Source organism: Kribbella sp. NBC_01505, assembly GCF_045040285.1.
In the GTDB taxonomy this organism is placed as follows: domain Bacteria; phylum Actinomycetota; class Actinomycetes; order Propionibacteriales; family Kribbellaceae; genus Kribbella.
The window spans coordinates 1,820,571-1,878,241 of record NZ_CP109425.1 but is presented as its reverse complement, the minus strand read 5'-3'; the positions used below and the strand labels follow the sequence as shown (position 1 = coordinate 1,878,241).

General features: G+C 67.6%; 53 protein-coding genes and 1 tRNA gene (2 of these 54 cut by a window edge). 34 read left to right on the top strand and 20 right to left on the bottom strand.

Going from position 1 to position 57,671, the window contains the following annotated elements:
- The 3 genes from OG474_RS08545 to OG474_RS08535 form a co-directional block, all read left to right on the top strand.
- On the top strand, positions 1 to 565 hold the 3' portion of the coding sequence (locus tag OG474_RS08545; protein WP_405061684.1) for a GNAT family N-acetyltransferase. 53 nt of this gene lie to the left of the window's left edge; only the last 565 of its 618 coding nucleotides appear in the window; its start codon lies off the left edge, out of view; it ends in the stop codon at positions 563 to 565.
- A gap of 97 nt (positions 566 to 662) precedes the next feature.
- Positions 663 to 1,463 (top strand): hypothetical protein, encoded by an 801-nt coding sequence (locus OG474_RS08540; protein WP_405061683.1) that lies wholly within the window; start codon positions 663 to 665, stop codon positions 1,461 to 1,463.
- A 74-nt stretch (positions 1,464 to 1,537) separates the two neighbouring features.
- A tRNA-Ala gene (locus OG474_RS08535) sits at positions 1,538 to 1,610 on the top strand.
- Positions 1,611 to 2,124: 514 nt separating this feature from the next.
- Here the strand turns inward: OG474_RS08535 and OG474_RS08530 are convergent.
- The 5 genes from OG474_RS08530 to OG474_RS08510 all read right to left on the bottom strand — a co-directional run bounded on the left by OG474_RS08530 (position 2,125) and on the right by OG474_RS08510 (position 6,616).
- Positions 2,125 to 2,715 (bottom strand): nucleotidyltransferase domain-containing protein, encoded by a 591-nt coding sequence (locus OG474_RS08530; protein ID WP_405061682.1) that lies wholly within the window; start codon positions 2,713 to 2,715, stop codon positions 2,125 to 2,127.
- A gap of 177 nt (positions 2,716 to 2,892) precedes the next feature.
- Positions 2,893 to 3,966: an ABC transporter substrate-binding protein gene (locus OG474_RS08525; protein WP_405061681.1), complete on the bottom strand. Its 1,074-nt coding sequence runs from the start codon at positions 3,964 to 3,966 to the stop codon at positions 2,893 to 2,895.
- Positions 3,967 to 3,998: 32 nt separating this feature from the next.
- Positions 3,999 to 4,436, bottom strand: coding sequence for a DUF6069 family protein (locus OG474_RS08520; RefSeq protein WP_405061680.1), 438 nt, complete (start codon positions 4,434 to 4,436; stop codon positions 3,999 to 4,001).
- Positions 4,437 to 4,493: 57 nt separating this feature from the next.
- Positions 4,494 to 5,930 (bottom strand): sensor histidine kinase, encoded by a 1,437-nt coding sequence (locus OG474_RS08515; protein ID WP_405061679.1) that lies wholly within the window; start codon positions 5,928 to 5,930, stop codon positions 4,494 to 4,496.
- The gene (locus OG474_RS08510) at positions 5,930 to 6,616 is read right to left on the bottom strand and encodes a response regulator transcription factor (protein ID WP_405061678.1); all 687 of its coding nucleotides are present in this window, start codon (positions 6,614 to 6,616) and stop codon (positions 5,930 to 5,932) included. The genes OG474_RS08515 and OG474_RS08510 overlap by 1 nt, the downstream gene beginning before the upstream one ends.
- Before the next feature lie 182 nt (positions 6,617 to 6,798).
- Here OG474_RS08510 and OG474_RS08505 point away from each other — a divergent pair, with 182 nt between their 5' ends.
- The gene (locus OG474_RS08505) at positions 6,799 to 7,227 is read left to right on the top strand and encodes a DUF6069 family protein (RefSeq protein WP_405061677.1); all 429 of its coding nucleotides are present in this window, start codon (positions 6,799 to 6,801) and stop codon (positions 7,225 to 7,227) included.
- Between the two features lie 181 nt (positions 7,228 to 7,408).
- Here the strand turns inward: OG474_RS08505 and OG474_RS08500 are convergent, their stop codons facing one another.
- Positions 7,409 to 7,894, bottom strand: coding sequence for a GNAT family N-acetyltransferase (locus OG474_RS08500; RefSeq protein ID WP_405061676.1), 486 nt, complete (start codon positions 7,892 to 7,894; stop codon positions 7,409 to 7,411).
- A 93-nt stretch (positions 7,895 to 7,987) separates the two neighbouring features.
- Here OG474_RS08500 and OG474_RS08495 point away from each other — a divergent pair, with 93 nt between their 5' ends.
- From OG474_RS08495 to OG474_RS08470, 6 genes are all read left to right on the top strand, one after another.
- Positions 7,988 to 8,395: a Fur family transcriptional regulator gene (locus OG474_RS08495; RefSeq protein WP_405064553.1), complete on the top strand. Its 408-nt coding sequence runs from the start codon at positions 7,988 to 7,990 to the stop codon at positions 8,393 to 8,395.
- A gap of 37 nt (positions 8,396 to 8,432) precedes the next feature.
- Positions 8,433 to 10,673 (top strand): catalase/peroxidase HPI, encoded by a 2,241-nt coding sequence (gene katG / locus OG474_RS08490; protein ID WP_405061675.1) that lies wholly within the window; start codon positions 8,433 to 8,435, stop codon positions 10,671 to 10,673.
- 93 nt (positions 10,674 to 10,766) lie between these two features.
- The gene (locus tag OG474_RS08485) at positions 10,767 to 11,285 is read left to right on the top strand and encodes a helix-turn-helix domain-containing protein (RefSeq protein WP_405061674.1); all 519 of its coding nucleotides are present in this window, start codon (positions 10,767 to 10,769) and stop codon (positions 11,283 to 11,285) included.
- A 560-nt stretch (positions 11,286 to 11,845) separates the two neighbouring features.
- Entirely contained in the window at positions 11,846 to 13,282 is a 1,437-nt protein-coding gene (locus OG474_RS08480; RefSeq protein ID WP_405061673.1) for a GuaB1 family IMP dehydrogenase-related protein, read from the top strand.
- A gap of 451 nt (positions 13,283 to 13,733) precedes the next feature.
- Positions 13,734 to 14,033, top strand: a complete 300-nt coding sequence (locus OG474_RS08475; RefSeq protein WP_405061672.1) for a hypothetical protein — start codon at positions 13,734 to 13,736, stop codon at positions 14,031 to 14,033.
- Positions 14,026 to 15,930, top strand: coding sequence for a hypothetical protein (locus OG474_RS08470; RefSeq protein ID WP_405061671.1), 1,905 nt, complete (start codon positions 14,026 to 14,028; stop codon positions 15,928 to 15,930). The genes OG474_RS08475 and OG474_RS08470 overlap by 8 nt, the downstream gene beginning before the upstream one ends.
- On the opposite strand, the gene OG474_RS08465 is transcribed toward OG474_RS08470, so the two are convergent.
- Entirely contained in the window at positions 15,919 to 17,148 is a 1,230-nt protein-coding gene (locus OG474_RS08465; RefSeq protein ID WP_405061670.1) for a hypothetical protein, read from the bottom strand. The genes OG474_RS08470 and OG474_RS08465 overlap by 12 nt on opposite strands.
- 55 nt (positions 17,149 to 17,203) lie before the next feature.
- Here OG474_RS08465 and OG474_RS08460 point away from each other — a divergent pair, with 55 nt between their 5' ends.
- From OG474_RS08460 to OG474_RS08450, 3 genes are all read left to right on the top strand, one after another.
- Positions 17,204 to 17,980, top strand: coding sequence for a hypothetical protein (locus tag OG474_RS08460; protein ID WP_405061669.1), 777 nt, complete (start codon positions 17,204 to 17,206; stop codon positions 17,978 to 17,980).
- A gap of 31 nt (positions 17,981 to 18,011) precedes the next feature.
- A complete protein-coding gene (locus tag OG474_RS08455; protein ID WP_405061668.1) occupies positions 18,012 to 18,995 on the top strand; it encodes a response regulator transcription factor in 984 nt (327 codons plus the stop codon).
- A 75-nt stretch (positions 18,996 to 19,070) separates the two neighbouring features.
- Positions 19,071 to 22,610, top strand: a complete 3,540-nt coding sequence (locus OG474_RS08450; RefSeq protein ID WP_405061667.1) for a discoidin domain-containing protein — start codon at positions 19,071 to 19,073, stop codon at positions 22,608 to 22,610.
- 1 nt (position 22,611) lies between these two features.
- Here OG474_RS08450 and proS read toward each other — a convergent pair whose 3' ends face one another.
- From proS to OG474_RS08400, 10 genes are all read right to left on the bottom strand, one after another.
- The gene (gene proS, locus OG474_RS08445) at positions 22,612 to 24,024 is read right to left on the bottom strand and encodes a proline--tRNA ligase (RefSeq protein ID WP_405061666.1); all 1,413 of its coding nucleotides are present in this window, start codon (positions 24,022 to 24,024) and stop codon (positions 22,612 to 22,614) included.
- 141 nt (positions 24,025 to 24,165) lie between these two features.
- A complete protein-coding gene (locus OG474_RS08440) occupies positions 24,166 to 25,191 on the bottom strand; it encodes a TAXI family TRAP transporter solute-binding subunit (RefSeq protein ID WP_405061665.1) in 1,026 nt (341 codons plus the stop codon).
- Positions 25,185 to 26,546: a sensor histidine kinase gene (locus OG474_RS08435; RefSeq protein WP_405061664.1), complete on the bottom strand. Its 1,362-nt coding sequence runs from the start codon at positions 26,544 to 26,546 to the stop codon at positions 25,185 to 25,187. The genes OG474_RS08440 and OG474_RS08435 overlap by 7 nt, the downstream gene beginning before the upstream one ends.
- Complete coding sequence (locus OG474_RS08430; protein WP_405061663.1) at positions 26,543 to 27,196, bottom strand: response regulator transcription factor; 654 nt, start codon at positions 27,194 to 27,196, stop codon at positions 26,543 to 26,545. The genes OG474_RS08435 and OG474_RS08430 overlap by 4 nt, the downstream gene beginning before the upstream one ends.
- Positions 27,197 to 27,200: 4 nt before the next feature.
- Entirely contained in the window at positions 27,201 to 28,517 is a 1,317-nt protein-coding gene (locus OG474_RS08425; protein WP_405061662.1) for an MFS transporter, read from the bottom strand.
- Positions 28,518 to 28,622: 105 nt separating this feature from the next.
- Positions 28,623 to 30,839: an NADP-dependent isocitrate dehydrogenase gene (locus OG474_RS08420; protein ID WP_405061661.1), complete on the bottom strand. Its 2,217-nt coding sequence runs from the start codon at positions 30,837 to 30,839 to the stop codon at positions 28,623 to 28,625.
- An 87-nt stretch (positions 30,840 to 30,926) separates the two neighbouring features.
- The gene (locus OG474_RS08415; RefSeq protein WP_405061660.1) at positions 30,927 to 31,610 is read right to left on the bottom strand and encodes a pentapeptide repeat-containing protein; all 684 of its coding nucleotides are present in this window, start codon (positions 31,608 to 31,610) and stop codon (positions 30,927 to 30,929) included.
- A gap of 53 nt (positions 31,611 to 31,663) precedes the next feature.
- On the bottom strand, positions 31,664 to 32,506 hold the full coding sequence (locus OG474_RS08410; protein WP_405061659.1) for an ROK family protein: 843 nt from the start codon (positions 32,504 to 32,506) through the stop codon (positions 31,664 to 31,666).
- Between the two features lie 36 nt (positions 32,507 to 32,542).
- Entirely contained in the window at positions 32,543 to 33,277 is a 735-nt protein-coding gene (locus OG474_RS08405; protein ID WP_405061658.1) for a hypothetical protein, read from the bottom strand.
- Between the two features lies 1 nt (position 33,278).
- Positions 33,279 to 33,806, bottom strand: a complete 528-nt coding sequence (locus OG474_RS08400; RefSeq protein ID WP_405061657.1) for a SigE family RNA polymerase sigma factor — start codon at positions 33,804 to 33,806, stop codon at positions 33,279 to 33,281.
- A gap of 75 nt (positions 33,807 to 33,881) precedes the next feature.
- On the opposite strand from OG474_RS08400, the gene OG474_RS08395 reads away from it, so the two are divergent.
- The 17 genes from OG474_RS08395 to OG474_RS08315 all read left to right on the top strand — a co-directional run bounded on the left by OG474_RS08395 (position 33,882) and on the right by OG474_RS08315 (position 52,101).
- Positions 33,882 to 34,715, top strand: a complete 834-nt coding sequence (locus OG474_RS08395; RefSeq protein WP_405061656.1) for an alpha/beta fold hydrolase — start codon at positions 33,882 to 33,884, stop codon at positions 34,713 to 34,715.
- Between the two features lie 66 nt (positions 34,716 to 34,781).
- The gene (locus OG474_RS08390) at positions 34,782 to 35,318 is read left to right on the top strand and encodes a hypothetical protein (protein WP_405061655.1); all 537 of its coding nucleotides are present in this window, start codon (positions 34,782 to 34,784) and stop codon (positions 35,316 to 35,318) included.
- Between the two features lie 57 nt (positions 35,319 to 35,375).
- The gene (locus OG474_RS08385) at positions 35,376 to 36,074 is read left to right on the top strand and encodes a YcnI family protein (RefSeq protein ID WP_405061654.1); all 699 of its coding nucleotides are present in this window, start codon (positions 35,376 to 35,378) and stop codon (positions 36,072 to 36,074) included.
- Between the two features lie 2 nt (positions 36,075 to 36,076).
- Positions 36,077 to 36,592 (top strand): copper resistance protein CopC, encoded by a 516-nt coding sequence (locus OG474_RS08380; RefSeq protein WP_405061653.1) that lies wholly within the window; start codon positions 36,077 to 36,079, stop codon positions 36,590 to 36,592.
- A 47-nt stretch (positions 36,593 to 36,639) separates the two neighbouring features.
- Positions 36,640 to 37,623, top strand: a complete 984-nt coding sequence (locus tag OG474_RS08375) for a copper resistance D family protein (protein WP_405061652.1) — start codon at positions 36,640 to 36,642, stop codon at positions 37,621 to 37,623.
- 61 nt (positions 37,624 to 37,684) lie between these two features.
- Entirely contained in the window at positions 37,685 to 38,191 is a 507-nt protein-coding gene (locus OG474_RS08370) for a MarR family winged helix-turn-helix transcriptional regulator (RefSeq protein ID WP_405061651.1), read from the top strand.
- Between the two features lie 116 nt (positions 38,192 to 38,307).
- Entirely contained in the window at positions 38,308 to 38,874 is a 567-nt protein-coding gene (locus tag OG474_RS08365; RefSeq protein WP_405061650.1) for an NADPH-dependent FMN reductase, read from the top strand.
- A 178-nt stretch (positions 38,875 to 39,052) separates the two neighbouring features.
- The gene (locus OG474_RS08360) at positions 39,053 to 41,260 is read left to right on the top strand and encodes a discoidin domain-containing protein (protein ID WP_405061649.1); all 2,208 of its coding nucleotides are present in this window, start codon (positions 39,053 to 39,055) and stop codon (positions 41,258 to 41,260) included.
- A 1,267-nt stretch (positions 41,261 to 42,527) separates the two neighbouring features.
- Entirely contained in the window at positions 42,528 to 44,060 is a 1,533-nt protein-coding gene (locus OG474_RS08355; protein WP_405061648.1) for an ABC transporter substrate-binding protein, read from the top strand.
- Positions 44,061 to 44,999, top strand: coding sequence for an ABC transporter permease (locus OG474_RS08350; protein WP_405061647.1), 939 nt, complete (start codon positions 44,061 to 44,063; stop codon positions 44,997 to 44,999).
- Positions 44,996 to 45,814 carry an ABC transporter permease gene (locus OG474_RS08345; protein ID WP_405061646.1) on the top strand — a complete coding sequence of 273 codons (819 nt, stop codon included), beginning with the start codon at positions 44,996 to 44,998 and terminating at the stop codon, positions 45,812 to 45,814. The genes OG474_RS08350 and OG474_RS08345 overlap by 4 nt, the downstream gene beginning before the upstream one ends.
- Positions 45,811 to 47,355 (top strand): ABC transporter ATP-binding protein, encoded by a 1,545-nt coding sequence (locus OG474_RS08340; RefSeq protein WP_405061645.1) that lies wholly within the window; start codon positions 45,811 to 45,813, stop codon positions 47,353 to 47,355. The genes OG474_RS08345 and OG474_RS08340 overlap by 4 nt, the downstream gene beginning before the upstream one ends.
- Before the next feature lie 185 nt (positions 47,356 to 47,540).
- The gene (locus tag OG474_RS08335; protein ID WP_405061644.1) at positions 47,541 to 48,593 is read left to right on the top strand and encodes a pyridoxal-phosphate dependent enzyme; all 1,053 of its coding nucleotides are present in this window, start codon (positions 47,541 to 47,543) and stop codon (positions 48,591 to 48,593) included.
- Between the two features lie 10 nt (positions 48,594 to 48,603).
- The gene (locus tag OG474_RS08330; RefSeq protein ID WP_405061643.1) at positions 48,604 to 49,359 is read left to right on the top strand and encodes a phytanoyl-CoA dioxygenase family protein; all 756 of its coding nucleotides are present in this window, start codon (positions 48,604 to 48,606) and stop codon (positions 49,357 to 49,359) included.
- Positions 49,356 to 50,156: a Rossmann-like domain-containing protein gene (locus tag OG474_RS08325; protein WP_405061642.1), complete on the top strand. Its 801-nt coding sequence runs from the start codon at positions 49,356 to 49,358 to the stop codon at positions 50,154 to 50,156. The genes OG474_RS08330 and OG474_RS08325 overlap by 4 nt, the downstream gene beginning before the upstream one ends.
- Entirely contained in the window at positions 50,153 to 51,400 is a 1,248-nt protein-coding gene (locus OG474_RS08320; RefSeq protein ID WP_405061641.1) for an MFS transporter, read from the top strand. Before OG474_RS08325 ends, OG474_RS08320 begins: the two co-directional genes overlap by 4 nt.
- Positions 51,401 to 51,420: 20 nt before the next feature.
- Positions 51,421 to 52,101: a DUF1707 domain-containing protein gene (locus tag OG474_RS08315; RefSeq protein WP_405061640.1), complete on the top strand. Its 681-nt coding sequence runs from the start codon at positions 51,421 to 51,423 to the stop codon at positions 52,099 to 52,101.
- Positions 52,102 to 52,110: 9 nt separating this feature from the next.
- Here the strand turns inward: OG474_RS08315 and OG474_RS08310 are convergent, their stop codons facing one another.
- The 3 genes from OG474_RS08310 to OG474_RS08300 all read right to left on the bottom strand — a co-directional run bounded on the left by OG474_RS08310 (position 52,111) and on the right by OG474_RS08300 (position 55,383).
- Entirely contained in the window at positions 52,111 to 52,806 is a 696-nt protein-coding gene (locus OG474_RS08310) for a hypothetical protein (protein WP_405061639.1), read from the bottom strand.
- A 60-nt stretch (positions 52,807 to 52,866) separates the two neighbouring features.
- Positions 52,867 to 53,514 (bottom strand): hypothetical protein, encoded by a 648-nt coding sequence (locus OG474_RS08305; protein ID WP_405061638.1) that lies wholly within the window; start codon positions 53,512 to 53,514, stop codon positions 52,867 to 52,869.
- A gap of 189 nt (positions 53,515 to 53,703) precedes the next feature.
- Positions 53,704 to 55,383: a dolichyl-phosphate-mannose--protein mannosyltransferase gene (locus tag OG474_RS08300; RefSeq protein WP_405061637.1), complete on the bottom strand. Its 1,680-nt coding sequence runs from the start codon at positions 55,381 to 55,383 to the stop codon at positions 53,704 to 53,706.
- Positions 55,384 to 55,477: 94 nt separating this feature from the next.
- On the opposite strand from OG474_RS08300, the gene OG474_RS08295 reads away from it, so the two are divergent.
- The 4 genes in view from OG474_RS08295 to metG are tightly spaced (at most 28 nt apart) and all read left to right on the top strand, a layout consistent with a single transcriptional unit that may run on beyond the window.
- The gene (locus OG474_RS08295; protein ID WP_405061636.1) at positions 55,478 to 55,714 is read left to right on the top strand and encodes a hypothetical protein; all 237 of its coding nucleotides are present in this window, start codon (positions 55,478 to 55,480) and stop codon (positions 55,712 to 55,714) included.
- Positions 55,711 to 56,130, top strand: coding sequence for a type II toxin-antitoxin system VapC family toxin (locus OG474_RS08290; protein ID WP_405061635.1), 420 nt, complete (start codon positions 55,711 to 55,713; stop codon positions 56,128 to 56,130). The genes OG474_RS08295 and OG474_RS08290 overlap by 4 nt, the downstream gene beginning before the upstream one ends.
- Positions 56,127 to 56,969: a 16S rRNA (cytidine(1402)-2'-O)-methyltransferase gene (gene rsmI / locus OG474_RS08285; RefSeq protein ID WP_405061634.1), complete on the top strand. Its 843-nt coding sequence runs from the start codon at positions 56,127 to 56,129 to the stop codon at positions 56,967 to 56,969. The genes OG474_RS08290 and rsmI overlap by 4 nt, the downstream gene beginning before the upstream one ends.
- 28 nt (positions 56,970 to 56,997) lie before the next feature.
- Positions 56,998 to 57,671, top strand: the beginning of a protein-coding gene (gene metG, locus OG474_RS08280; RefSeq protein ID WP_405061633.1) for a methionine--tRNA ligase. Its footprint extends 898 nt past the window's final position; 674 of the gene's 1,572 nt are visible here — the first part of the coding sequence; it begins with the start codon at positions 56,998 to 57,000; its stop codon lies beyond the right edge, outside the window.

The following is a 57,671-nucleotide window of genomic DNA, read 5'->3' as shown; positions in this document are numbered from 1 at the left end:
ACCGCTGCGCGCCGGCGACGGCGCCGAGTGGGCCGCGGCTCGGCAGCGCAACATCAGCTGGCTCCGGCCATGGGACGCGACCCAGCCGCCCGGTGCGGACGACGGTGCACGCACCTTCCGAGCCATGGCGCGTGACTGGAACCGGCAAGCGCGGTACGGCCGGATGCTGCCCTTCGTCATCACGTACGGCGGCGCGGCGGGCGCAGGTGCCCGGGCGAAGTGGCCGCTGGTCGGCCAGCTCACGGTCTCCGGCATCACCTACGGCTCGGCCCGCTGGGCGAACCTCGGCTACTGGGTCGACGAGCAGTACGCCGGTCGCGGAATCGTGCCGACCGCGGTCGCACTGGCCGCCGACCACTGCTGGTTCACGCTCGGACTGCACCGCATCGAGGTGGCGATCCGGCCCGAGAACAAGGCCAGCCTGCGGGTCGTGGAGAAGCTCGGTTTCCGCTACGAAGGGGAGCGGCCGCGCTTCCTGCACATCGACGGCGACTGGCGCGACCACCGCATCTTCGCGCTCAACAGCGAGGAAGTCGGACCCGGTCTGGTCTCCCGTTTGCAGTGACTACGCTCCGTACTGTTCACATCAGTCACAGGAGTCTTCTTGCGACACACCGCCCCACGTACCCCATCTGACACGCGCTGGGTCTTAGCGTCATCGCATGGGGACGACAGGACTGATCTATGTGGCGATCGTCGCCGCGTGGGCTGCCTATCTCGTCCCGATGATGCTGAAGCGGAACGACGAGGCCAGGCGCCGCACGTCGGTGCCGTCGACATCCGACGCGCGCGTCCTGTCCCGCGACCCGTCGACCACCCGGTACGCCGTCCGGCCACCGGGCGCGGTAGAGGTTCCTGACGCCGAGGCCGCCGACGACCTGTCGCCACCGAAGCGCTACGTCCCCAACCGAGCCCGCCGGGTGGCCGCTATGCGCCGCCGGCGGGTGCTGTCGATCCTGACCCTTTCACTGCTGTCGGTCACGGCACTGGCCGGCCTCGGCATGCTCCTGTGGTGGACCGTCGCGATCCCCGGCAGCCTCATCGTCGGCTTCGTGATCCTCACCCGCGTCCAGCTCCGCCGCCAGGCCCGCGACCGCGCCCGCCTCGCGGCGGACCGCCGTACCCGCGAACAGTCCCACCACGACCGCGGCCCGGCCGGTAAGCCCGCCCCGTCCCCCGACGACGAGCTCACCATCGAGGTCAAGCTCCCCGCCGAACCCGCCCCGGTCGTCGAGAAGCCCGCCGCGTCCACCGAAGGCCTGTGGGACCCGGTGCCCGTCACCCTGCCCATGTACGTGATGAAGGAGAAGGCACCGGACCGCACCGTCCGCACCATCTCCCTCACCGACGACGAAGTCTTCTCCAGCGCCCGTACGACGGACCCCGCGGAGAAGCCGTTCGTCGCCGAAACCCCGCCCCCCGCGGTCGAGGAACCCGAGGTCAAGCGAGCCGTCGGCGACTGAGAACCGGTTTCAGAGTCCGGGGTCGAACGTGTTAGAGTTTCGCGGTCGCCAGGGAAACCATGGCGGCCCGATTTGGGGCTTTGGCGCAGTTGGTAGCGCGCTTCGTTCGCAACGAAGAGGTCAGGGGTTCGAATCCCCTAAGCTCCACGAAGTCGATGGGCGAGGTGTGCGGCGCTGTTCCAGCGCTCGCCGCCTCGCCTTCGTCATTTGTGCGCCTGCGCTTCGCTTGGCGCGGGCGGGGGCTTCGCCACCCGCACCCCCTACGGCCTCGCTTCGCATCGGCCGCTTGGTGGGGGCTGGGGTGCGCTCTCCAGTTTCCGGTCCGTGGCGGGGGCTGGGGTGCGCTCTCCAGTTTCCGGTCCGTGGTGGGGGCTGGGGTGCGCTGTCCAGTTGCCGGATGTGGTCGCCTTCGCTTCGCTCGGCTGCCGATGTAGCGGCCACCTGGTCCGGCGCTTCAGGGTGGCCGGTCATCGTCCGAGGGGCACGACCTCGATCGCAAGTGCCACCAGTGTGCGCGCCCGGCGAACGAGAGGTTCGGCCTTGGTCGCGGCCTGCTGCAGGGGTGTATCGCATGGCGGCAAGGTTGGCTTCGGCCGAGGCGAGATACTCCTCGGCCTTCTTGAGGAAGCTCTCGCGTGGTTTCGCTGCTCTGCGGTGGCCATCAGGCGGCTCCGGGCTCGACTCGCGGCTTGGCGCCGAACAGCGCGACGCCGTCCCGAAGGATGTCGCCGACGACAGGCTCTCCCGACGCAGCCAGCCGGTGGAAGTCGGCTTCGGTCAGGACGAGGACATCGCAATTATTGCCGAGATGCCTACGGACGTTGTCCTCGAGCTCAACGCGATTGTCCCAGTCGGGCGGCGCAATGACCGCCAGGTCGATATCACTGTCCGGCGTTCCCTCTCCGCGAGCGATCGACCCGAAGAGGAGGACCGCCTGTACGTCGTCGTCGGTCACCTCGATGATCGCCTCCCGCAGGGCTGCTACCGGATCCAGTAGCAGCCGCAGCGGAGCCACGGAGGCGTGCTCCTCGTTGATGGTGTGTACGCCGGCCCGCCCGATGGTCTGGGTCTCAACCAGGCCAAGCCTGGCCAGCAATTTCAGAGATTGTTGGACAGTCCATAGGCTGTAGTCGTCGCTGAGCAGGCCATGGATCTGTCGCCCGGTCATGGGGGTATCGGTGCGCAGCAGGGTCGCGAGCACTGCACCACCTGCCCCGGGGATGATCCCGCCGAACGGCTCGTTGAAGAACATGTGACCAAAATACCAGTCATATGAAAGGGAGGCCAATCATATGACTGGTTGCGTCGGCGAGTAATCCCACTCTCCATACTCGCCGACCGCATCGGTCCAGGCCTCCCCCGGAAGGCGACCCGTGTACCCCGAGAACGGGGTCGGGTCGCGTTCGTCGTGTCGTACGGCGTTACCTCGTTAGCTGGAGGGGTTGATGAAGGTGTTGATCAGGGCTCGGTAGCGTTCTACGGCGGCTCGGTTGCGGATGAAGTCGCGGAAGCCGGTGAGGGGGGTGTTGTAGTCGGTGATGCGGCCGGCGGGGACTGCGACGTCGCGGCGGCTTGACCATTGCAGGACTGTGCTTTGGCGTTCGACGCTCAACTGCCAGGCCAGGTAGAGCTTGGCGGCGGCTGGGTGGCGGGCGGTGCGGAGGATGGCGGCTGTTCGGGGCCAGCTCATGAACTGGTCGGTTTTCGGGGGGATGTATTGGACGGTGGCGGGGGTCAGCGGGGAGACGTTGGCGAGGCTGGCGGTGCGTTGGCCGCTGGCGAGGATCGCGTTGGTGGTGGGGGAGTTCTCGACGATCAGGGGGCGTTGCTCCATGAAGCGCTCCATGTAGCGCAGGCCGTATTTCTGCGTCACCAGGTAGAACGCGAACAGGACGGCGTCGTCCGCGGTGGGGTCCGGGACCACGATCTTGTCGCGGAACGCGGGGGCCAGGAAGTCGACGGCGTCGCGGGGGCGCTCGGCCTCGGAGAGGAGGGACGTGTTGACGACGCGACCGAAGGATTGGGCGCTGATGCCGATGAAGGTGTCGTCGGGATCCCGGTACTGCTTGAAGACCTCCTGCGCGCCCGGGGGCCGGTACGGCAGCAGTGCGTTCTGGGCCTTCCAGTGCTCGAAGTCGTACAGGGTCTGCAGCTGAATGACATCCGGTTCCAGACCGCCGAGCGCCAGTTGGCGGTCGACAAGGGCGCTGTGCTCGGTGCTGTAGCGGACCTTGATGACGGTGTCGATTCCGGGGAAGGCGGTCATGAACGCCTGACGTGTCCGGTCCTCCTGAGTGGGTACGCTCCCGCCGGCCCAGACGACGAGCCCGCCGCCCTCGGCGAGCGCAGCGCGGTACAGCTTCTGCAGAGCGGCCTCGTCGCTACCGCCGGCCGCGAAGGCGCTGGTCTGGTTGAGGGCCAGGGCGCTCACGCCGACCGCCCCGGCAGCGCCGTACTTGAGAATGGTGCGCCGTCCGATGGTCGCGGGGTCAGGATTGTTCAACGTGCTCTCCAATATCTCGCTGGGTAGGGATGTCAACGGGCCGGTCGCGCCGGCGCGATCCGGGTGAGGGAGAAGTAGGCGGCCAGTCCGACAACGACGTGCATCACGATCAGTACGGCGACGCCGGCCGGGGACTGCCCGGTCACCAGCAGCGCGATGTCGGCGAGCATCGAGACCGGTACGACGATGACGGCCAGCCTGCGCAGCAGGTCGACCGGCTTGGCGGCCTTGGCGGCGATGACCGACCAGGCGACCGAGGCGCCGACAATCCCGAAGAACGTCAACGACACATACGCCACCGGCTGGAACCCCTTGAAATCATCGGGAACCGAGAAGGCTGCCTTCCCGATCAGCGCCAGCAGGGTGTTGCCAAGGCTGGCCACGACGATCGCCAGTACGGCGGCGCCGGCGAGCCTGCCGGGATGCGGGGAGCGGGTCCGAAGACCGTCCGCCGCGGAGAGGGTAGTCACGGAAGAACCTCCTGGGAGTCGGCCGGTTTCTCCGGACCGTTCTCCCAGGAAAAGGCGTCAGCCTCTGAACGACATCGGTGTCACCTCAGAGTCAGCTGAGAACTCGGCGACCGGGGCCGCGGGGATCAACACCCGCAACCAGGCGCCGCCGTGATGTGGGACCACGGTCGCGGAACCCTGATGGGCAGCGACGATCGCGGCCACGATGCTGAGCCCGAGGCCGCTGCCTTCCCCGGTGCCCGCGACGCGATGCCGGGCCGTGTCGGCACGATAGAAGCGCTCGAACACCTTGTCCGCCTGGTCGGCTGCGATCCCCGGCCCCTGGTCGATCACGTCCACAACTTCGTCGTACCCGCTCCGGCTGACCCGCACCTCGGCCGCGGTGCCGGCCGGCGTATGCGCACGGACGTTGGCCAGCAGGTTCCCCAGCACCTGGCTCAGCCGATGCTCGTCACCCACGACTGGATGCGCGCCAGGCTCGATGAGCAGCGTCAGCGACCGATCCGGATCAGCAGCCCTGGCATTCTGTACGGCGGCCGTGACCAGCTCGGCGAGATCCAGTTCGACCCGGTCGAGTGGGCGCCCCTGGTCGAGTCGCGCGAGCAGGAGCAGTTCGTCGACCAGGCTGGTCATCCGGTGGGTCTCGTCCTCGACCCGGCGCATCGCGTCGTCGAGCTGCTCGGGCTCGCTCAGCGCACCCTTCCGGACGAGCTGGGCATATCCCGTGATCGCGGTCAGCGGCGTACGGAGCTCATGACCGGCATCCGCGACGAACCGCCGCAGCCGGTCCTCGGCCAACTGCCGCTGCGTGAACGCGTGCTCGATCCGGCCGAGCATCTGGTTCATCGACTGTCCGAGTACGGCGACCTCGGTCGGCGCCCCGGCGAGCTCGACCCGGTGGGACAGCTCCCCGTCGGCGATCCGCGTAGCCGTGGCGGACATCGTGTCCAGCGGCTTCAGCACGAACCTGCTCACTCCGACCGCGAGTGCCACGGCCAGTGCCAGCGCTATCAGCGTGACCGCGAGCTCGATGACGATCAGCCGGTAGACGACAGCATCCGACCAGGCCGTGGATTCCGACACCAGCAGGTAGCGCCCGCCGGGGAGGGCCGCGACCTGAATCCGATAGTCGTCCCCCGCGGTGACGGTCAACGGAGCACCCGCGGCCGCATACCGCGCGAGGTCTGCGACGGGCGGCGTCGGCAGAGTCTGTACGGCGCCCGCGTGCGAGAGTTGATTGCCTGTGGCATCGATCACGGCGATCGAGCAGTTACCTGCCTCGGCCGGGATCGACAACAACTGCCCGTCCGGGCCCAGCGTCCGCTGGTTGGCCGCCAACGCGATGTTCAGCTGCTGGTCGGTCCGCTGATGCAGGTAGGACCGCAGTGCCGTCACGCCGACGATGGCCGCCGCTGCGAGACCGATCGCCGTCACCGCGAGCACGCCGGCCAACAGCCTGCTGCGCAGCGATCGCAACCACGGTCGCCTCGCCATCAGGTCGCCGTACGGAGCAAGTAACCGGCGCCGCGAACCGTCCGGATCAGCTGGCCGTCCGGCCCGTCCAGTTTGCGCCGCAGGTAGTAGACGTAGGTCTCGACGATGCCCGAATCGCCCTGGAAGTCGAATTTCCACACGTGGTCGAGGATCTGCGCCTTCGACAGGACCCGGCCCGCGTTGAGCATCAGGTAGTGCAGCAGCTGGAACTCCGTCGCGGACAGGTCCACCAGCTCGCCGCCGCTCCACACCTCGTGGGTATCCGGATCGAGCTCCACCCGCCCTGCCCGAAGCCGCTCGCCGGCCTGTCGAACGCTCCGGCCCCGCTTCAGCAACACGTTGATCCGGGCAACGAGCTCGTCCAGGTCGAACGGCTTGGTCACGTAGTCGTCACCCCCGAGGGTGAGCCCGGCGACCTTGTCCTCCCGGGCGTCGCGCGCCGTCAGGAACAGAACCGGCGCATCGACCCCGTCCCTGCGCAACCGCCGGCAGACCTCGAACCCGTCCAGATCCGGCAGCATCACATCCAGCACGATCACCTCGGGCCGGAACTCGCGAGCCTGCTCAAGCGCCTCACTACCCGTGGCCGCGGACGCGACGTCGAAACCGGCGAACCGCAAGGTCGTGGTCAGCATGGCGAGAATGTTCTCCTCGTCGTCCACCACCAGCACTCTGGTTTCCGGCATGATCATCTTCCCCGTTGGACAGCAGTCCTCCCCACGATAAACACCGAACCTCAGAGTCAGCTCAGAACCTGCCCGGCAGGTTGCCAGCGGACTCACAGGAAACCCGGAGGGGGCTCGGAGGGTGGGGCGGTTTGCTGGGGCAACGATCCGGTGACGTGCCGGACGACTTCCAGGAGGACTCCATGACTACCGTGCCCGCGGTCGCTGGTCTTCGCTCACGCGCCCCGCAGTTCGCCAAGCTCGCCGGCGCCGCCGTACTGGCCGTTGTGGTGGCTTGTTCGGTGAACACGTTGCTCGCGCTGATCGCCAAGGCGGTGTTCTCGGTTCCCGATGATTTCAAGGGGTTCCAGCCGGTCGCCTACGTGTCGCTGACGTTCCTCGGGATCGTCGGGGCCTCGGTCGCCTGGTCGCTGATCGCCGCGAGGGCCGCCAAGCCTGTCGAGCTGCTGGGCAAGCTCGCGCTGATCATCGTGCCGGTGACGATGCTCGCCGACCTCGCCCTGCTCCTGAGCGGCCAGTCGCCGGCCGGCGTCGCCGTACTGGCTCTGATGCACGTGGTCGTCGGGGTATCGGCGTACACCAGCTTGACCCGGCTCGCCCCGCCCCGCTAGCCGCTTCAGACCCCCCAGAAGGCGTCTTCCACGGGCTGGTTCTCGCCGATGAGCCAGATTTCGGCGATCAGGTCGCCTTCGGCGCGGAAGATGTCGACGCCGTGCTGGTCGAGGTCCGGGAGGCCGTCGCGCTGGGCGGTGAAGCGGACGGTGGTGGAGACGAGGTCGCCGGATTCGGTGGTCAGGGCGAAGGTGTTGTTGCTGAGGGCAAAGAAGCGGCCGAGGTGGGCGACGATGGCTTCGGGTCCGGTGTGGTCGCCGATGAGCGGGTACTCCGCCGCATCAGCAACGACTGACCGACCTCGTCGGTGAAACCCCAGCGGCGGTAGAAGGGGATGAGGCCGGGCTGGCAGACCAGTTCGATGCTGCGGACCTCCTGCAGGGACGGATGCGACACGATCGCCTCCAGCAAGGTCGCCCCGTGGCCGCTGCCGCGGGTGTCGGGCGAGACGACCACATCGAGGATCAGGGCGACCTGGGTGTAGTCGGTGAGGACCCGGGCGAAGCCGACCAGGTTGTCCTCCGCGAGAACGGCCAGCACCAGGTCCGACTCGGCCAGGATCCGCGTGGTCTCCGCCGGGGTGCGGTCGGTCAGCCACCAGGCCGAGCGGAAGAGAGCGGCTAGATCCGGTAGGTGGCGGGGTTCGATGTGATCGACGACGGTCATGGGTCCAGTCTCGTATTGAGACCGCCGGTCGGTGCTGCGGCAGGTAATCTTGACTCATTCCAGAAAAGGCGGAAGACTGCGGGGGTGCCGACCGTGGAGGAGCTCCAGCAGTTACTGCGCGGGAGCGAGCTGCGCGTGACGCGGCCGCGGGTCGCGGTGCTGCACGCGGTCTACACGCACCCGCACGCCGACACGGACTCGTTGATCGGGGCCGTGCGCAACGAACTGCCGGAGGTCTCGCATCAGGCGGTCTACGACTCGCTGCACACGTTGACCGCGGCCGGGCTGGTACGCCGGATCCAGCCGCTCGGCTCCGTCGCGCGGTACGAGTCGCGGGTGGGCGACAACCACCACCATGTCGTGTGCCGCACCTGCGGTGCCATTGCCGATGTTGATTGTGCGGTGGGGCACGCGCCCTGCCTGCACGCGTCCGACGACCACGGGTTCGTGATCGACGAGGCTGAGGTCATCTACTGGGGGCTCTGCCCCGACTGTGCTTGACCTTGTGTGAAAAACGTCCAGTCCTGGAAGGATTCAGATGTCCGACAACCATGAGCCGCACGAGCCCCTGCCCGGTGAAGGCAGCGAGGAAAGCCGCGGCGAAGACAACGCGCAGGCCTCGGGTGGCTGCCCGGTGGCCCACGGTCAGGGTGCGCAGCCGACCTCGGGCGACGCCAACCGGGCCTGGTGGCCGAACCAGCTGAACCTGAAGATCCTGGCCAAGAACCCGGCGGTGACCAACCCGCTGGACGCCGACTTCGACTACGCCGAGGCGTTCCAGAGCCTGGACCTGGCCGCGGTGAAGGCGGACATCCTCGCCGTACTGACCACGTCGCAGGACTGGTGGCCGGCCGACTTCGGGCACTACGGCCCGCTGATGATCCGGATGGCCTGGCACAGCGCCGGCACGTACCGGATCAGCGACGGCCGCGGTGGCGCGGGCGCCGGGCAGCAGCGGTTCGCGCCGCTGAACAGCTGGCCGGACAACGCCAACCTGGACAAGGCCCGCCGGCTGCTCTGGCCGGTGAAGAAGAAGTACGGCCAGAAGATCTCCTGGGCCGACCTGCTGATCCTGACCGGCAACGTGTCGCTGGAGTCGATGGGCTTCAAGACCTTCGGGTACGCCGGTGGCCGCGAGGACGTGTGGGAGCCGGAGACCGACGTCTACTGGGGCCCCGAGACGGGCTGGCTGGACGACGAGCGTTACAGCGGTGACCGCGAGCTGCAGAAGCCGCTGGGCGCCGTACAGATGGGTCTCATCTATGTGAACCCGGAAGGCCCGAACGGCAACCCGGACCCGCTCGCCTCGGCGCGCGACATCCGCGAGACCTTCGGCCGGATGGCGATGAACGACGAGGAGACCGTCGCGCTGATCGCCGGTGGTCACACCTTCGGCAAGACGCACGGCGCCGGGAACGCCGAGGAGCACGTCGGGGTCGAGCCCGAGGGCGCCGACCTCGAGCACCAGGGCCTCGGCTGGAAGAGCACGTTCAACTCCGGCAAGGGCAAGGACGCGATCACCAGCGGCCTCGAGGTCACCTGGACCACCACGCCGGCCAAGTGGGGCAACGACTTCTTCGAGATCCTGTTCGGCTACGAGTGGGAGCTGATCAAGTCCCCCTCCGGTGCGAACCAGTGGGTCGCGAAGGACGCCGAGGCGATCATCCCGGACGCGTACGACGGTCCGAAGAAGAAGCCGATGATGCTGACGACCGACCTGGCGCTGCGCGTCGACCCGGTCTACGAGGAGATCTCGCGCCGGTTCAAGGACAACCCGGACCAGTTCGCGGACGCGTTCGCCCGCGCCTGGTTCAAGCTGACCCACCGCGACATGGGCCCGATCGTCCGCTACCTCGGCGCCGAGGTCCCGGCCGAGACGCTGATCTGGCAGGACCCGGTCCCGGCCGTCGACCACGAGCTGGTCAGCGCGGACGACGTCGACGTACTGAAGGCGCAGATCGCGGCCTCCGGCCTGTCGGTGTCGCAGCTCGTCTCGACCGCTTGGGCCGCCGCGTCCAGCTTTCGCGGTAGCGACAAGCGCGGTGGCGCGAACGGCGCCCGCATCCGCCTGCAGCCGCAGGCCGGCTGGGAGGTCAACAACCCCGACCAGCTCGCCCAGGTACTGCGTACGCTCGAAGGCATCCAGTCCTCGTTCGGGAAGGCCATCTCGCTGGCCGACCTGATCGTGCTCGCCGGTGGTGTCGGTGTCGAGATCGCGGCCAAGAACGCCGGCACGGACATCGTCGTACCGTTCACCCCGGGCCGCACGGACGCCTCCCTGGAGCAGACCGACGTCGACTCCTTCGAGGCCCTCGAGCCGGTCGCCGACGGCTTCCGTAACTACTACGGCAAGGGCAACCGCCTCCCCGCGGAGTACCTCCTCCTCGACCGGGCGAACCTGCTCACCCTGAGCGCTCCCGAGCTCACCGTCCTGGTCGGCGGCCTCCGGGTCCTCGGCACCAACTACGACGGCTCGGCGCACGGCGTCCTCACGGACAACCCGGGCACCCTCACCAACGACTTCTTCGCGAACCTGCTCGACCTGAGCACCGAGTGGAAGTCGACCGACGACAGCCAGGAGTTCTTCGAGGCCAAGGACTCCTCGGGCACCGTCAAGTGGACCGGCACCCGCGCCGACCTCGTCTTCGGCTCGAACTCCGAACTCCGCGCCGTCGCCGAGGTCTACGCCTCCGACGACGCCAAGTCCAAGTTCGTCACCGACTTCGTCGCCGCCTGGCACAAGGTCATGGAACTGGACCGCTTCGACCTCCACCGCTGAGGCCGGCCTGAAGGCGGCCGCTTCCTGCTCGCAGGGAGCGGCCGTCTTTTGAGTGGGTGAGGTATCCTTTTGGATACCTGGAGGTGATGGCTGATGCGACCTACCGACCTATTGTTGCGAGCCCGCAAGGCCGCCGGTCTGCGGCAGGCCGAGCTCGCTTGCCGGGCGGGGACGTCGCGGCCGACGCTCTCGGCGTACGAGCACGGCCGAAAGTCGCCGACGCTGGAGACTGCCGCCCGACTGCTTGCGGAGACTGGATTCGAGCTGGACATTCGGCAGCAGGTGGGATTCGTTGAGCACACCACGGCCAGGGGGCGCGTCCTGTCGGTGCCGACGCACCTGCCCCGGCTGGACATCAGTGCGGCGCTCGCCACGGTGACGCTGCCGTTGCATCTGAACTGGTCCGACCCTGGGCGGCAGTTCAAGCTACGTGACCGGGCCGACCGCGCGAGGGTGTATGAGACCGTCCTGCGTGAGGGTGGGGCGGAGGACATCCTGCAGTACGTCGACGGTGCTCTCCTGATCGACCTCTGGCCGGAGCTGGTCCTACCGCGCGAAGTCCGTGCGGCCTGGACCGACTTGATCGAGAACGCCGTCGGCCTCGCCGCATGACGAAGCGATAGCCCCGGGGCCTCGACTTCTCGAGGGCCGGGGCTTGGCGACGTACCGACTGCGCGGGACGCATCGGAAGTTCCGTGCGGCGGTGATTTCGGCAACACGAACGACAGCAGGTAGCTGCCGATCGCGGCACGGTCGTGCTGGGCGCAGGGGTGCAGTCATGCATAGGTAGGCGACGACCTGCTGTCCTTGGTGCGGTACCTGCACCCTCGTTGAGCGGTGAGGGAGACCAGTTGGCCGAGGTGGGCCGGCGGTGGTGGGCGGCACGAACGACAGCAGGTGGTCGGGCGTTGGGTGGCCGGGAGTGCAGACGCTGTAGGTGGGGGTGGCTCGGTGGGCGTGGACGGGTGTCGACGGAGCACGCACCTGCTGTCGTTGGTGCGGGCTGCCCTGTCCCGAGCGGTGCCGATGGTCCGAGGCCTCAGGCCTTACCGATCTGTCGGGGTTTCACGGCCGACTCTGTACTGCGGGGTTTCGGCGGGCCGGATTGCTTGTGGGGGTTGGGGGCGCGTGTCAGGCTGGCCGGGTTGTTGGCGTCGGCGAAGGGCACTGTTATGCGGTTTCATCATGGTCGGGAACCTGCGGGGGACCTGACGTTCAGTGATGTGTTCTTGGTGCCTGGGCGGTCTCGGGTTACCTCGCGGCTGGATGTTGATCTGGCGACCGGGGACGGGAGCGGGGCTTCGATTCCGGTGGTGGCGGCGAACATGACCGCGGTGTCGGGGCGGCGGATGGCGGAGACCATTGCCCGGTGTGGTGGGCTGGCGGTGATTCCGCAGGACATTCCGGTGGATGTGGTGGGCGAGGTTGTTGCCTGGGTCAAGGATCGGGATCCGGTGCACGACACGGCGTTGGTGTTGCCGCCGTCGGGGACGGTGGGGGAGGCGCTGAATCTGCTGCCGAAGCGGGGGCACGGGGCGGTGGTGGTTGTCGATCAGGGGCGGCCGGTGGGGGTAGTCACCGAGGCGGACTGTGCTGGGGTGGATCGGTTCACGCAGCTGGACGCGGTGATGTCGCGGGAGTTGCTGACGGTGCCGGCGGGGATCGATCCGGAGTCGGCGTTCAACCAGTTGCACGACGGGCGGCATCGGCTGGCGCCGGTGGTGGACGAGGCCGGGACGATCGTCGGGATCCTGACTCGGCAGCGGGCGCTCCGAGCGACGTTGTACGAACCGGCGCTGGACACGAACGGCAAGCTGCGAGTGGCAGCGGCGATCGGGATCAACGGTGATGTGGAGCAGCGGGCGAAGGCCTTGCTGGCCACGGGAATCGACGTACTGGTGATCGACACCGCGCACGGTCATCAGCAGCGGATGCTCGACGTGCTCCGGATGGTGAAGAGCCTCGGCCCCGAGGTGCCGATCGTCGCGGGCAACGTCGTGACGGCCGAGGGCGTGAGTGATCTCGTCGAGGCCGGCGCAGACATCATCAAGGTCGGCGTCGGACCGGGCGCCATGTGTACGACGCGGATGCAGACGGCTGTCGGACGCCCGCAGTTATCCGCCGTACTGGAATGCGCGACCCGAGCGCGTGAGCTGGGCAAACACGTCTGGGCGGACGGCGGCGTACGGCATCCTCGCGATGTCGCGCTCGCGTTGGCCGCCGGGGCTTCGAGCGTGATGATCGGCTCGTGGTTCGCCGGGACGTACGAGTCGCCCGGTGACGCGCACCGCGACAGCGACGGGCGGATCTACAAGGAGAGCTTCGGGATGGCGTCCGCCCGCGCGGTGCGGTTGCGGACGGCCGACGACACCCCGTTCCAGCGGGCCCGGAAGGCGATCTTCGAGGAGGGGATCTCGTCGGCGCGGATGTACCTCGACCCGGACAGCCCGAGCGTCGAGGACCTGCTCGACTCGATCGTCTCCGGAGTGCGCAGCTCCTGCACGTACGCCGGCGCTGCCAACCTGACCGAGTTCCACGAGAAGGCGGTCGTCGGCCTGCAGACGGCCGCCGGCTACGCGGAAGGCAAACCGACGAACACCAGCTGGTGACTCATCCGGCGGGTGAGGTTGAGGACACAACAACCTCATACGGAGAGCGATTGGCAGCCCGTGACCCCGGTGGCACTCTGTAGTCAGCAGGGGGGAGAGAACGCCGAGCACGCTGCAGGTGGCGTTCGATCCCGCAGGGGGAGAGCGGGATCGAGCGGGTGCAGGAAGTACGGCGTTCTGGACGTGGTCGCGGGTGTGGTCCGGAGTTCGACCGAGGCTTGGGAGGGCGACTCGGGAACTCTGCACCCCACCCGCGACTGCCGTCTCGGCCGATCGCGCACGGAGTCGCAGCCGCCAGCGGCGGCCGGTGCTTCGATTGCCGTTCTGGCCCGCCCCGGGATCACGAGTTCCCGCCTGACCCACAGCCGAAAGAGACGCCGAACGTTGCAGGAACGTGCAACAGATACTCGTGGTAGCAGCCTGCGCGCTCTTCGCGCTCTAAGGTTGCGGGATGGGGAATGTGCCGCATCCGCTTGCCACCTATCTCGTCGATCTGCAGAAATCGGTGCAGGAGGCGCAGCGACAGATGCAGGGGAAACTGGATCGACCGCACCAGAACTTTGCCGAGGGCAAGGTTTGGGCCGGGCCGGCGGCGGATCGATGGGGGACGCGGCTGAGCGATCAGCGAAGGTCGTACAACACCGAGCTGAGCAAGCTGGGCAACGAGGTCGCCGAGCGGCTCGCGAAGACGCCGCCGACCTGTACCGAGGACGAGGCCACCGACTGGAAACGGAGGCTGGGTCTTGCCTGAGCCACGCAAGGGTGACTTCGTCGGCATCGACCCGGTCGCGTTCAAGGCGATGAACGCCGACCTGGCGAGCGTCAAGGCGTTGATCGACGCGAAACTGCCCAAACTTCGGGCTGCCTTCACGCAGGCCGAGCTGTCGACCGGCCGGATCGAACGACTGGCCGCCGTGAGCCGTTGGATCGAATCGGAAATGCCGAGTCTGCGGCGCCGGCAGCTGCTGGCCGAGCAACTCAAGAAGGAAGCGCTGCAGTTCGGCCGGACCGGTGCCATGGTTCACAGCGACTGGACGGGCAGCTTCGTCTCCACCGAAGCTGCGGTTGCTCGCGCCAAGGAGCTGGCGGCTCAGTACAAGGATGGTGAACTACCCGCCGAAGCCTGGGACGAAATCGTCCGCAACCAGCACGACCCCGACTTCGCCGAGGCATTCGTCAAGGCGATCGGTCCCGACGCTGCCCGGATGCTGGCCGCGTCCAGTGGGAACCCGAAGGCCTGGGACGGAGGCAAGGACAAGAACGCCGCCAGTCATTACTCGGCGCTGGCGAGTCTGTTCGCGACGGCGAGTCACCGCGGCGTGATCACCGACGAGTGGCTCGACAAGTTCCCCGGGCTCGTCGATCTGATGCGCCAAGGCATCTGGGACAACAAGCTGCTCATTCACGTGGGTCAGCGTGCCTTGGACTCCAACCAGATGGACCCGGGCGGCAACACCCGCACGGCTGACATCCTTGCGATCGTGGCTCGTTCGCCGATTGCGGCCAACGTGCTCTACACCGCCAACTTCGCCAAGATTCAGCTCATGATCAGGGGCGAGTGGCCGGGCTGGATGGCCACCGACAGCCCAGCTCTCGGCGACCCGTTGGGAACCTTCGTCCGGTCGGCCACAGTCGATGCCCGTCCGATCATGGCTGCCCTCGGCGGCGTCAACGACGCAGAGCTTCTGACACAGCAGATCCTGCTCGACGTCCAGAAGAACCCCAGCCGTACGCCCTTCGCCGGAGTCCAGGACGCCTACACCGCGATCGTCTCGACCTACTTCGACGATCTCTACGCCTCCGTCTCCGGTGCGGTAGTACCGGAGTACTTCGAACATCCCGATGTGCAGCCGCCGGGCGTGAACGTGCCCCCGAAGGCATGGAACGCCATGGTCCAGCAGGCGATGTGGAATCCCGACAACGCGGCGCTGCTGACCGTCTTCTTCCAGGCGAAGACCAAGGAGAGGTCCGACGCGCTCGACGACCGGCTGGCTTATGACAAGAACGGGGCCGTCCAGTCCCCCGGGTCCGTCAGTCTCTCCAACTGGCAGAACGGGCAGTTCAGAGCCTGGTTCACCACGCAGTATGCCGCCGTACAAATCCTGGCAGCGAAAGAGGTCGCGGACTACAACGCCAAGGTTGAGAAGCGGGTGGGATACATCGTCGACACCGCGAGCTCGGCAGGTTTCGCCGCAGCGGGAGGCCCCGCCGGTGCTGCGGCCGCGGCAGGCAAGACCATTCAAGGTTTCGCGAAGAGCGCCGGTATCGCCGCGGTGAAGAAGGAGATCGCCAGCTGGTTCGCGCACGAGGTGCCGAAGTACCAGGCCAACCTCAACTGGACGTACAACACTCGTGCCTGGCAGTTGAAGGCGAACTCGCATCTCACCGACACCAAGGGCCGGTTCCCTGCGGTGGTCGATGCGGAGGGCCGAACCTGGACAGGCGACACCGCTTACTACGAGAAGCGGTACGGCGCGAAGTTCACCACGGGAGAAATCCCTCCGGTGGTTTTGGCGTCCGAGTCGATGTCGCCCGCTGCGCTACGTGCCTATGCCGCGTGGCTAGAGGATCCGGCTGTCCAAGCCGAGGTATGGCCGATGGCCGGTCCCGATATGCAGGGCGGCCCCAGCGGATCGTCAGGTGGGTAGTGAAACTCGGCCGATCAGCGAACGGCCATCTTGAGCGGTGATGAGCAGGTAGAGCCCCCCGCCGCCGATCGCCGCCGTGGAGACAGGCCAGCCTGCAGTTGTCACTGAGCCGTCGGGCTGCGCGAGACGAACGACCTTTTGCACCGGTTGTCCGTCGAACATCGTGACCGAAGAGTCGATGATCGCGGTCTGGCCAGGTGTGTACTGGCCTTTCCAGCGGAAGCCGGCGGGGATGTGTGTTCGGTTCTCCGCAGGCTGCAGCTCGACCGGCATCGCCACGTAGCCGCGGTCGACAGTGACGCCTGTATCGGTGATGAACTGGGGAAAAGCGTCTGCGGCGTCGCCCTCCCGAGCAAACGGTCGCTCACCGAGGGGCGCGGTCGAGGGGTCGCGGCGTCGAGCGACGCTGCGGACTGTTCCATCGGCGGAAAAGGCGAGTACACCACCTTCCGCGGCCGCGTAGATCGTTCCGTCCTCGCCTGTTGCGAGGCTCCGGAGTTGGAGGATTCCCGGCAGCGGCCACTCGAGTGACTTCGTCCCCTCCGGAGGTGCCACAGAGGCAAGCATTGCATCGCTGAACTTCTGCGGGCTCGGGAAGGGTTCGGGCGTTCCTGCGAGAGTCTCCACACGCCCGGCGCTCACCCGACGGAGCAATGCGATCTCCTGATGCTGAGCGGTGAAGTGGCGCAGCTCGCCGTAGACCAGGTTGCCCTGGGCGTCGACGGTGATTCCCGTGATGGTGCTGGCCGGGCCGAGTGCTGCTGAGCCGTCGGCCGTTGCCCCGGCTTTCCCATCACCGACCACCCGGACGGCGTCTCCGCTCGTCTCGATCCTCGAAACCATGCCGGCACTGCCGTCCGAATGCGAGATGTAGAGAGTTCCGTCCTTGGCGACGGCAAGCTCGGCCGCAGACGTGATTCCGCGGGTCACGAGGATCCGGTGTGCACTGCCGTCGGGCTTGATGACCCAGATGCTGACGCGGTTGTTTTCGGTGACGAGTAGGCGGATGGTGCCGTCGGCTCCGATGTCCAGGTCGCTGGGGCGGCCGGTGAGGGCCAGGTCCAAGGCTTTCGTGGCGTTCGGAGTGTTGCCGCCGCCGGCGACGATCTGGACTTCTTGGCCCGCGTCTTTTCCGGGGTCCTCGTCGGAACACGCGGTCAGAAGCAGCGCGACGGCCAAGCAGGGGATCGCGGTACGGCGCCAGGTCATAGCGGTCATGCTAGTTCTCCCCGGACAGTGGAAATGCAGTTGTGCACGGTGAGAGAGTCGAGACGTGCCGATCACCGAGCCGCTCGCCATCGTCTGTGACGAATCCGGGTATGAAGGCGAGAAGCTCGTCGGCGGCGTGACGGATGTCTTCGCGCACGCAAGCATCCGGCTGGACGAGGCGACCGCGGCAGCCTGCGTCGCCGAGCTGCGCGCCCGCATCAAGTCACCCGCCACCATGTACAAGGCGAACCACCTCCTGCGCTCGAAACACCGAGCCACCTTGCTCTGGTTCCTCGGCCCGGACGGCCCGCTGCCCGGCAACGCCAGTGTGTTCGTGATCGACAAGACCTACTTCTTGATCACCGGCCTGGTCGACCTCCTCGGCGCACGCCCCGAGACCACCACCTTCCTGTACGACGCGCACCGCCGTACCGAGCGAGCCCGCGAATTCCTGGACGCGGCCAACGACTTCATCCGCGCCCAGGAGACCGCCGTACTCCCACGACTCGACCCGCTCCTCCCCGCGATCATCCGAGCCGCCGAACACTGGAGCGACGGCACCCCGGTCCTGATCGCCCACGACCGCCAGACCACCCTGTCCCCACCCCGCATCGCCGCCCTCCGCCAGGCATCCCCGGCGATCGCCGCGATCGAGCAGCTCGACTCCTTCGTCGACCACCGCGTGCAGATCGCCGACTTCCTGGCAGGCATCACCTACCGGATCCTTTCCGGCCGGTTGCACGGGAACGACGACCCCGAGGTCGTCGCCGCGCTCACCCCGTACCTCGATCCGCAGTCACTGTGGACGACGCCTTGGCTTTCGGCGGTGCCTTCGGCATGATCGGTGCTTGATCGATAGAGCAGGAGGCGATGTGCCGGTAGACGGACCGCCCCCGCTCAGGGTTGATGCCGAGACCGCGATCATCCTGCGCGAGGCCTATCACAAGATCGCTGCCCTGACCCGCAATGATCACTACGGGTTGTACGACTACGTGCGGGTTGTGGTCGCGAAGGTCGCCAAGGTGGACGCGTTCTACGTCGGCTTCGTGCACGGGTCCAGCAAGGTGCGCTATCCGTACGGGTACGACGACGGCCGGTACGTCGATCCCGATACGCACAGCTTCGGGCCGCAGGGGCAGACGGCGTGGTTGCTGAAGCACCGGCAGACGTATCGGTTCGCGTATGACAACGGGGTCGCGCTGCATGCCGGCGTACCGATCGGTGCGGTGGGGCGGCGGTCGGAGGATGCCGTGACGGTGCCGATCTTCCGGTCGGTGAAGGACGGCGCGGATCAGGTGTTCGGGATGTTGTCGATGCAGAGCTACGAGCCGCGCTCGTACGACGACAACGCGGTCCGGGCGTTCGAGTGGATCGCCGGTGTGGTCGGGCGGGTGCTGACCCGGGAGGGGGAGGATCGGGACGCGCTGCGGCGACTGCCGGCCGGGGACGTCGGGCCGGGATTGCTGACGTCGGATCACGTGATGGAGTACCTCACCCATCGGATCGCGTCGATCCGGGAGATCGCGGCGGAGGCGATGACGGCGGACAGCGTGCCGGCGGAGGTGCAGGGGCATCTGGTCCGGATCGTCGAGACGACCGAGCACATCCAGTCCGAGCTGATCGAGATGCTGATGGAGACCGACGAAGGCCCGGAACGGCGGTTCGCCGGGCTGACGAAGGCTCAGCAGGGGATCGCGGTGCTGCTGGCGGACGGGCTGGACAACGATCAGCTGGCGGCCGAGCTCGGGATCAGCCTGAACACGGTGAAGACCCATCTGAGCGCGATCCTGCGCAAGTACGGGATGGCGCACCGGGCCCAGGTGGCCGATGACGTGCGGAAATACCTCGCACCGTAGACATACTTGAACTGTTGAAGTAACTTCCGGGTGGCCCTTTTATTAGGAAATATCCAGTCCGCCCTGGAGGCTCCCGTGGATCCGTTGTCCCGTCGTACGTTCCTCGCCGCGAGTGGGGGTCTGCTGGCGAGCGTCACGCTGCCGGTCGCCGGAGCTGAGGCCGCCAAGCCGGCCGCACCACAGCCTGCCTCGTCGAAGGCCGACCTGGCGCGGTACCGCCCGGTGCGGGCGTCCTCGAGCGCGTACGCCGCGACGCCGCCGGAGTTCGCGGTCGACGGGCTGGCGGTGCCCGGGGTCCGCGGATCGGGATGGCGAGCGGCGGGCAACGATCCGCAGTGGCTGGTCGTGGACCTGCAGGCGAAGTGCCGAGTGGAGTCGGTCCGGCTGACGTTCGAGGCGACCTCGACCGATCCCGCCTTCGACTTCTCGGGCGGCAATCCGTACGGGAACACGACCGGGCAGGAGCTGCTCTCGAGCTCACCACTGGACTTCCGGGTCGACACCTCGATCGACGGTTCCTCGTGGCGCACGGTGCACCAAGCGAGCGACAGTGCTGGTGGCACTGTCGACGTCGCGCTCGACAGCCCCGTCACCGCGCAGTACGTGCGCCTGACCGCGAGCCGCCAGGCGAACACGAACGCCCTTGGCCTCAACGGCTTCCAGGTCTACGGTACGGCGACCTCCAGCCGGCCGACGGCGACCGGGTGGACCGACTGGGGTAAGCACGCGGATCGCCCGCCCGCATTGACCAAGGCCGTCGACGGGACGTTCCCGATCGAGTCCGGCTGGACGCTGACCATGGATGCCTTCACCGGTATGGATGGCGCCGGTACGACGGATGGCGCCGTACTGGCGCAGCCCGGTCTCGACACGTCGGCCTGGCTGCCCGCGCTCGTGCCGGGCACGGTGCTCGGATCACTAGTAGAGGAAGGGCATTTCCCCGACCCGGTCGAGGGCATGAACAACCTCGAGATCCCGGAGGCGCTCAGCCGGCACGTCTGGTGGTACCACCGGAAGTTCGATCGGCCGACGGCGTCTGGGACGCGGGCGTGGCTCGAGTTCGACGGGATCAACCACCAGGCGGACGTCTGGCTGAACGGCGTCTCGGTCGGCACGGTGAAGCATCCGTTCGCTCGAGTGGCGCTGGATGTGACCGCTGCCCTGAAGGCGAAGAACGCACTCGCGGTGAAGATCACGCCGATGCCGCACCCCGGATCCGCTGGTGACAAAGGCGATGCCGGGCAGGCGTTCGTGCAGGCCGCCACGCTGTACCTGGACTCGCCGACGTTGCTGGCGGCATCCGGTTGGGACTGGATGCCCGCGGTTCGCGACCGTGCAGCTGGGATCTGGAACCACGTCCGGCTCCGCTTCACGGGCGACGTCGTACTGGGTGATGCGCGGGTGGTGACGAAGGTGCCGAGCGCCGATCACGCCACGGTCGCGATCAGTGTGCCGGTGCGCAACGCATCCAGCAGCGCGAAGACCGTCACGGTGAAGACCGCCTTCGACGGGCACACCGCGAGCAAGACGGTCACGGTGCAGGCCGGTGCGAGTGCGAACGTTGCCTTCGACACCGTTGCCATCGACAACCCGAAGCTGTGGTGGCCCAATGGGTACGGCGATCCGGCGCTGCACGCGCTGACCGTCATTGCGACCATCGGCAGCACGGTGAGCGACAGCCGCAAGACCACCTTCGGCATTCGTGAGTTCGGCTACGACTACGAGATCCCGATCAAGATCGACCCGGCGACCAACAGTGCCTTGCAGACCGTCACGATCCCCAAGCAGACCGCGCGGTACCTGAAGATCCAAGGCCGCCGTCGGGCGACCGGGTGGGGGTATTCGCTGTGGACGCTGGCGATCAAGGACAGCGCGGATCCGTCGGTCGACCTGGCACGAGCCGGTACGGCGTCCGCCTCGGACGATGACGGCAGCCCGGCTCAGAACGCGATCGACGGCGATGACCGCAGCCGCTGGTCGTCGGCGTACAAGGACGACGAGTGGATCCAGGTCGACCTGGGGAGCGCTCGCGGTTTTGACCGGGTCGAGCTGCTGTGGGAGACGGCGTACGCGTCGCTGTTCGAGATTCAGGTGTCGGACGACGGCCACGAATGGCGCACGGTGCAGGAGGTCAACAATGCGCCGGTGCCGCTGAAGATCAGCGTGAACGGCGTCCGGATCTTCTGCCGTGGCGGCAACTGGGGCTGGGACGAACTGCTGCGCCGGATGCCCGAGGAGAAGATGCGCGCGGTGATCGGCATGCACCGCGACATGAACTTCACCATGATCCGCAACTGGATCGGGTCGAGTACCCGCGAGGAGTTCTACCAGGCCTGCGACGAGAACGGGATCCTGGTCTGGAACGACTTCTGGGAGGCCGGCCCGTTCACCGACAACCTTCCCGGGTACGTCGACATCGCGCGGGACACGATCGTCCGGTACCGGACGCACCCGTGCATCGTGGTCTGGTGCGCGGCCAACGAGCAGCACCCGCCGGCCGCGATCCACGAAGGCATCCAGGCCGCGATCCGGGAGGAGGACGACGAGATCCTCTACCTGCCGGACTCGGCGGCCGGCTTCGTGTCCGGGCACGGGCCGTACTACTGGGTCGACCCGGCCAGGTACTTCGACGCGAACACCTACGACACCTTCAACTTCGGCTTCCACACCGAGATCGGGATGCCGACCATCCCGGTCGTGGAGAGCATGCGCAACCTGGTCGGTCCGGACGACCCGGGCTGGCCGATCGGTACGCCGTGGTACCACCACGACTGGTCGACGCACGGCAACCAGCACCCGGAGACGTATCTCGGCGCGATCGACGAGCGGCTCGGATCGTCGAGCGGGCTGGAGGAGTTCACCCGTAAGGCGCAGTTCGTGAACTACGAGAACATGCGGGCGATGTTCGAGGCCTGGAACGCGAACCTGTGGACGGATGCGTCGGCGCTGCTGCTGTGGATGTCCCATCCTGCTTGGCATTCGACGGTCTGGCAGACCTACGACTACGACCTCGATGTGAACGGCAGCTACTACGGCGCCCGCAAGGGGTGCGAAGCGATCCACGTCCAGGCCAACCAGACCGACTGGACGACGGTCGTCCTCAACCACAAGACGTCACCGTTGACCGCCTCGGTGACTGCGGAGCTGTACGACCTCAATGGCACCCGGCTCGGTTCGCAGAACCAGGCGATCACCGTTGCTGCCAGCAACAAGGCGGAGGGCTTCAAGGTTGCCTTCGGCGCCGATCTCCCGGCTCTCCACCTACTCAGACTGAAGCTGACCGATGCCTCGGGCAAGGTTCTGTCCGAGAACACCTACTGGCGCTACCGCAAGCCGACCGACGTCCAGCGCCTGAACTCACTCGCGCCCGCGAAACTCGACGTACGGACAACTGCCGTGCGCGGCAAGCTGAGCGCGACGATCCGCAACACCGGCAAGACGGTCGCAGCCCTGACTCGGCTCTCCCTCCGCGACCGGGCCGGCCAACGGGTCCTCCCGGCCATCTACACCGACAACTACTTCTGGCTGCTGCCGGGGGAGAGCCGCACGGTGACAGTCACCACGCCAAGCTCGGCTTCCAGCCTGAAGCTGGAAGCCGAGCCCTACAACAGCTGAATCAGTAGGAACGGGCGACGAATGCGGTCAGACCGCGTTCGTCGTCTTCCACGGGCAGTGAACCGTCCTCGCGTTGGAGGCAGCGGACGGTGATCCCGGCGGTGGCCAGGCGGTCTTCACCTTCCTCGCCCACAACGTCGTACGGGAGGCTGGCCCAGCCGTTGGTGGCTGCCTCCAGCGCCTCGTCGACGGTGCTGACCGCGGTTGTGCGTGCAGTGTGGCGTGCAGCCGCTTCGTCGTGGAGCCAGGTCTGGTCGGCCGCGAGCGCCTCAGTCACCGTGGTCGCCAGATCAGCCAGCGGTACGGCGGACTTGGCCGACGCGCGCAGGCGTCGTACGACGGTTGCCACCCCGGACTGCAGGTCGCGCGGACCGATCTCGACGCGGACGGGGACACCCTTCAGCTCCCAGTTGACCGCGCGCCGACCGAACGGCTGGTCGGTGCGGTTGTCGAGGTGCACCCGGACACCGGCCGCGCGCAGCTCGTCGGCGATCCGGCCGGCGACCTCGAGGGTCTCCTCTTTCACCGCCAGTACGACGACCTGGGTGGGCGCGGCGAGCGGCGGAAGGCGGAGCCCCGCGTCGTCGCCGTGCACCATGATCAGACCGCCGAGCATCCGGGTCGTACTGCCCCAGGATGTCGTCCACGCCAGCTCACGCTGTCCGTCGCGGGACAGATAGCCGATATCGAAGGCCCGGGCGAAGTTCTGCCCGAGCTCGTGCGCCGTACCCATCTGCAACGCCTTGCCGTCGGCCATCATCGCCTCGAGCGTGATCGTGTTGACCGCACCCGCGAACCGCTCGCGCCGAGTCTTCCGGCCGACCACGACCGGAATCCCGAGGAAGTTCACCATGACCTCGCGGTAGACCTCCAGCGCGATCCGGGTCGCGTAGGCGCGGGCGTCCGCGGCCGAGGCGTGTGCCGTATGCCCTTCCTGCCAAAGGAATTCGCTCGTCCGCAGGAAGAGCCGCGGCCGCAGCTCCCACCGGACCACGTTGGCCCATTGGTTGAGCAGCAAGGGCAGATCGCGGTAACTCTGGATCCACTTGGCCATCGACTCACCGATGATCGTTTCCGAGGTCGGCCGGATCACGACGGGCTCCTCGAGCTGCTTGCCACCGGCATGCGTGACGATCGCGAGCTCGGGGCTGAACCCCTCGACATGCTCGGCCTCGCGCTGCAGGTAGCTCTCAGGAATCAGGAGCGGGAAGTAGGCGTTCGATGCGCCGGCCTCCTTGATCCGCCGGTCCATTGCCGCCTGCAACAGCTCCCAGATCCCGTACGCATACGGTCGGATGACCATCGTGCCCCGCACCGGCCCGTTGTCGGCGAGCTCGGCTTTGGCAATCACATCCTGGTACCACCGGGGAAAGTCCGTCGCCTGCGCGGCAAGCACGGATCGGGTCGCTGTCATTCCGCCAGTGTAGGAACGCGATCACCGCTACTGCCACGCATTTGTCGTCGGTAAGGGCACGTAGTAGTCCGCGGCCCCCGCCTGGCAAGCAGGCTGAGTGGCGCTTCGATACCCACTACTACGTGTCGTTCGCGACGCTTCCTAGCCGTAGAGGTGGCGGTACTCCGCGGCGGCGCCGGGGTGCAGGGGGATGGGGTTGGTGACGACGAGGGACTGGAGGTTGAGGTACTGCGCTCCGACCGCCGACGGCGGGACCAGCAGCCGCGCCTGCCGAGCAAGGGTGTTGGTGATCTCGCGGGCGACCGCGGTCGGCAGGTCCGGGCGGCAGAGCAGGAGATTGGGGATGCCGAGCACCGCCACCGCACTGGGTGCGCCGTAGACGCCGGCCGGGACGAGGACGTCCTGGTAGACCGAGCCATAGGTACGGCGAAGTGGCGCGAGCCAAGCGCCCAACGGGAGCAGGCGGATCGGGACCTGCCGGCTCAGCTTGTCGAGCGTGGTGGTCGGCACGCCGCCGGACCAGAACATCGCGTCGAGCTGCTTGTCCGCGAGCGCGGTCGCAGCCTTCCCCAGGGGGAGGTGGTTCTGAGTGCACTGGACACCAGCGGCCGTCATCAACCGCGCCGCGGTGACAGCGGCCCCGGAACCAGCCGCGCCGGCGGAGATCGTCGTACCGGCGAGGTCGGTGAGTGACTTGTACGGGCTGTCGGCGCGGACCACGCACTGCAGGTAGTTCTCGTAGACGCGGCCGAGCGCGCGCAGATCAGATCCCGAGGGGATGGCGTCCGCGAGGCTGAGAGCCAGATCGGTTTCCCGCGAAGCCAGCAGCCGCAGGTTGTCCGTGCTCCCGCCCGTCTCCCGAACCACTACCTCCCGAGCAACCCCTGCCACCCGCAACTGAATCGCCAGCAACTGTGCGAACTCCAGATAAAACCCGCCGGTCTCCCCAGCCGCAATCGTCAACCGCTCAACCGCCGCCCTCCGCCCACACCCAGCCAACGCCACCGCCAAGCCCGCCCCCACCAAAGCCCGCCGCCCAACCCGCACAACGTCCGAAGATCCGAAGACCGAGTGTGCGCTTCCTTCGGACGTTACGAAGTACCCGGCGCTAACGTCCGACGATCCGGAGACCGGGTGTGCGGGTTCTTCGGACGTTGGGGTCAGCATGGGGATTCCGGGAGGTGGAGGGTGGCGGTGAGGCCGTGGGGGACGGTCGCTGATAGCTCCAGTCGGGCGCCGATGGCTACGGCGGTTTGGTCGGCTATGGCAAGGCCTAGGCCGGTGCCGAGGGTTTTGGTGGGGCCTCGCCAGAAGCGTTGGGTGGCGAGCGCTAGGTCCTCGGGCGGGATGCCGGGGCCGTTGTCGGAGACCTGCACGAGGAGGCCGTCCGGACTGCGGGTGGAGGAGACGATCACGTGCGCGCCGGGGCCGGCGTACTTGAGGGCGTTGTCGAGGAGGACCCCGATCAGCTGCCCGAGGTCGTGGTCGTCGACGGCGGCGACGAGGCCTTCGACGGCTTGCAGTTCCAGCGTGATGTCGGCTGCGGTTGGTTGCCAGAGGTCGATCTCCTCCTGCAGAACGGCCTCGACCAGGCAGGTTGCGGTGCTGGGTTCGCTCCGGCCGTTGGTGATCCGGCTCTCGATCGCGGCGAGCTTCAACAGCCCGGCCAGCACGTTCTCCAACCGCTCCAGATCGTGCTGCACATGAGCGAGTCCAGCGATCCCCGGATCCAGCGCATCCACTCGCAACCGCAAAGAAGCCAACGGATTCCGCAGCTGATGGGAGGAGTCGGCAACCATCTGCCGCTGTACGTCGATCGACCGTTGAACCGTTGCCCCCATCACCTCGACCGATCGGGCCAACCGCCGCAGCTCAGGCGGCCCACTCGCCTCCAGCGGCTGATTCCAGCCACCCGATCGACCCAGCTCAACAACAGCATCCTCCAGCTGACCCACCGGCCGGATCACCCAGCGAGCAGCCTTCGACGCCATGAACAGCAGCAACAACTGCGCAGCCACCGCAGCAGCACAGATCACCACCCAAGACCGCCGTACGTCGCTGATCGCCGAACCGGCGTCGACCGCCAGCACGACCGCCCCAGCAGGCTCTTGCGGCGAACCGACCGGAGCCGCGATCAACGTCCGCGCCGAGGTCCACGGCCGAAGCGTGTCGATGGTCAACTGCGGTAGGTCACGAGCCGCGAGCTCCGCGACCGCACCCACCCCAGGCGACTCCTTCGTCATCCCACCCGTCGAAACGACCACCCGCCCCGAGGCATCGGTGATCAGAACCGGCTCGGAGTACAACTCCTGATGGCGCGAGGCCTCCAGCCGCACCTCGCTGTAGTCACCATCGGCCGCCGCTCGCCCGGCCAGCCCGGCGAACCGATCCAGCGTCGCGTTCCGCGCGAGCTGCAGAGTCTGCGTGCGAGTGTCGGAAACCGAGTCCAGGAAGGGAATCACCAGCGCGGCCAGTAAGACGAAAGACACGATGGCAAGGACGCCCATCAGCCGGGCTCTCATGGTTCGAGCCGGTAGCCGAAGCGGCGGATCGTGGTGATCACGGGCCGGCCGAGCTTGCCGCGCAACTGGTGCAGGTGGACGTCGAGCGCCTTCGACTTGGTGACGAAGGCGTCGCCCCAGACCTCGTCCTGGATCTGTTCCCGGCTGACTGCCGTACCAGCCCGGCGGGCGAGGGCCGCGAGCACGTCGAACTCGATCGGCGTCAGGTGGATCGTCGTACCGTCCAGCGTCACCGACCGCAGCCCGAAGTCGATCCGCAGCCCACCCACCTCGTACGTCGTACCGTCCGGAGCCGACCGGCGGTAGCGGCGGGCCGAGGCCTCGATCCGGGCCAGCAGCTCAGCCAGCCGGACCGGCTTCGTCAGATAGTCGTCGGCGCCGAGCCGCAGCGCTAGCACCACCGAGCGTTCATCGTCGCGAGCGGTCAGCACGATCACCACCACGTCGTCGACGCGGCGGAGTTTGCGCAGTACCTCGAGGCCGTCGATGTCCGGCAGGCCCAGGTCGAGCAGGATGACCTGGGCCTCCGCGTGCCGGAGCAGTACGTCGGCCCCGCGGCTGACGAGCGTGACCTGGTGACCGTTGGCGCTCAGTACATCCTGGAGGGATCGACCGAGTGCTTCGTCGTCCTCAGCGATGAGTGTGCGCATTGGGTCATTGTGCCGTCGGTGTCCGCGGCCGGCTCACCGGGCGCTGGTCGGCGGCGTGCTGGCCCTTCATTTTGCCCCGCGTCTCGGTCATCGTGAGGTACACGATCAGGCTGACCAGAGCACAGGCGCTCACGTAGTAGTAGAACGACGACTCGTGCCCGGCATCCTTCAGCCACAGCGCGACGTACTCCGCCGTACCGCCGAAGATCGCCACCGTGACGCCGTACGGCATGCCGACGCCGAGCGCGCGGATCGCTGTCGGGAACAGCTCGGCCTTCACGATCGCGTTGATCGAGGTGTACCCGCTGACGATGACGAGCCCGGCCAGCATCAGCAGGAACGCGGTCACCGGTGTCGCATCCTCGAGGGCGGTGAGGATGGGCACGGTGAGCAGCGTGGCGCCGACGCCGAAGAAGATCAGCAGCGGACGGCGGCCGATCTTGTCCGACAGCAGCCCACCGACCGGCTGCAGCAGCACGAAGATCAGCAACGCCAGAAAGTTGATCCAGGTGACCTGCGACTTCTCCAGGCCGGTGGTGTTCACCATGAACTTCTGCAGGTACGTCGTGAACGTGTAGAACGCGACCGTGCCGCCGAGCGTCAGCCCGACGACCGTGAGCACCGCGCGCGGGTGCTTGGCCAGCTCCCGCAGCGAACCCTGCTTGAACCGGCGGCTCTTCGGCTGCGCCTCGAACTCGGCGGATTCGTCCATCGACCGCCGCAGCCAGAACACGATCACCGCGGCCACGGCCCCTATCACGAACGGGATCCGCCAGCCCCAGGTGGCCAGGTCGTCCTTGGACAGCGTCTGCTGCAGCAGAATCTGTACGGCGAGCGCCACCAACTGACCGGATGCGAGCGTCACGTACTGGAAGCTGGAGAAGAAACCGCGCCGATTCTCGGTCGCGACCTCGGACATGTACGTCGCGGAGGTCCCGTACTCACCGCCCACCGACAGTCCCTGCAGCAGCCGCGCTGTCACCAGCAGCACAGGTGCGGCGATCCCGATCGTGGCGAATCCCGGCGTACAGGCGATCACCAGCGACCCGCCCGCCATCAGGGTGACCGAGAGGGTCAGGGCGGCCCGCCTGCCGTGCCGATCGGCGTACCGGCCGAGCAGGAAGCTGCCGACCGGGCGCATCAGGAACCCGACCGCGAAGACGCCGGCCGTGTTCAGTAGCTGGCTGGTCGCGTCGCCCTTGGGGAAGAACACCGGGGCGAAGTACAGCGCGAATGCCGTGTAGACGTACCAGTCGTACCACTCGACCAGATTGCCGAGTGATCCTTTGAAGATGTTGCTGACGACCCGTCGTGAATCCACGATGCCTCCTCGGAACGTGAGTTGCCGCCACTCTCCGGGCTACGGAAAGTGGCGGCAAGCACACTCAAGGCATCCTTAACTCACCCTAAGAAAACAAACGCAGTGTCAGATAGCTTCGAGCGCGTCGTTCCAGGTCTTCGACGGGCGCATCACAGCCGCCGCCTTGGCCGGGTCCGGCTGGTAGTAGCCGCCGAGGTCGACCGGCGACCCCTGTACGGCGATCAGCTCGTCGACGATCGTCTGCTGGTTCGCGTCCAGCGCCTCGGCGAGCTTGGTGAACTCGGCCGCGAGCTCGGTGTCGTCGGTCTGCTTGGCCAGCTCCTGCGCCCAGTACAGCGACAGGAAGAAGTGGCTGCCGCGGTTGTCGATCCCGCCGACACGACGGGTCGGCGACTTGTCCTCGTTCAGGAACGTCGCGGTCGCCCGGTCGAGGGTGTCGGCGAGGATCTGCGCCTTGGCGTTGCCGGTCGCCTGGGCCAGGTGCTCGAAGCTCGCGGCCAGCGCGAAGAACTCGCCCAGGCTGTCCCAGCGCAGGTAGTTCTCCTTGACCAGCTGCTGCACGTGCTTCGGCGCCGAACCGCCCGCGCCGGTCTCGAACAGACCGCCACCGGCCATCAGCGGCACGACCGACAGCATCTTCGCGCTGGTGCCCAGCTCGAGGATCGGGAACAGGTCGGTCAGGTAGTCACGCAGCACGTTGCCGGTCACCGAGATGGTGTTCTCGCCACGGCGGATCCGCTCCACCGACAGCTTGATCGCGTCCACCGGCGCGAGGATCTTCAGATCCAGGCCCTCGGTGTCGTGTTCGGTCAGGTAGCGGTTCACCTTGTCGATCAGCTTCGCGTCGTGCGCGCGCGTCTCGTCGAGCCAGAACACCGCCGGGTCGCCGGTCGCCCGGGCCCGCGTCACGGCAAGCTTCACCCAGTCGCGGATCGGGTCGTCCTTGGTCTGGCAGGCGCGGAAGATGTCGCCCGCCTCGACAGCCTGCTCGAGTACGACGGTGTCCGTGCCGTCGACCAGCCGGACCGTCCCGGCGGAGGCGACCTCGAAGGTCTTGTCGTGCGAGCCGTACTCCTCTGCCTTCTGGGCCATCAGGCCGACGTTCGGCACCGAGCCCATGGTGGACGGGTCGAACGCGCCGTGCGCACGGCAGTCGTCCAGGACGACCTGGTAGATGCCCGCGTAGCTGCTGTCCGGCAGTACGGCGAGGGTGTCGGCCTCGGTGCCGTCCGGGCCCCACATGTGGCCCGAGCTGCGGATCATGGCCGGCATCGAGGCGTCGACGATCACGTCGGACGGCACGTGCAGGTTGGTGATGCCCTTGTCGGAGTCGACCATCGCGAGCTTCGGGCCGTCGGCGAGCTCGGCGTCGAAGGAGGCCTTGATCGCGTCGCCCTCGGGCAGATTCGCGAGGCCGTTCAGGATTCCGCCGAGACCGTCGTTCGCGCTCAGACCGGCCTTCGCCAGCGTCTCGCCGTACTCGGCGAAGGTCTTCGGGAAGAAGGCGCGGACCGCGTGACCGAAGACGATCGGGTCGGAGACCTTCATCATCGTCGCCTTCAGGTGCAGCGAGAACAGGACGTCGTCGGTCTTGGCCTGGGCGATCTGCGCGGTCAGGAACTCGCGCAGCGCGGCCACGTGCATGACGGAGGAGTCGACGATCTCACCGGCGAGCACCGGGACGGTCTCGCGCAGCACGGTCGTGGTGCCGTCGGCGGCGACGTGCTCGATCCGCAGCGAGCCGTCGGACTCGATCACGGTCGACTTCTCGGTGGAACGGAAGTCGTTCTCGCCCATGGTGGCGACGTTGGTCCTGGAGTCGGAGCTCCAGGCGCCCATCCGGTGCGGGTGCGTCTTGGCGTAGTTCTTCACCGAGGCGGGCGCGCGGCGGTCGGAGTTGCCCTCGCGCAGCACCGGGTTGACGGCGGAACCCTTGACCTTGTCGTAGCGGGCCTGGATCTCCCGCTCGGCGTCGGTCTTCGGCTCGTCCGGGTAGTCCGGCAGCGCGTAGCCCTGGGCCTGCAGCTCGGCGACCGCGGCCTTCAGCTGCGGGATCGAGGCGGAGACGTTCGGCAGCTTGATGATGTTGGCTTCCGGCGTCTTGGCCAGCTCGCCGAGCTCGGCCAGCGCGTCCGCGATCCGCTGGTCCTCGGTCAGGAACTCACCGAACAGCGCGATGATCCGGCCCGCCAGCGAGATGTCGCGGGTCTCCACCCCGACACCGGCCTGCCCGGCGTACGCCTGGATCACGGGAAGGAACGAGTACGTCGCCAGGGCGGGCGCCTCGTCGGTGTGGGTGTAGATGATCGTCGAGTCAGTCACAGACCCCACCTTAGTAGGCCCTCAGGCCGGGTCCGCGCCCACGTGGGGAGGCTCACGCCCGCTGACCGTGGTTGGGCGGGTTGGGGGTCAGCGAACTAGTCCGTCGAGCTCATCGGGGTGGGTGAGCGTGATTCCGGCCGCTTGGGTGACCGCGGTGGCGAAGGTGAGGGTGTCGATGGGGGAGGAGGCGGCCACGGTGGCGCCGGTCAAGGCGGACAGGCCCTTGGTGCCGTCCCAGGTGCAGTCCACGAAGAGCGCGCCCGCGGCCTTGACCTGGGAGAACTCCGCCCCGCTCAGGTCGCACTGCCGGAACACCGCGCCGGTCAGGTCCGCCGAGACGAAGTCCGCGCTCTGCAGCCGGCAGTCGGTGAACTCGGCCCGCTGGAACTTCGCGAACCGGAACGACGCGTAGTCGAGCAGGCTGTCCCGCACGGTCGTGTGCTGCAGGCTCATCCCCGACCCCGCGAACCCGGTCATCCGCGAGGACACGATCGCCACCCGGGTCACGGCCGCATCCGCCCAGCGCGCGTTCGCGAGATCGCAGTGCAGCAGCTCGCTGTCCACCAGGATCAGCTTCTCCAGATCCGACCCGGCCAGCTTGGTCTTCGTCAGCCGGCACCCGCTGATCTCCAGGTGCTCGACCTCCAGATCGCTCAGGTCGATGTCCTCCAACCCCAGATCCAGCAACCGCGTCTCGTCCTCGATCTCCGCCGGCAGAGCGGAGTCCAACTGAGCACGCAGCCGAGGCACGGCGATCTTCCGAGGAGGCATAGGAGGAACGTATCGGGGCCCACCGACAGCCGAACCGCATTTGGTGGGCGGGGTCAGGCCGAGCGGAGGGAGTGGGCGGCGGCGCCGATGAGGGCGGCGTGCTCGGTGTCTTCGGTGGCGACTACCTCGAAGGGGAACACGTCGTGGACGAGGTCGAAGGCGCCGGAGATGGAGCCGCCGAGGACGGTGCGGGTGACCTGGAAGCGGTCGATCCAGGGGATGAGGGCCTCGGCCAGTACGGCGAAGCCGGCGCGCAGGGACTCGGACGCGGCCCGTTCACCGGCGCGGGCGCGGTCGGCGATCTCCTTGACGCCGATCCCGGGCTCGTCGGAGCCGGTCCGGGCGAAGTAGCGCTGCAGCAGGGCGCGGCCGGAGATCGAGTCCTCGAGTGGGCGGCCGTCGTACTCGGTCAGGTACAGCTCACCGCCCGGCGGGACGCTGCCGCCCTCACGAACCACCTGGCCGTCCGCGAGGAACGCCGTACCGATGCCGGTTCCGACGGTGACGCCGACGCAGCGCTCGGTGTCGCGCGTCAGCCCGGCCGTCCATTCACCGACGGCGAAGGCCTCTGCGTCGTTCACGAACACGAGCCGGTCGAGGTCGAGCTCGGTCCGGAGCGCCTTGCCGAGCTCGAAGCCGTACAGGGCGTCGAACTTCGTCTGCCCCTGGTACCAGCCGACTCCGGTGCCGTAGTCGAACGGCCCGGGGATCGCGATCGCGAGCCCCTCGACGGTCGGCAGCTTCCGGGCGGCCGCTGCCAGCTGCCCGACGACCTCCTCGGCCGCCTGCTGCGAAGCGAGATCGATCCGCTCCACCACCTCGACCCGCCACCCGTCCGGCGCTACCACCGCCGCGGTGACGTGACTTCCCCCGACCTCCAGAACCGGCACATACATACAGCCATCATCCATGACATCGGATGTCTGGCGCGATCACCACTTGCCTTGGTTGTAGAGCCAGCCCTTCATTTGGTACGACGCGACGGCCACCTTCGGCCGTGGGCCGGGCCATGCGGAGTTCTCGGTCTGCCGGTAGATGAAGTAGGTCTCGACGACAGTGGCCTCGCCGAGCTTGGCCACTACGGTGTAGTCCGGGGTCAGGTGCCCCGGGAACGGGGTGTCGGCGCTGTCGCCGAGCGCGACCATGACCGTCCCGCCCCGCTCCGCATAGGTCCGCCCGAAGACCGTGGTGACGCTGAGCCGCTCGTTGACCGGAGTCTTCCGGACGATGATCCCCTTACTCTGCCCGAGTGGAAGATCGCCGGTGGGAGCCTTCGGCTGGGTCACGCAGTACACGACCTGGTTCGGGTCGTCGGGATCGCGGCGCAACGAGGCGGAGCCGTACTCATCGGTGAGTGTCTTCACCTCCGGCCAGGTCCAGGAGTTCTTCCCGAGCCGGGTTCCGCTCGAGGTGTCGCACTCGTTGTAAGCGTCCTGCGGCCGCCCCGACCCACCGGCCACCGGCGCGTCCTCGCGGTGCTCCTGGACGATCAGGCCGACGCCAGCCGTCAGTACGGCGCACGCCGTGACCAGCGTGGCCCCGATCCCCAGCCTGCGGTTGCGGCGCCGGCGGCGTCCGGCCGCGAGGATCATGGCCGGGTCGGGAGTGAAGTAGTTGTCGGCTCGATCGCTCTCGCGATCCATCAGGTCCTTGAGTTCCAGAGTCACGTCAGCCTCCCAACCCGGCTAGTTCGGAGAAGTGGGCCAGTGCGGGGTTCTCGCGGAGCTTCTCCAGAGCCCGCAGCGTCTGGCTCTTCACGGTTCCGGGGCGGCAGTCGAGGGCGATCGCGGTCTCTTCGACGGACAGTTCGTCGAAGTAGCGCAGTACGACGCAGGCGCGCTGGCGCGGGGGGAGCGCGGCGAGGGCCTGGGTGATCACCATCCGGTTCTCGAAGACGCCGAGGGGGTCCGAGGTTTCCCGCTCGCCGGCGAAGTAGGCGTCGCCACCGACCAGCTCCTGGCTGGACTTGCGGCGCAGGCCGTCCATCGTGGTCGAGACGACCACCTTGCGGGCGTAGGCGCTGACGCTGCCCTTGCGCTGGATCCGGCTCCAGACCCGGTACAACCGGATCAGGGCTTCCTGGGTGGAGTCCTCGGCCCGCCGCCAGTCCCCGCACAGCAAGTAAGCTGTCCGGCACAGAGCGTTAGCTTGATGGCGCACGAAGTCCACGTAGTCCTGTTCGTCAGTGCTTTTCATCCCCAGGCACTCCCTACCCCTGCCCCAACGCGCTGACCGTCGGCGGCGGTTGCACCATACGGCACACTTTCTTTCGTGACTGAATTCATGGTCGACGGCGTACGGGTCAGCTACCACGTTCACGGGTCCGGCCCGGTCTGCATCGCTCATTCCGGCGGACCCGGTGTGCACTGGCCGTACCTGCGGATGCCGTACCTCGAGGACCGGCTGACGATGGTCTACCTCGAGCCGGTCGGGACCGGGAGCTCCGATCTCCTGCCGGGCGGCGACTACTCGATGGAGGTCTACGCCTCCTTCGTCGACAAGCTGGCCGAGCACCTCGGGGAGACCAAGGTCTTCCTGCTCGGCCACTCGCACGGCGGATTCGTCGCGCTCCAGACCGCGCTGGACTTCCCGGAGCGGCTGAACGGCGTGATCGTCTACGACTCGATGGCGTACAACGGGCCGGAGCTCGGCGCGCAGGCCTTCGCCAACATCGAGAAGTACGTCGCCTCGCGGCCGGAAGGTGATGCGCTCGCGCAGCAGGTGCTGGACGCCTGGAACGCCTCACCGCACGGGCACGACGAGGAGCTCGACGCCCTCGGGCGGCTGCTTCCGGTCTACTTCAAGGACTTCGAGGCGATCGATCCCACGATCACCGAGTGGAAGAAGCTGGTCGACATCACGGTCGATCCGGACCGCCAGGACGCCCGGTGGGACGTCCGCCCGCGGCTGGGCGAGATCGCCGTACCGACGCTGGTCATCGTCGGGGTGGCCGACTTCATCTGCCCGCTGAACTCGGCGCAGGAGCTGGCTGATGGGATCCCGGGAGCCGAGCTGGTGGTGCTGAACGAGAGTGGGCACTTCGGTCACGTCGAGGAGCCGGAAACCTTCCGCGATTCCGTGCGAAAGTTCGTCGCCACGCACTAAGGGGAACCGCTGCCCTCGGCCCGATCGTAGAGTTGTTGCGACAGGCCAGTGAGGGAATGAGGACACGTGCGCGCGGAAGCCGGTACGACGTCCGTGGTGGCGGCGCTCAGCGTCGTGGTCGCGGTGGTCGGTCACGTGCTTGCGGGTGGAGGTCCGGTTCCGCTGGCGATCGTCCCGCCGTTGCTGGCGCTGATGGGCGTCTGTTGGTTGCTCGGTGAGTATTTGGCGGATGAGCCGGTGCTGATCGCCGTCGTGCTGGCGGGCGTGCAGCTGTTCGTGCACGTGATGCTGGATGCGGCCCACATGGATCACTCGATGCAGATGTCGTCCGGGATGGGCGGCAGTCTGCTGATGACGTTCACACACCTGGCTGCGCTGAGCGCTGGTGTGCTGGCGGTGGGCCGGGCGCACGAGTGGGGCCGGCGGGTGGCCGGGATCCTGGCTCGGCTGCTGCCCGTGGTCCCCGTGACCACGGTCGTGCGGCCGCTGAGCGCCGTACTGGTGACTGTGGAGCCTGCGCCGCGGATCGTACGGCGCTGGATCGGATCGAACGTGTCGCGGCGCGGACCGCCATCGGTCGGAGTAGACCCAGCCCCGCTCTGACCGGCCGTTGTTCGCGGCCGGGTTCATCCCGTGTGACCGCGAAAGGTTCTCACTCTTATGTCCAAGAAACTTCTTCTGCGGGCCGGCGCGATTGCTGCCGCGTCCACGCTGGTGCTGGCCGGTGCGGCCGGTTCCGCGTCCGCGCATGTCACGGTGTCGTCGCCTGATGCCAAGCCCGGTGGGTACGCGAAGCTCGTCTTCCGGGTGCCGACCGAATCCGACAACACCTCGACCACCAAGCTGGTTGTGTCGTTGCCGAAGGACCATCCGTTCGCGCATGTCGGTGCGCAGGTGAAGGACGGTTGGAAGGTCGAGAAGACCACCGAGAAGCTGGCCGCGCCGGTGAAGGTCGGGGACGTGACGCTGTCCGAGGCGATCACGTCGGTGACCTGGACGTCGCTCAAGACCGGGATTCCGGCCAACGACTTCGACGAGTTCGCGCTGTCGGTCGGGCGGTTGCCGGAGAAGGTCGATGCGCTCAGCTTCCCGGCGGTGCAGACCTACAGCGACGGTGAAGTCGTCAAGTGGGACGCGCCTGCGGCTGCCGCAGGCGCCGAGGCACCGGAGCACCCGGCACCGACGCTGAAGCTGGTCGCTGCAATCACTCCGGTCGCTGCGACGACTCCCGAGCCGAAGGGATCGTCCGACTCGCTGGCTCGCGGTCTCGGTGGCGCCGGCCTGCTGCTCGGTCTGATCGGGCTGGGGCTCGGGTTGCGGCCGCGCAAGGCCGCACCGGTGGAGAAGGTGCAGTCGTAGTCGTGCGTCGCCTTACTGCTGTTCTTGTCGCGGCGCTGCTGGCCCTGGTGGTTTCCACCGGGCCGGCGGCGGCGCACGCCAAACTCGAGTCGATCACCCCGGCTGACGGTTCGACGATGCCGGCGCCGCCGTCCAAGGTCGTGCTGACCTTCAACGAACCGGTCGGCAGCAACGGCACCCAGATCCAGGTGAAGTCCCCGGGCGGCGTCAACGTCGCAACTGGTGATCCCCAGGTGCTCGACAACACCGTCACCCAACCGGTTGGCGCGATGATCGAGGCCGGCCGCTACCAGGTGGAGGCCCGCGTAGTCTCCGCCGACGGCCACCCCATCACCGTCGCCACCGCCTTCACCATCACCCACGCCGGCCACGCGCCGGACGCACCGCCGGTAGACCCCACCACGCCCCAAAAGGCCGACAACTCCAACGCAGTAACGATCGTGGCCATGTTCCTGGTCATGCTCGTCGTCGTAGCCCTGGCCGTAGTCATCGTCCGCCGCCGCCCATCGACTCGATGAACAACCCCACAGAACCCCAAGAAGCGCCCGCTTCCTCCAATGTGCCTTTGGACCCGGAGACGGTCGGGGTGCGCTGGCGGCTGGTGGTTGGCGGAGCTGCGGCCGCGGTCGTCGTACTGGTGGTTGCTTTGGTGCTTGCCGGCGGCGCACCGGAGCGGCAGCCGGAGGGGTTGATCGGGGCCGGATTGCCTTTGTCCTGGGCGGTTCCGGTGTTGCGGTTGATTGCTGATGGCGCTGCGATCGTGGTGGGTGGCGCGCTGCTGGTGGCGGTTTGGTTGCTTCCGGCAAGTGGGATCCGGGCTGCTCAGGATGCGGCCGTGGCAGCCGGGGTTTGGGCGCTGGCGAGTGTTGCGGGGCTGATCACTTCGGCTGCTGTCATTCTCGGGATTCCGTTGTCGCATCTGGCCGAGCATGCGTCGGTGGCTGGTGAGCTGATCCAGGTGCGGGCACTGGCCGTTTCCGTCGTACTGACTGCTGTGCTGGCCGTCGTACTGAGTGGTGTGCGGACCGTCCGTGGTGCGCGGTTTGCGTTGGGGTTGGCTGCGCTGGCGTTGGTTCCGCCGCTGCTGACCGGCCATGGCGCGATTGAGCGAACGTCGTTCTGGTCGGTGACTGCGACCACCTCGCTGGTCGTGCACGTGTTCGCGGCTACCGCCTGGATCGGCGGACTGGCCGGCGTACTGAGGTATGCGCGGGATCGGGCCGCGGTCGAGCGCTTCAGCAGCCTCGCGCTGGCCTGTGCGATCGCGATGGGCGTCACCGGTCTGCTCACCGCCGAGATCCACCTCGGTGGTCGCGAAGAGGGCTGGGGCCTGATCACCCAGTGGGTCACCACCGGGTACGGCGCGCTCGTGTTCGCGAAGACGATCGCTTTCGCGGTGCTCGTGGCGGTCGGCTGGTGGCATCGCACAGTGACTCTTCCGGAGCTCGCCACCGGCAGCCCGGCCGCGTTCCGGCGTTTGGCGGCGGGAGAACTGGTGATCATGGCTGGCACGGTCGGTCTCGCCGTCGCCCTCTCGAGAACCCCGTGAGGCAGAACCCGATGACGCGTGGAGTCGGTGATATGTCAACAGACGCCCGTACACTGGTCCCATGACGGAACCACGCTGGCTGGACGCGCGCGAAGCGCATCTGTGGCAGGCGTGGCGTGACACCCAGCGTGAGTTGACGCGGGTCCTGGAGGGCCGGCTGATCAGCAACTCCGGTCTGTCCGGAGCTGACTACGCGCTGTTGCACCCACTCTCCACCGCCGAGGACGGCGTCCTGCGGACCCGTGACCTCGGCCGTTCGGTCGGATGGGAGCGGAGCCGGCTGTCGCACCAGGTCAGCCGGATGGAGAAGCGCGGGCTGGTCAGCCGCGAGGACTGCGCCGCGGATGCGCGCGGCTCGATGGTCCGGCTCACCGACCTCGGCCGGAAGGCCGTCGAGGCGGCCGCGCCCGACCACGTCGAGGCTGTGCGGACGTACTTCTTCGACCACCTCAGTACGGCGGAACAGCAGCAGCTCAGCACGCTGTTCGAGCGGGTGCTGAGCGGGATCCCTTCGTCGGCCTGCCCGGCCGCCGAGTGTGACGACCCCGCCGTCGACTGCGCCGAATAACCCCGGTTCGGCCCCTTCCGGGGGAGAGCTCTGTCACAGGCGAGTTGACATGTCATCTCATCCGAGTACTTTGGTGATGCGTCACCAAAACAACTTCTCTCCTGTGAAGGAACGTCATGCCCAAGATCGCGATCATCCTCGGCAGCACCCGTCCGGGCCGGAACGGCGAAGCCGTCGCCCACTGGGTCCTCGACCGCGCCAAGCAGCGCAGCGACGCCGAGTTCGAGCTGGTCGACATCGCGGAGTACCAGCTGCCGCACCTCGACGAGGCCTACCCGCCCGCGATGGGTCAGTACACCCAGCCGCACACGCTGGCCTGGGCCGAGAAGATCGCGTCGTTCGACGGCTTCGTCTTCGTCACCCCGGAGTACAACCACTCGACGTCGGGCGCGCTGAAGAACGCGATCGACTTCCTGTTCGCGGAGTGGAACGACAAGGCCGCCGGCTTCGTGAGCTACGGCTCGGTCGGCGGCGCGCGCGCCGTCGAGCACCTGCGTCTGGTGATGGCGGAGCTGAAGGTCGCGACCGTCCGCGCACAGGTCGCCCTCCCACTGGCCACCGACTTCGAGAACTACTCGAAGTTCACCCCGCTCCCGCACCAGGAGCCGGCCCTCGACGCCACCCTCGACCAGGTCATCAGCTGGTCCAACGCCCTCGCCACCGTGCGCACCCCCGCCGCCTGACCCACGCCACCAGTTGCGGCCAGAGACAGGAAATCGTGGCCGGAGACCCCGTGCCACAGGTCTCCGGCCGCAATTAGCTGTCTCCGGCCACCAGTGGTGGCCGGGGTTTGATGTGGGTTGAAGGGGGTGCGGTGGCGGGAGCCGGGTGGGAGGGTGGCTGGGCACGAAGGGAGTGCTCATGCGCAGGATCGCCGCCCTGGTTCTGGCTGGTGTCGTTGCTCTGTCTGCTGTGGTTGTTCCGGCGGGAGGTGTCGTGGCGACGGTGCGGAATCTGTCAGTCGGGGCGACCGCGACCGCTAGTCACAGCCTGGCGAAGTTCGAGCCCGGTAAGGCGATCGACGGCAACACGTCGACGTACTGGGCCGCTTCGAACGGCGCGATGCCGAAGTGGTTGCGGGTGGACCTCGGTCGCGTCCGGCAGCTGACTTCGGTCGAGCAGAACTTCAAGGACGTCGACACGCATTCGTTCCTGATCGAAGGGAGCATCGACGGGAACGGTTGGACCGCGCTGCTCGATCGGCGCGGTGGTGCTCGTGGTCAGGTCTTCACCCAACCGGTGACCGGCTCCTATCGGTACGTGCGACTCACGATCACCGGATCGGCCTCCGGCTACTGGGCCGGCAGTGCGGAGTTCGCCGTCAACGGGTACGACGATGAGCCGCGGAATCTCGCTCGTGGCGTCTCGGTCACGTCCTCCTCGCTCGGCCCCGGGTACGAACCGTTCAAGGCGGTCGACGGCGACCCCACGACGTACTGGGGTGCGGAGAAGTCGAGCATGCCGCAGTGGCTGATGCTTGACCTGGGCAACGAGATCGCGGTCAGCCGGATCGAGCAGTCGTTCGTCGACAACGACCACTGGAAGTTCCGGGTCGAGGGTTCGCGGGACAAGAGCACGTGGCAAACCCTGATGGACAAGGACGAAACCGGTCGGGTCTTCGGTCAGGATCTCAGCGGCACCTATCGCTACATCAAGCTCACGGTGCTGAGTAGCGGCGCCGGTCACTGGGCGTGCAGTCAGGAGCTGAAGGTCTTCGGCTCCGGCGAGCCCGTGACGACCAAGTGGTGGGAGAGCCGCTCCGGCGTGATGCGGTACTACCCGATCTGGCAGAACCTTCGCCTGGACACGATCACCGCCCAGCTCGACAGCCTGAAGGCGCGCGGCTTCCGGGCGATCGAGCTCTCCCCGGTCAACGACGGCGACCGCGATCTGTGGGCCGGTCTGCCGGTGATGAACCTCTACGCGATCGACCCCGACATCGGCACCATGCAGGACTTCGAGGAGTTGCTCGCTGCCGCGCATGCTCGCGATATCAAGATCACGATCTTCACGAATCCCGGGTACGCGTCGATCAACTCGCCGTACTTCCAGAAGGCGCAGGACGACTTCCGGAACGGCGTACAGAGTCTTGAGCGCTCGTGGTTCGACATCCGCAAGGAGCGCGGAGAGTATCCGGAGCTCTGGCACTACAGCGCGCGAGCCCAGGGCTACTACTGGGGGACGTGGGACGCGAAGGCGCCGTCGTTCAACTACTCCAGCCAGGCCTGGCTGGACGAGGCGCGCAAGTATCTGCGGTTCTGGATGGACAAAGGGGTGGACGGGATCGCGCTCGACGCGCCGAACGTCTACCACACCACGACTGTTGCCAAGAACAACTATGCGATCACCGACGTACTGCGCAACTACGACGCGTTCATGAACGGCGAGGGTGTGCGGGCGCCGGAGTTCATCTACGACTGGCACTACAACAGCTTGCAGGACTACGACATCACGCAATGGGCGGTCCCGCCGGGTCAGGGCAGCAGCGCGATCCTGTCCGCGATCGACTCCGGCGATCCGAGCGGTCTCGAGAACACGCTGAAGAACTACCGCGACCTGATGGTCAATGCCGGCGGCATCACCCAGACCGCACCGAACTGGGGCCGCACCAACTACCCCGTCGACCGCCGCCTGCTGGAGATCGCGATGCTCACCTCGATGGGCACACTCTTCTACCTGCACAACGACTACTACACGATCCTGCCCGACGAGCAAGAGATCCCGAACTGGCCGGCCGCCCAACGCGCAACCCTCGACAAACTCATCCGCGCCCAGAACGCCTCCTCGGCCCTGGCGCCACTCGGTCTGCGCGTCCGCATTCCCACGAACGACGACCACAAGTTCTACGCCTACAAACGACTCGACAAGTCCGGTACGTCGAAGGCGCTGGTCCTGCTCAACTTCCAGTCCACCCCGCAGACCGTCTCCGTCGACCTGACCGGCACCGGCATCGCCGCCCCGCAAACCCCAACCGACCTGGTCGACTCCCAACCAGCCCCGCCCATCACCGGAACCACCTACCAACTCCAACTCCCGCCGTACGGCTTCAAACTCCTAGCAGTCCAATAGCCCCGCCCCCACACCAACGTCCGAAGAACCCGCAGGCTGGGTCTCCGGATCGTCGGACGTTAACGCGGTGGCTGGTTCAACGTCCGAAGGACCTGTAGGCGTGGTCTCCGGATCGTCGGACGTTAGCTGGGGCGGTGGTGGTGGCTGGGCGGGTCTGTGGCTGAGGGGAGGGTGCGGTCGGCGATCGCGTGCTTCGTCGCCTCGGGCTGACGGGCTTCGGCTGAGGTCGCGAAAAGCAGCCACCAACCGGGGGTTTGAACAGGAACCGGTGGGTCGGCACAGGTCATTACTTTGTTCAAGCCCCCCGCGCGCCCTCCGGACCCCGGGAGTTGGCCGGGAACCACAGTTCGTCGACCCTCAACCCAGGGCAACGGGAGTTCGGTCGCTGGCCTTCCTTCCCGTCCACAACCCGGGGGTTTGAACAGGAACCGGTGGGTCGGCACAGGTCATTACTTGTTCAAGCCCCCCGTGCGCCCTCCGGACCCCCGGGAGTTGGCCGGGAACCACAGTTCGTCGACCCTCAACCCAGGGCAACGGGAGTTCGGTCGCTGGCCTTCCTTCCCGTCCACAACCCGGGGGTTTGAACAGGAACCGGTGGGTTGGCACAGGTCATTACTTGTTCAAGCCCCCCGCGCGCCCTCCGCACCCCAGGGAGTTGGCCGGGAACCACAGTTCGGCAACCCCAGGCAACGGCGGCTCGGTCACCGGCCTTCCTTCCCGGACCGCAACCGAAGCCCGTCAGCCCCAAGCGACGCACGCGGGATCGCCGACCGCACCATCCCCCTCAGCCATCGGATCGGCCCGCCATCCCGCCTTCAATCGGCCGGAGCGGCGACCAGCCACCCATGCACGTCGCCGGCCGAGACCTCGCCCCACGCTAACCGGTGGATTTTCGTCACCGGGCACCCACGATCCACCGGATAGCGCGAAGCTCGTCCGGGATCCGGGCGATCCGGCGTACCGGGGACAGTAAATGGGGGCTGCGGACATCCCCACGGTCCTCAGCAGGGGGTGCGTGGTTGCCCGGAAACGCTCGGGGGCCGGGGGCCGGGGGTCGCCGGTGCGCGGTCGCGGGGGCCGCCGGTGAGGGTGCGCGGTTCGGGAGGGGGGCGGCTGGTGGGTGGTTACGGGGAGTGGTTGGAGGGTGGGGGTGTCAGACACGCCGTTACGGAGAGCAGCGGGTGAGTGGGGGAGGAAAGAATGGGGGCGTCCCGTTCAGATGCGCGCTGAATTGACAATCGTTTTCACTAACGTGAGGATGGTGCGCGTGTCCGTTGCGCTGAATCGACGTGGATTTCTGGGGCTTGCCGGCGCGCTGGGGGTGGCGGCGCTGAGTGGTTGCGGGGCGGGCGGTGCTGCGTCCGGGCAGCCGAAGGCGGGTGGGCGGCTTCGGGCCGTGTACGCCGGTGGCGGGGCGAAGGAGGTGCTCGACCCGCACGTTCAGAGTTTGTTCGTGGACATCGCCCGGCATAAGGCGATCTACGAGAAGCTGGTCGAGCTCGGGCCCGATCTGAAGCCGGTCGCGAGGCTCGCGGAGAAGTGGGAGCACGACGGCAAGGCGCTCACCTGGCGGTTCAGTCTGCGGGACGCGACCTTCCATGACGGCAGCAAGCTGACCGCCGAGGACGTGCTGTACAGCCTGGGCCGGATCGCGGACCCCGCCGTACCGGACCGGGTCGCGCAGTCCTCGCTGGCGACGCTCGACCTCAAGCGCTCCAAGGCGATCGACCCGCGGACGGTCGAGCTCGTGCTGGCCGCGCCGAATGCGGAGTTCCCCGCGTTGCTGGCCGGGATCGGGACGCAGATCGTGCGCGACGGGTTCAAGGATCCGACCAAGCCGAACGGGACCGGCGCGTTCAAGTTCGTGTCGTTCGAGGCTGGGCGATCGATGGTCGCCGGCCGGTACGACGATTACTGGGACGGTACGGCGAAGATCGAGGAGCTGCACGTGCTCTCGGCCGACACCGAGGCGCGGGCGAACGCCGTACAGGGTGGTCAGGCGGAGTATGCGAACGACATGACCGCGACCTTCGCCCGGACCGCCGAGGCGGGGAAGTCGGTGCGGATCGTGGCCGCGAAGGCGAGCACGATGCAGGCGTTCGTGATGAAGGTGGACCGGGCGCCGTTCGACAACCCGGATGTGCGGCTGGCGTTCAAGCTGCTCGCGGATCGGCAGCGGCTGGTCGACGTCGTGCTGGCCGGGCGGGGGACGGTCGGGAACGACCTGTTCGGGAAGGGATTCCAGTACTACCCCGACGATTTGCCGCAGCGGGAGCGGAACGTCGACGAGGCCAAGGCGCTGCTGAAGAAGGCCGGGCTGGTGAACAAGGAGATCGAGATCTTCACGGCCGACGCGTCGGCCGGGTTCGTCGAGGCGGCGACGCTGTTCGCCGAGCAGGTCGGAGAGGCTGGGGTGAAGCTCAAGGTGACCACCGGGAGCCCGACGACCTATCAGAAGGACCTGCTGACCCAAGGTGTCATCGGCAACCATCGCTCCGGCGCGATGCCGATCCCGCAGTACATGGTCGATCGGCTGCTGACGAAGTCCCCGTTCAACGTCACGCACTGGCGGAAGCCGGCGTTCGACGCGGCGTTCGCGGCGGCGCAGGTGCAGACGGACGAGGCGACGCGGTCGGCGAAGTACGGCGAGCTGCAGCGGACCCTGCGTGATGACGGCGGAATACTGGCCTGGGGTCTCCCGGACTACCTGGTCGCGGTCGCGCCGAAGGTGCAGGGGGTGGAGGCGGTGCCGCCGAACACCGTCGACTTCGGCCGGTTCGACAAGGTGTGGCTGACCTGAATGCGGTCGTACGCCGCTGGGCGCGCCGCACTCGCCGTTCTCCAGCTTGCGGTGCTGTCCGTGCTGGTCTTCGTGCTCACGTCTTTGCTGCCGGGAGATGCGGCGGATCTGCGGTTCACCGAGACGCTCTCACCTGAGCAAGTGGATCGGCTGCGGGAGCAGCTCGGACTGGATCAACCCGCGCCGGAGCGGTTCCTGCACTGGTTTGGCGGCGTGCTGTCCGGTGATCTCGGTACGTCGCTGATCTCCGGCGGGCCGGTGAGTTCGATCGTCCGGGACTCGATCGGCGCGACGTTGGTGCTGACGCTGGCCACGCTCGCTGTCGTGGTTCCGTTGGCTGTTGCCCTCGGCATCTTGATGGGAACGCGCGAGAACGGGCGGATCGACCGGGCGATCACCTCGGTGACGCTCGCGTTGAGCGCGATCCCGGACTTCGTGATCGCGGTCGTACTGGTCGCGGTCTTCTCGCTGAAGCTCGGCTGGCTGCCGGCCACCTGGATCGGCAGCTCCCTGCTGACCTCGCCGGTGCTGCTGGTTCTGCCCGTCACAGTGTTGCTGGGACGCACGGTCTGCCTGCTCTCCCGTCAGGTCCGCGCCGGCACCATCACTGCTTTGAACGCCGAGTACGTCGTCCAGGCGCGTCGGCTCGGTGTTCCCCGACGGCAGGTGCTGCTGCGCCACGTGCTGCCGAACGCCGCCGTACCGGGGGTCCAGGAACTGGCCCGAACCGGTGACACGCTGCTTGGTGGAGTCCTCGTGGTTGAAGCCATCTTCGCGATCCCGGGCTTCGCTACCGCACTGGTGGACGGCGTTGAGACGCGCGATATTCCAACGGTTCAGGGCCTCACACTTGTCCTGGCAGTTGCTGCCTTGTTGATCAACCTTGGTGCTGATCTGGTGTGCAACCGCTTGGTGCCCAGAACGGAGCTCCTCCGATGAGGGCCCGGTTGGCCGCGATTGCCGCGCGGGTGCCGCTGGTCGTGTCGGCGCTGCTCGTCCTCATCCCGCTGGTGATTGCGGTACTCGGCCCCCTTCTTCCGCACCGTGCACGACCCGGCCTGCCTTACGCGGGCGACGGCGTACTGGGGACTGACGGGTTGGGCCGGGATGTCCTTGGCTTGGTGCTGGTCGGTGGACGGACGGCGTTGGGAATGGCGTTCGGAGCGGTGGTGATCGCCTATCTGGTCGGCGGGTTGATCGGCTTGGTGGCGGCATCGACCCGACACCGCTGGTTGGACGAGCTGCTGATCCGGCCGCTGGATGTCTTGCTGCCGTTACCTTCCTTGCTGGTGATCAGCGTGGTGGCGGTCGGGTGGCGGGCTTCGGCGTTGGCGATCACGCTGGCTGTTGCCATGGTCAACGTTCCGACCGTCGCGCGGTTGGTGCGGGCCGCCGCTCTGGATGCGGCGAGCTCGCCGGTGGTCGAGGCGCTCCGGATGCAACGCGAGTCCTGGGTGACCATCCAACTCGGGTACGTCGGTCGCGCGGTCATCGGACCGGTTGCCGCCGACATCGGTACCCGGATCACGCTGGCCGTCTTCCTGGTTGCCTCGGTCAACTTCCTCGGCCTCGGTCTGAGCCCGACCGCCTCCGACTGGGCGGTCAGCGTCTCCCGCAACCGCGAGGGACTTCTGCTCCAACCCTGGTCAGTCCTGGCGCCAGCTGTGCTCCTGGTCTCCTTCACCCTCGGCTTCAACCTCCTCGCCGACCGCCTCGTCCACCGCACCCGGCGTCTGACGGTGAGCCCGGTATGAACCCGCTCGCCAAGGTCACCCGACTGAGCGCAACGGCCGGATCCGCCGTGTTGGTGGACGACGTGAGCTTTGACGTGTTCGCGGGGGAGGTGACGGCGCTCGTGGGCGCCTCCGGGTCGGGGAAGACCACCTCCGCACTCGCACTTCTCGGAGAGAGCGGGAACGGGGTTCGCCTGGAAGGTGAGGTGGTTGTCGACGGCGAGACTGTTGTTGACGGCAACGGCGTGACCGCTGTGGCCGATCACATCCGTGGCCGCGTGGTGGCCTACATGCCTCAGCATCCAGGCAGTGCGCTCAACCCGGCGCGACGAGTGGGAGCGACGCTAAAAGAGCTGGAGCGGTTGCATCACCCCGGCGAAGCGGTGGTGCAGGAGGCTCTCCGAGGTGCTCAGGTGCCGGGGGATCGGGAGACGCTGCGACGGTTTCCACATCAGTTCTCGGGTGGGCAGCGGCAGCGGGTCGCGCTGGCGCAGGCGTTGACGTGCCGGCCGAAGGTCCTGGTGCTGGATGAACCGAGCACGGGGCTCGACTCGATCACGCGGCTGCAACTGGCCGATGAGCTGCGGGAGCTTGCGGCCGGCGGTCTCGGCATCTTGCTGCTGAGTCACGATCTCGGGCTGGTTCGCGAGCTGGCGACCCACGTCGTCGTACTGAATGCCGGCCAGGTGATCGCCGCCGGCGGCACCGAGGTTCTCCCGCCCAGCTGGGAACCGCAGTCCACGGGAACCACCCACCCCGGCCAACCGTTGCTCCAGGCAATGAACCTGTCCGCGTCGGTCCGCCCCCGAGGTCGCATCCCGGTCTTGCACGGCGTCGATCTCGTCGTCGAGTCAGGTAACAGCGTCGGTGTAGTCGGCCGCTCCGGTAGCGGCAAGACAACACTCGCCCGCTGCCTGGCCGGCCTGCATGAACGCAGCACCGGCCAAGTGACGCTCGACGGCGAACCGCTCCCCGTCCTCCGCAAACGCACCCGCGAGCAGAACCGCCGCGTCCAGTACGTCTGGCAGGAAGTCCGCGGCTCGTTCGACGAACGCCGACCGGTCGACCAGCAAGTCGCCCGCACCGCCCAACGCCTCCGCGGCCTCACTCCCGACCGCGCCCACGCGGAGGCTGTCGCCACGCTCGCGCGCCTCGGCGTCTCCGCGATCACCGCTGCCCGCCCGCCCAGCCGCCTCTCCGGCGGCGAGCTCCAACGCGCGGCACTGGCAAGAGCGGTCCTCGCCGAACCCGACGTACTGATCTGCGACGAGATCACCACCGCACTCGACGACGTCGGTACGGCGCTCGTCGTCGACCTGCTCGCCGAGCTGAAGAACCGCGGTACGGCGCTCGTCTGGATCGGTCACGACCTCGGACTGGTCGCGGCAGTCGCCGACCACGTGCTGGTGATCGACGCCGGCCGGATCGTCGAGCAAGGCCCACCGGCGACCGTGATGACCGAACCACACCATGAACTGACCCAGCGGCTGGTGAGCGCAGCCCGCCTGGGTCGGCCCGAAGCTCCGCCCGAGTTGCCCACACCGTTAGGGCGTGTCTCTTGACTCCCCGCCTACTGCGCTGCACTCGGCACGGCACCTCGCCGCACTGGAGGCAAGGCCACGATGGAAAAGCATCGAGGCCTCCCCTCCAGCACGCCGAGCTACCGCACCGAGCACATGCTCGCTACGGCGCGGACTCAAGAGACACGCCCTGTCGATACTGCTGACACGAGGAGCGAACCGCGGCGATGAAGTCTGCGCGACTGCACGACCATTTGGCGGAGGCGATCAAGGACCCGGACCCGATCAGGGTCGGGGACGACCTGATCTGCCTGCGGTTCGAGACGATGAAGGTGTACTCCGCGCTCGGTGCGGTCCGGCATCTCCTGGAGACCGGCGTGGTCCGGCCCGGGGACACGCTGATCGACAGTTCGAGCGGGATCTACGCGCATGCGCTCGCGCTGGCCTGCCACCGCTATGGAATGCGATGTCACATCGTCGGCTCGACCACAGTCGACCGGACACTCCGGGTCCAGCTGGAGATCCTCGGCGCGACCGTCGAACAGGTCCCGTCGTCGAACAACCTGCACCTGGACCAGAACCTGCGGGTCCGCCGGATCGGCGAGATCCTGCGCGACAACCCGACGTACCACTGGATGCAGCAGTATCACGACGACATCCACTACCTCGGGTACGGCGCTGTCGCGGATCTGGTCGCCGAGCTCGTGCCGGCCGGGCCGCTGTGCCTGGTCGGCGGGGTAGGCACCGGCGCGTCGACCGGCGCGATCGCGGAGTACCTGCGGAACCGCGGCCGAGATGTGAACCTGGTCGGCGTCCAGCCGTTCGGGAGTATCACCTTCGGGGCCGGGCACACCCAGGACCCGGAGATGATCATCGCCGGGATCGGCAGCTCGATCGAGTTCCGCAATGTGCGGCACGAGCTGTACGACCGGCTGCACTGGGTGTCGTTCGACTACGCGATGTCGGCGGCGGTCGACCTGCTCCGGACCTCCGGGGTGTTCGCCGGGCTGTCGGCGGGGGCGGCGTACCTGACTGCCTTGTGGGAACACACCTGCGACAGCGCCCGGACGCACGTCTTCCTGGCCGCCGACACCGGCACCCGGTACGTCGACTCTGCTTTTTCCCGTCATGCCGAGGCGTTGCCGATGGCATCGATGCGGCCGCGGGAGATCGATTCGCTGGCGGAGCTCGCGGTGCCGTGGTCGGCGATGGACTGGGACCGCCGGGAGCCGGCCGCGAGTCGGCGCGAGGAGTTTCCATCCGCGACGCCGTCGCATTAACGTAGGTTGAGTGACGGGGTATGTGGTGCTGGAATCGTTGTTCACGGCCGCTGAGGTGGAGCGGTTGCGCGGCGTCGCCGAGCAGGTGCACGCCGAGGTCGTGGCCGCGGCCGAGGCCGGGGAGACCGACGTGACCGTGTGGCCGGACGGGCACCGGCTGGAGAAAGTCCGCGGTACGACGATCCACTGGGAGCCGGACGCGGTCGGCAAGGCGGTGCGCAGCCTGTCGCCGGTGTCGCAGCTGCATCCGGCGCTGGACGAGTTGTGGGACGAGCCGCGGCTGGTCGACCCGATGAGTTCGTTGATCGGGGCAAGGGCCGGCCGGTTCGTGGCGAAGCTGAACTTCAAGCGGGCCGGGGTCGGCTCGGAGTTCGCCTGGCATCAGGACTTTCCGTACTGGTACTGCTGCGCCGGCGACGCAGCGTACGACATCGCCACCGCGATCGTCATGCTCGACGACAACACCGTCGCGAACGGCGCGATGACACTGATCCCCGGCAGCCCCGCCAACGGCCCGGTACGGCGGGATCCGCGGGAGCCGACGGGTTTGCTCGTCGACCCGACCGCCGTCGACGTGGCGCGCGCGGTCACGGTCGAGGCGCCGGCTGGTTCCGTGCTGATGTTCCCGGGGTTGATGGTGCATCGATCGGCGCCGAACCGGACGGCCTCCGACCGCCGTTCGTTGCTCTACTGCTTCCAGCCGGCCGGTCGCCCCGAGTTGTCCGCCCTGACCTATGACCCCGAAAGGCTGGCCGCCCTGCCATGACCGTCTCCGAACTCACCCAAGCTGTGCTGGATGGCGCGCATGGACCCGACCCCGCGTCGTTGTCCGTCACCAGTGCGTTCTGGTTGCACCACACGACCCGACTCCCGGGTGCTGACGTCACCTACCGCAACCACTACGTGCTGCTGCGCGTCGGCGAGGTCTTCGGCGCGTGCTCATTCGAGTCCGGTGAGCTCGATCCGTCGTACTGCGCGGACACCTCGGGCCGCACGCTGGCCGACGTACTGCGCTCTGACGATCCGCTGCCGGTGCGTATCGCCGCGCTGGACGCCTACCTGGCTGCCGTCGAGCCGCACCATCTGGCGCGGGCCGAGGAGGTGGTCCTGCCAGGCGGTACGCCGGATGTGCGGGCCCGTGCTCGGGATGCCGCCGTTGCTGGATTGCTCGACGTTGCCGAAGGCACCAAGGTTGCGCTGATCGGTGTCGTCAATCCGCTCGTCGACGCGATCACCGCCCGCGGTGGGATCTGCCTGCCGTGCGACTTCAACCTTCGGGAGACCGCCTCCGGTCTGCCGGTTTCCCGCGACATGCTCGAGGTTGTCGATGCCGCTGACGCTGTCGTCGCGACCGGGATGACCTTGTCCAACGGCTCCTTCGACATCCTGCTGAATCGTTGCCGTGAGCAAGCGAAGCCGCTGGCCATCTATGCTCAGACCGGAAGCGCCGTCGCCCGCGCCTTCCTCGGTTCCGGTGTGACCGCGCTGTCCGCCGAACCCTTCCCCTTCTCGCAGTTCTCCGCCCGCCCCACCTCCCTCTACCGCTACAGGACTGACGAATGACCACCCCGAACTCCTTGCCGGCAGCCCCCATTTTGTCTCCGGGTGGCGGCGCGCTGCCGCCACGAGTGGAAGAAGTGCCGAGCGACTGGCGGATGGCGCGGCGGTTGTGGCCGTTCCTGCTCGCCTCGACCGTCAGTCTGATTCCGTTCACGGTGTTCGGGATGTATCTCGTCCCGATCGCGGCGGCGGCGAATGGGAAGGTTGCCGAGATCGGCGGGCTGCGGGGGCTCGGTGGTCTGGCTGCGTTGGTGGTCGGGTTCGCGTTGGCGCCGTTGATCGACCGACTCGCCCGCGAGCTGGTAGCTGCTAGCGGGCTGGCGTTGCTCGGGATCTCCGCGTTGCTGGGTGCCATCGGCAACGTGTGGGCGTTGGCGGCGTTCTGTCTGCTGATCGGCGCGTCCACGTCGATCCTGGGGCCGTCGATCGGTGCTGCGGCTGCCGATCGGTTCAATACCCCGGCGGCGGCCGGGCGGGCGGCGACGCTGGTGTCCGCGACCACGTCGGCGATGGCGATGCTGGCCGCGCCGGTGCTCGCCGTACCGGGGCTGTTGTGGGGCTGGCGGGGCAACCTGATCGCTGCGGCGGTCGTCTCGCTGTCCTTGTCCGCCGCGTTCTTCTGGCGGGGGCGAGGCCGGAAGGCGCCGGTGCGAGCTGAGCGGATGAGCTACCTCGCCACCTACCGCGAGCTGGGACGGATTCCGGGCGCCGTACCGCTGCTCGTGGTCGCGATGCTGCGGACGGCGGCCTTCATGGGCTACCTCGCCTACCTGGCCGCGTTCTACGACGAGAAGTTCGACCTGGCGCCCGGTTGGTTCGCGCTGGTGTGGTCGCTGAGTGGCGCGTCGTTCTTCCTCGGCAACCTGCTGTCCGGTCGCTACCTCGCGATGGACCGGCCGTGGATCGGCCCGGAGCGGATGCTGCTCCTCGGCCTCGGTGTCGCGCTGGTCAGCATCGCGGCGTTCTACTTCTCCCCGACCATCCCGCTGACGCTGCTGCTCACCGCGCTGATGGGGGCGAGCCACGCGACCGTCGCCGCCTGCGTCACGACCCTGCTGGTACGGCGAAGTGGCGACCTGCGCGGATCCGCGCTGAGTGTGAACGCGGCCGGGATGAGTCTGGGCACGTTTCTCGGCGCCGCGCTCGGCGGTCTGGGGCTCGGCCTCGGTGGATACCCCGGGACAGCCCTGACTTTCGCCTCGATCACCCTGGTTGCGGTGCTTTGCGCACTGCGCGTGCGCCGATAGGCGATATATCGTTCTGTCTTATGGAGAATCTGCCCGACCGCCCGAACCCGCACGCGCACCTCCGCGCGTCCGACATCGACCGCGACCAGGTCGTCGACGTCCTGCGGGACGCGCTGATGACGGGCCGGCTGACCCAGGACGAGCATGCGGAGCGGCTCGAGCAGACCCTGCAGGCGCGCACCCTCGGCGAGCTCGAGCCGATCACCAGTGACCTCCTCGTTCCCGACGGTCGCCAGTCGCCGCTCCCGTCGAGCGTGCCGGCCCGGACGGTGTCGAACAGCCCGGTCCCGATCGAGAATCCGGCCGATCCCGACGACAGCTTCACCACGATGGTCGCGATCTTCGGCGGCGTGGAGCGCAAGGGCAGTTGGCGGGTGAAGCGCCGTACCAATGCCTTCGCGGTGTTCGGTGGCCAGGACCTCGACATGACGGACGCGATCTTCGAGGGCAAGGAAGTCACCATCTGGACGTTCGCCGTCTTCGGCGGGATCGACATCACGGTGCCCGAGGGCGTGACGGTCCGCAACGAGGGCGTCGGCATCTTCGGCGGCTTCGCGGCCAACGGCAGCGACACCCCGCATCCCGACGCCCCGACCGTCGTCGTCAAGGGCCTCGCCCTCTTCGGCGGCGTCGGCGGCCAGTCCTCCGCCAAGCGCCACAAGAAGCGCTTCCACGGCGGCCACGGCCAGCTCGGCCACTGACGGGCCGGGTCATTCGGTGAAGCTGACGCCGCCTTGGGTCAACCTGACGGCGTTGCTGTCTTCCCACCTGGCCGGGCTCGGCTCCTCGGCTCTGTCGTCCTGCGGCCGGAGGAACTGACACCCGTATGACGTCGGTGTGTCCAAGGTGACGACTTGGATGGCCGGGATGTCGTCGCACCGGAGCTCGGGCTCGTCCGGGTGGCTGTTGTACCAGGCGGCATGAACAGCCTCGCGGAGCAGCACTCCCTGCTGCGGTTCGGCGTTGTACTCGATCAGGTTGTTCGTGGATTTGCGGGAGCCGATGGTGACAGTCCATCGCACTGGCTTGCCTTGGTAGATGACGGTGCAGTTGGTGGTGGCACCGGCGACGACCCGTAACCGGCCGCCGGCACAGCTGACCGTGGTCTTGGCCGGGAAGCCGGCGATGACCTGGGTGTCCCGCATCATGTCGTCGAGGATCTGCCCGCTGACCGACGAGGTGCCGTGCGGCGCGAAGGTGAAGTCGCTCGTGAGCAGAGGCCGTCGCGGCTCACCGATCCGTACCGCGAGAGGGGTGCCGACGACCGGGAGCTTCCCGGACTCGTCCGCTGTTGGCGTCGGTCGCCAGGTGGGCGTCATCAACGGCAGCGGATCGACGTAGTCGTCCTCCGGGGTGCAACCGGCGAACAGCAGCACGAGAACGCAGACCACCGGGAATCGTCGCACTCTTAGCAGTCTAGAGCGGTTCCGAGGGTTCGGGCGGGGGCGACAGCAACAGGTCAGCCACTAGGAGAAGATCACGCCGACCTCGGACAGCGTGACCGGCACGAGGAGCCAGAAGGCTCCGCCGCCGAGGGTTGGCGTCAGGACCTCGCAGCGGTACGGCGTCTTGGCGCCGATCGTGACCACCTGGGCCGCGGGCATGTCGTCGCAGCGCAGTTCGCTGTCGCCGCCGCTGAGCTGATACCAGTTGGCGTACACGGACTCCCGCAGCAGGACTCCTTGCAGTGGTTTCGCCTCGTAGACCGCGAGGTAGTCGACTCCTGGTTTGTAGTTCTTGGCGATGGTCACTCGCCACTTCACGGTCTGACCGGAGTAGGTCACCGTGCAGTCCGACACCGCCCCCGCCTTCAACCGGATGGTGGGGCACTGAACGGTCGTCTTCGCCTCGAAGCCGGCGATGAGCTGGGTGCGCTGCTGCAGCTTGGCGACGACCTGCTGGGTGATCGACTTGTGCTTGTCAGCGGAAACGTCGTCGCTCGAGCCCTTGAGCAGCCGGCGCTTCGGCCTGGTCACCACTACCGCCGTCAGCGGCTTCGGTGTCGAGGCCGCCGGAGTCGGAGTCGATGTCGGAGCGGGGGCCGGGGCAGGCTTGTCGGTGCTGCATCCGGCGAGCGGCAGCAGCATCGCGAGAACCATCAGTACGCGTCGCACGTCGCGCAGCTTAGTGGTGTGTCGCGGTCAAACCTCGGCACTGGCGGCGCCCAGGCACGCACCTCGCGGCGTTGGAGGGAAAGCCACGATGGAAAAACATCGAGGCTTCCCCTCCGCCTTGCGATGCACGCACCTGGACACCGCCAGCACTCGAGCTTTCACCACGACACACCACTAGGCGCGACGGGATCAGATCCAGGTCTTGAACCACATCCGGCTGAGCCAGTCGGGGTGCGGGAGGACCTGGTCGGTGAGGATCGGCCAGATGTAGGCGAAGTTCAGGACGACCAGGACGACGAAGGCGCCGACGATCGCGCTGCCGATCAGGCGGCGGGGCGCTGGAGCGCCTTCGAGGGTTTTCGCCGGCCCCAGGATCTTGCCGAGCACGAGGGCGACCGCCATCACGGTGAAGGGGATCATCGTGACGGCGTAGAAGAAGAAGATCGGTCTGTCGTCGTAGGCGAACCACGGCACCCAGCAGGTGACGAAACCGATCAGCGGGATCCCGAATCGCCAGTCGCGCTGGGCTGTCCACAGCACGATCCCGGCGAGCAGGGCCAGGGCTCCGCCCCACCACAGGAGCGGCGTACCGACGGCGGAGATCACCGACAGGCAGTTCGTGCCGGCGGGCGGGTTGCAGCCGGGTGAGCCGGCCTTGATGTCGTTGACGGCGTCGAAGCCGATCGGGCGGGCGATGATCGGCCAGCCGGCCGGGTTCGAGGCGTAGGGGTGGGTGGCCTTCTTGATGTAGTCGCCGGTGTGGAAGTCGTAGACCTCCTGGTGGTAATGAATCAGTGACCGGAAGTCGTCCGGCACGAGCTTCATCACGCCGGTGGCCGGGTTGTTCGCGGCGTAGTCGTGGTCGTAGGCGTTGTCGTGCAGCAGCCAGCCGGTCCAGGTCGCGGTGTAGGTGATCCCGGCGACCAGCACGATACTCACGAACGCCGGGATGCCGTCGATCAGCACCGACTTCACGAACGTGAACCGCGCCCCGAGGGCGCGCCGGGCACCGAAGTCCCACGCGAAGACCAGGATGCCGAAGGCGGCCAGCACCCAGACCGCCGACCACTTGGTGCCGAGCGCGAGCCCGAAGCAGACCCCGGCCAGCAGACGCCACGGCCGGATCAGCAGCCAGCGGCCGAACTTGGCCGGTTCGTCGGTCTCGACCTTGGAGAGGGAGTCCGCATGCCGGCGGCGGGTCCAGTCCCGGTCGCAGACCAGGCAGGAGACGGCCGCGACCAGCCAGAACGCCAGGAACACGTCCAGCAGTGCGACCCGCGACATCACGAAGTGCAGACCGTCGACCGCGAGCAGCAGCCCGGCGATCGCGCCGATCAGTGTCGAGCGCGTCATCCGCCGTACCGTCCGAATGACCAGCAGAACCGTCAGCGTGCCGAACAGGGCAGGCATGAACCGCCAGCCGAACGGCGTCATCCCGAACAGCTGCTCACCGACCGCGATCATCCACTTGCCGACCTCTGGGTGCACGGTCAGGCTCGGAGTGTCCTTGAAGACGTCCAGATTCCCGGCGAGGATCGCCTTGTCGGCGGCCCCCTCGGGCTGGTCGATGAACTGCCGCGCGTAGCCGAACTTCAGCAGGCTGTACGCGTCCTTGGCGTAGTACGTCTCGTCGAAGACGAACTTCACCGGGTTGCTCAGGTTCCAGAACCGGAGGAACCCGGCCAGCACGGTGATCGCCAGCGTGGCGATCCACCCGCCCTCGAAGTCCCTCGGCATCGCCGGATACAGCCGCTCCCGCAACGACGGCAACCGCCGTCCGAGCACGTCCCTGCCCAGCGCGTCGCGCTCCTCGGCAGCGTCCCCTCGCCGCGCGGTCCCGTCCTCGATCAAGGCAGTCACGCCCGCCATCGTACGGAGCCCGGTGTCACACCGCCTCCTCCCCTCGAAGGAACTGGCTGTGGATCACTGAAAACGGTCGGCAGAACCTTCTACACTGAGTCACATGAGCACGCCGAAGGAAGACCTGCACGCACTGGTCGAGTCGATGTCCGACCGCGCCGCGGCCGACCTGCTGCCAAGAGTCCGCCTGCTCAATCTGGAGGCGGAGGCGCGGGCCGAGCGCCGGCCGGCGTCGACCTGGCCGCCTGCCTGGGTCGCGTCGGTGGACGGGACCAGCCCGGATTTTTCGGAACGCATCGACGAGATGCTGGCTGAAGGACTCGGACACAGCCCGAAGTGATTGTCGTAGATACCGGCCCGATCGTTGCCGCCGCGCTTACGGCGGACACCAATCATCGCCGCTGCGTCGACCTGTTCGCATCACTCCGGCTGAACAACGAGGAGTTGGTGATACCGCCATTCGTGGTGACGGAGGTGTGCTACCTACTCGCAAAGGCTGGCGGCCCCAAGGCGGAGATGGCCTTCGTCCGATCGCTGGCAGCCGGCGACTTCATCATCGCAAGCACGCCGGCGAGCACGCTCGACAGAATGGCTGACTTGATCGGTCAGTATGCCGATCTTCCTCTCGGCCTGGCCGATGCCTCCGTGATCACACTCGCGGAGCAGTTGGAGGTTCAAGAGGTGGCAACGCTGGACCGACGTCACTTTTCTGTCGTTCGGCCTCGGCACGTCGATGCGTTCACACTGCTCCCATGACCGGGCGATTGGTGTTGGCGGGGACGCCTATTGGGGACTTCTCGGATGCCTCGCCACGGTTGGGCCGGATCTTGAGTACGGCGGACGTGGTGGCGGCGGAGGACACGCGGCGGCTGCGCCGGCTGACGACCGACCTCGCGATCAGCGTGAGCGGGCGGGTGGTCAGCTACTTCGAGGGGAACGAGCGGGAGCGGACGCCGGAGCTGCTGGCTGCGCTGCTGGCCGGGCAGACCGTGGTGGTGGTGACGGACGCGGGGATGCCGAGCGTGTCGGATCCCGGTTACCGGCTGGTCGCCGCGGCGATCGAGGCCGAGGTGGACGTGACCGCCGTACCGGGGCCGTCTGCGGTGCTGACCGCGCTGGCGCTGAGCGGGCTGCCGGTGGACCGGTTCACGTTCGAGGGGTTCCTGCCGCGGAAGCAGGGGGAGCGGTCCAAGGTGCTGGCCGAGCTGGCGGACGAGCCGCGGACGATGGTGTTCTTCGAGGCGCCGCACCGGCTGACCCAGTCGCTGGAGGCGATGGCCGAGGCGTTCGGCCCGGATCGCCGGACGGCGGTCTGCCGGGAGCTGACGAAGACGTATGAAGAGGTCAAGCGCGGCCCGGTCGCGGATCTCGTCGCCTGGTCGAAGGACGGCGTACGGGGTGAGATCACCGTCGTCGTGGCCGGCGCGGACCCGAACAAGGTGATGACAGCGGCGGACCTGGCGCGTGAGGTCGCCGTGGACGAGGAGGCGGGCACACCGCGGAAGCAGGCGATCTCCGATGTCGCCAAGCGGTTCAACGTGCCCAAGCGGACCGTGTACGACGCCGTACTGGCCGCACGAGACCCCGGTAAATAGGACTGGTCTGCGGCACTACCCTTGACCCATGTCCGAGAAGGCCTATTACGTCACGACCCCGATCTACTACGTCACGGCGCCGCCGCACATCGGCAGTGCCTACACGACGGTCGCCGGGGATGTCCTGACGCGCTGGCACGCCCAGCGCGGTGAGCGGAAGTGGTACCTGACGGGTACCGACGAGCACGGCGAGAAGGTGATGCGCAGCGCTGAGGCGCAGGGCATGTCGCCGCAGGCGTGGACGGACAAGCTGGTCGAGGAGTCCTGGAAGCCGGCCTGGGTCGACGTCGACATCGCGTACGACGACTTCATCCGGACCACCGAGCAGCGGCACACCGAGCGGGTCCGCGAGTTCTGGCAGAAGCTCTACGACAAGGGCGACGTCTACAAGGGCGAGTACGAGGGCCTGTACTGCGTCGGCTGCGAGGAGTTCAAGCTGCCGACCGACATCCGCACGGACGAGGACGGCACCCAGCGGTGCATGATCCACGGCACCGAGCTGGAGACGGTCTCGGAGACGAACTACTTCTTCCGGCTCTCGGCGTACGGCGACAAGCTGCTCGAGCTCTACGAGTCGCAGCCCGATTTCGTGGCGCCGGCCAGCGCGCGCAACGAGGTGATCGCGTTCGTCAAGCAGGGGCTGCAGGACCTGTCGATCACCCGCTCGACCTTCGACTGGGGGATCCCGGTCCCGTGGGACGA

Bases quoted from the DNA above. Each gene is read 5' to 3' on its own strand.
- OG474_RS08540 (WP_405061683.1), top strand. From the start codon at position 663: ATGGGGACGACAGGACTGATCTATGTGGCGATCGTCGCCGCGTGGGCT.
- OG474_RS08530 (WP_405061682.1), bottom strand. From the start codon at position 2,715: ATGTTCTTCAACGAGCCGTTCGGCGGGATCATCCCCGGGGCAGGTGGT.
- OG474_RS08515 (WP_405061679.1), bottom strand. From the start codon at position 5,930: ATGGCGAGGCGACCGTGGTTGCGATCGCTGCGCAGCAGGCTGTTGGCC.
- OG474_RS08510 (WP_405061678.1), bottom strand. From the start codon at position 6,616: ATGCCGGAAACCAGAGTGCTGGTGGTGGACGACGAGGAGAACATTCTC.
- OG474_RS08505 (WP_405061677.1), top strand. From the start codon at position 6,799: ATGACTACCGTGCCCGCGGTCGCTGGTCTTCGCTCACGCGCCCCGCAG.
- OG474_RS08500 (WP_405061676.1), bottom strand. From the start codon at position 7,894: ATGACCGTCGTCGATCACATCGAACCCCGCCACCTACCGGATCTAGCC.
- katG (WP_405061675.1), top strand. From the start codon at position 8,433: ATGTCCGACAACCATGAGCCGCACGAGCCCCTGCCCGGTGAAGGCAGC.
- OG474_RS08485 (WP_405061674.1), top strand. From the start codon at position 10,767: ATGCGACCTACCGACCTATTGTTGCGAGCCCGCAAGGCCGCCGGTCTG.
- OG474_RS08480 (WP_405061673.1), top strand. From the start codon at position 11,846: ATGCGGTTTCATCATGGTCGGGAACCTGCGGGGGACCTGACGTTCAGT.
- OG474_RS08475 (WP_405061672.1), top strand. From the start codon at position 13,734: ATGGGGAATGTGCCGCATCCGCTTGCCACCTATCTCGTCGATCTGCAG.
- OG474_RS08465 (WP_405061670.1), bottom strand. From the start codon at position 17,148: ATGACCGCTATGACCTGGCGCCGTACCGCGATCCCCTGCTTGGCCGTC.
- proS (WP_405061666.1), bottom strand. From the start codon at position 24,024: ATGACAGCGACCCGATCCGTGCTTGCCGCGCAGGCGACGGACTTTCCC.
- OG474_RS08440 (WP_405061665.1), bottom strand. From the start codon at position 25,191: ATGCTGACCCCAACGTCCGAAGAACCCGCACACCCGGTCTCCGGATCG.
- OG474_RS08435 (WP_405061664.1), bottom strand. From the start codon at position 26,546: ATGAGAGCCCGGCTGATGGGCGTCCTTGCCATCGTGTCTTTCGTCTTA.
- OG474_RS08430 (WP_405061663.1), bottom strand. From the start codon at position 27,196: ATGCGCACACTCATCGCTGAGGACGACGAAGCACTCGGTCGATCCCTC.
- OG474_RS08415 (WP_405061660.1), bottom strand. From the start codon at position 31,610: ATGCCTCCTCGGAAGATCGCCGTGCCTCGGCTGCGTGCTCAGTTGGAC.
- OG474_RS08410 (WP_405061659.1), bottom strand. From the start codon at position 32,506: ATGTATGTGCCGGTTCTGGAGGTCGGGGGAAGTCACGTCACCGCGGCG.
- OG474_RS08400 (WP_405061657.1), bottom strand. From the start codon at position 33,806: ATGAAAAGCACTGACGAACAGGACTACGTGGACTTCGTGCGCCATCAA.
- OG474_RS08385 (WP_405061654.1), top strand. From the start codon at position 35,376: ATGTCCAAGAAACTTCTTCTGCGGGCCGGCGCGATTGCTGCCGCGTCC.
- OG474_RS08370 (WP_405061651.1), top strand. From the start codon at position 37,685: ATGACGGAACCACGCTGGCTGGACGCGCGCGAAGCGCATCTGTGGCAG.
- OG474_RS08365 (WP_405061650.1), top strand. From the start codon at position 38,308: ATGCCCAAGATCGCGATCATCCTCGGCAGCACCCGTCCGGGCCGGAAC.
- OG474_RS08360 (WP_405061649.1), top strand. From the start codon at position 39,053: ATGCGCAGGATCGCCGCCCTGGTTCTGGCTGGTGTCGTTGCTCTGTCT.
- OG474_RS08350 (WP_405061647.1), top strand. From the start codon at position 44,061: ATGCGGTCGTACGCCGCTGGGCGCGCCGCACTCGCCGTTCTCCAGCTT.
- OG474_RS08345 (WP_405061646.1), top strand. From the start codon at position 44,996: ATGAGGGCCCGGTTGGCCGCGATTGCCGCGCGGGTGCCGCTGGTCGTG.
- OG474_RS08340 (WP_405061645.1), top strand. From the start codon at position 45,811: ATGAACCCGCTCGCCAAGGTCACCCGACTGAGCGCAACGGCCGGATCC.
- OG474_RS08335 (WP_405061644.1), top strand. From the start codon at position 47,541: ATGAAGTCTGCGCGACTGCACGACCATTTGGCGGAGGCGATCAAGGAC.
- OG474_RS08325 (WP_405061642.1), top strand. From the start codon at position 49,356: ATGACCGTCTCCGAACTCACCCAAGCTGTGCTGGATGGCGCGCATGGA.
- OG474_RS08320 (WP_405061641.1), top strand. From the start codon at position 50,153: ATGACCACCCCGAACTCCTTGCCGGCAGCCCCCATTTTGTCTCCGGGT.
- OG474_RS08315 (WP_405061640.1), top strand. From the start codon at position 51,421: ATGGAGAATCTGCCCGACCGCCCGAACCCGCACGCGCACCTCCGCGCG.
- OG474_RS08300 (WP_405061637.1), bottom strand. From the start codon at position 55,383: ATGGCGGGCGTGACTGCCTTGATCGAGGACGGGACCGCGCGGCGAGGG.
- OG474_RS08295 (WP_405061636.1), top strand. From the start codon at position 55,478: ATGAGCACGCCGAAGGAAGACCTGCACGCACTGGTCGAGTCGATGTCC.
- rsmI (WP_405061634.1), top strand. From the start codon at position 56,127: ATGACCGGGCGATTGGTGTTGGCGGGGACGCCTATTGGGGACTTCTCG.